General features: G+C 66.3%; 54 protein-coding genes, 1 tRNA gene and 1 pseudogene (1 of these 56 only partly in view). 25 read left to right on the forward strand and 31 right to left on the reverse strand.

The features are described 5' to 3' along the window. Positions 1 to 436: 436 nt before the first annotated feature. A complete protein-coding gene (locus AAFN89_RS19210; protein WP_347540836.1) occupies positions 437 to 802 on the forward strand; it encodes a response regulator in 366 nt (121 codons plus the stop codon). Here AAFN89_RS19210 and AAFN89_RS19215 read toward each other — a convergent pair. The 6 genes from AAFN89_RS19215 to AAFN89_RS19240 form a co-directional block, all read right to left on the reverse strand. Then, a complete protein-coding gene (locus tag AAFN89_RS19215) occupies positions 794 to 982 on the reverse strand; it encodes a hypothetical protein (RefSeq protein ID WP_347540837.1) in 189 nt (62 codons plus the stop codon). The genes AAFN89_RS19210 and AAFN89_RS19215 overlap by 9 nt on opposite strands. Positions 983 to 1,062: 80 nt before the next feature. Then, on the reverse strand, positions 1,063 to 1,941 hold the full coding sequence (locus AAFN89_RS19220; protein WP_347540838.1) for a phosphotransferase: 879 nt from the start codon (positions 1,939 to 1,941) through the stop codon (positions 1,063 to 1,065). A 7-nt stretch (positions 1,942 to 1,948) separates the two neighbouring features. Then, the gene (locus AAFN89_RS19225; protein ID WP_347540839.1) at positions 1,949 to 2,554 is read right to left on the reverse strand and encodes a hypothetical protein; all 606 of its coding nucleotides are present in this window, start codon (positions 2,552 to 2,554) and stop codon (positions 1,949 to 1,951) included. 133 nt (positions 2,555 to 2,687) lie between these two features. Beyond that, positions 2,688 to 3,755, reverse strand: coding sequence for a porin (locus tag AAFN89_RS19230; protein WP_347540840.1), 1,068 nt, complete (start codon positions 3,753 to 3,755; stop codon positions 2,688 to 2,690). A 368-nt stretch (positions 3,756 to 4,123) separates the two neighbouring features. Further along, positions 4,124 to 4,200: transfer RNA gene (locus tag AAFN89_RS19235), tRNA-Pro, on the reverse strand. A gap of 105 nt (positions 4,201 to 4,305) precedes the next feature. Continuing rightward, complete coding sequence (locus AAFN89_RS19240) at positions 4,306 to 5,307, reverse strand: polyprenyl synthetase family protein (protein WP_347540841.1); 1,002 nt, start codon at positions 5,305 to 5,307, stop codon at positions 4,306 to 4,308. Between the two features lie 195 nt (positions 5,308 to 5,502). Here AAFN89_RS19240 and AAFN89_RS19245 point away from each other — a divergent pair, with 195 nt between their 5' ends. From AAFN89_RS19245 to AAFN89_RS19260, 4 genes are read left to right on the forward strand one after another with little or no spacing between them, the layout of a single operon-like run. Then, a complete protein-coding gene (locus tag AAFN89_RS19245) occupies positions 5,503 to 5,721 on the forward strand; it encodes a DUF2007 domain-containing protein (RefSeq protein ID WP_347540842.1) in 219 nt (72 codons plus the stop codon). Further along, on the forward strand, positions 5,714 to 6,445 hold the full coding sequence (locus AAFN89_RS19250; RefSeq protein ID WP_347540843.1) for a methyltransferase: 732 nt from the start codon (positions 5,714 to 5,716) through the stop codon (positions 6,443 to 6,445). Before AAFN89_RS19245 ends, AAFN89_RS19250 begins: the two co-directional genes overlap by 8 nt. A 31-nt stretch (positions 6,446 to 6,476) precedes the next feature. Then, on the forward strand, positions 6,477 to 7,319 hold the full coding sequence (locus AAFN89_RS19255) for a S49 family peptidase (protein WP_347540844.1): 843 nt from the start codon (positions 6,477 to 6,479) through the stop codon (positions 7,317 to 7,319). A 57-nt stretch (positions 7,320 to 7,376) separates the two neighbouring features. After that, positions 7,377 to 7,613, forward strand: a complete 237-nt coding sequence (locus AAFN89_RS19260; protein WP_347540845.1) for a hypothetical protein — start codon at positions 7,377 to 7,379, stop codon at positions 7,611 to 7,613. Positions 7,614 to 7,785: 172 nt separating this feature from the next. Here AAFN89_RS19260 and AAFN89_RS19265 read toward each other — a convergent pair whose 3' ends face one another. Together AAFN89_RS19265 and AAFN89_RS19270 are read right to left on the reverse strand one after the other, a co-directional pair. After that, entirely contained in the window at positions 7,786 to 8,040 is a 255-nt protein-coding gene (locus AAFN89_RS19265) for a DUF6356 family protein (RefSeq protein ID WP_347540846.1), read from the reverse strand. Positions 8,041 to 8,118: 78 nt separating this feature from the next. After that, positions 8,119 to 9,306, reverse strand: a complete 1,188-nt coding sequence (locus AAFN89_RS19270; RefSeq protein ID WP_347540847.1) for a citrate/2-methylcitrate synthase — start codon at positions 9,304 to 9,306, stop codon at positions 8,119 to 8,121. A gap of 218 nt (positions 9,307 to 9,524) precedes the next feature. Here AAFN89_RS19270 and AAFN89_RS19275 point away from each other — a divergent pair, with 218 nt between their 5' ends. Continuing rightward, positions 9,525 to 10,598, forward strand: coding sequence for a citrate synthase (locus tag AAFN89_RS19275; RefSeq protein WP_347540848.1), 1,074 nt, complete (start codon positions 9,525 to 9,527; stop codon positions 10,596 to 10,598). A 4-nt stretch (positions 10,599 to 10,602) separates the two neighbouring features. Here the strand turns inward: AAFN89_RS19275 and ggt are convergent, their stop codons facing one another. From ggt to AAFN89_RS19290, 3 genes are all read right to left on the reverse strand, one after another. Further along, on the reverse strand, positions 10,603 to 12,384 hold the full coding sequence (gene ggt, locus AAFN89_RS19280) for a gamma-glutamyltransferase (RefSeq protein WP_347540849.1): 1,782 nt from the start codon (positions 12,382 to 12,384) through the stop codon (positions 10,603 to 10,605). A 79-nt stretch (positions 12,385 to 12,463) separates the two neighbouring features. Next, positions 12,464 to 13,216: a glycerophosphodiester phosphodiesterase gene (locus tag AAFN89_RS19285; protein ID WP_347540850.1), complete on the reverse strand. Its 753-nt coding sequence runs from the start codon at positions 13,214 to 13,216 to the stop codon at positions 12,464 to 12,466. A gap of 4 nt (positions 13,217 to 13,220) precedes the next feature. Next, a complete protein-coding gene (locus tag AAFN89_RS19290) occupies positions 13,221 to 13,796 on the reverse strand; it encodes a cupin domain-containing protein (RefSeq protein WP_347540851.1) in 576 nt (191 codons plus the stop codon). A 342-nt stretch (positions 13,797 to 14,138) separates the two neighbouring features. Between AAFN89_RS19290 and AAFN89_RS19295 the strand changes: the two genes are divergently transcribed. Together AAFN89_RS19295 and AAFN89_RS19300 are read left to right on the forward strand one after the other, a co-directional pair. Further along, positions 14,139 to 15,482 carry an aspartate aminotransferase family protein gene (locus AAFN89_RS19295; protein WP_347540852.1) on the forward strand — a complete coding sequence of 448 codons (1,344 nt, stop codon included), beginning with the start codon at positions 14,139 to 14,141 and terminating at the stop codon, positions 15,480 to 15,482. Positions 15,483 to 15,611: 129 nt separating this feature from the next. Next, positions 15,612 to 15,797, forward strand: a complete 186-nt coding sequence (locus AAFN89_RS19300; protein ID WP_347540853.1) for a hypothetical protein — start codon at positions 15,612 to 15,614, stop codon at positions 15,795 to 15,797. A 165-nt stretch (positions 15,798 to 15,962) separates the two neighbouring features. Here AAFN89_RS19300 and AAFN89_RS19305 read toward each other — a convergent pair whose 3' ends face one another. The 9 genes and pseudogenes from AAFN89_RS19305 to AAFN89_RS19345 all read right to left on the reverse strand — a co-directional run bounded on the left by AAFN89_RS19305 (position 15,963) and on the right by AAFN89_RS19345 (position 25,424). Further along, positions 15,963 to 16,412 (reverse strand): universal stress protein, encoded by a 450-nt coding sequence (locus AAFN89_RS19305; protein ID WP_347540854.1) that lies wholly within the window; start codon positions 16,410 to 16,412, stop codon positions 15,963 to 15,965. A gap of 46 nt (positions 16,413 to 16,458) precedes the next feature. Further along, the gene (locus tag AAFN89_RS19310) at positions 16,459 to 18,354 is read right to left on the reverse strand and encodes a glycine betaine ABC transporter substrate-binding protein (RefSeq protein WP_347540855.1); all 1,896 of its coding nucleotides are present in this window, start codon (positions 18,352 to 18,354) and stop codon (positions 16,459 to 16,461) included. Positions 18,355 to 18,366: 12 nt separating this feature from the next. Continuing rightward, a complete protein-coding gene (locus AAFN89_RS19315; RefSeq protein ID WP_347540856.1) occupies positions 18,367 to 19,914 on the reverse strand; it encodes a BCCT family transporter in 1,548 nt (515 codons plus the stop codon). 499 nt (positions 19,915 to 20,413) lie between these two features. Then, positions 20,414 to 20,554 (reverse strand): annotated as a pseudogene (locus AAFN89_RS19320) (FAD-dependent oxidoreductase); the annotation flags it as partial. 20 nt (positions 20,555 to 20,574) lie between these two features. Then, positions 20,575 to 21,099: a DNA-binding protein gene (locus tag AAFN89_RS19325; protein ID WP_347540857.1), complete on the reverse strand. Its 525-nt coding sequence runs from the start codon at positions 21,097 to 21,099 to the stop codon at positions 20,575 to 20,577. 310 nt (positions 21,100 to 21,409) lie between these two features. Beyond that, positions 21,410 to 22,699 (reverse strand): FAD-binding oxidoreductase, encoded by a 1,290-nt coding sequence (locus AAFN89_RS19330; RefSeq protein WP_347540858.1) that lies wholly within the window; start codon positions 22,697 to 22,699, stop codon positions 21,410 to 21,412. A 177-nt stretch (positions 22,700 to 22,876) separates the two neighbouring features. Then, positions 22,877 to 24,271, reverse strand: a complete 1,395-nt coding sequence (locus tag AAFN89_RS19335; RefSeq protein ID WP_347540859.1) for a glutamine synthetase family protein — start codon at positions 24,269 to 24,271, stop codon at positions 22,877 to 22,879. A 90-nt stretch (positions 24,272 to 24,361) separates the two neighbouring features. Then, positions 24,362 to 24,949, reverse strand: coding sequence for a PIN domain-containing protein (locus AAFN89_RS19340; RefSeq protein ID WP_347540860.1), 588 nt, complete (start codon positions 24,947 to 24,949; stop codon positions 24,362 to 24,364). Between the two features lie 13 nt (positions 24,950 to 24,962). Further along, positions 24,963 to 25,424: a helix-turn-helix domain-containing protein gene (locus AAFN89_RS19345; RefSeq protein ID WP_347540861.1), complete on the reverse strand. Its 462-nt coding sequence runs from the start codon at positions 25,422 to 25,424 to the stop codon at positions 24,963 to 24,965. A 224-nt stretch (positions 25,425 to 25,648) separates the two neighbouring features. Between AAFN89_RS19345 and AAFN89_RS19350 the strand changes: the two genes are divergently transcribed. From AAFN89_RS19350 to aguA, 12 genes are all read left to right on the forward strand, one after another. After that, on the forward strand, positions 25,649 to 26,980 hold the full coding sequence (locus tag AAFN89_RS19350; protein WP_347540862.1) for a glutamine synthetase family protein: 1,332 nt from the start codon (positions 25,649 to 25,651) through the stop codon (positions 26,978 to 26,980). Positions 26,981 to 27,016: 36 nt separating this feature from the next. Then, complete coding sequence (locus tag AAFN89_RS19355; protein ID WP_347540863.1) at positions 27,017 to 27,556, forward strand: RNA polymerase sigma factor; 540 nt, start codon at positions 27,017 to 27,019, stop codon at positions 27,554 to 27,556. Then, positions 27,553 to 28,353, forward strand: coding sequence for a hypothetical protein (locus AAFN89_RS19360; protein ID WP_347540864.1), 801 nt, complete (start codon positions 27,553 to 27,555; stop codon positions 28,351 to 28,353). The genes AAFN89_RS19355 and AAFN89_RS19360 overlap by 4 nt, the downstream gene beginning before the upstream one ends. Positions 28,354 to 28,490: 137 nt before the next feature. Beyond that, the gene (locus AAFN89_RS19365) at positions 28,491 to 29,837 is read left to right on the forward strand and encodes a sulfite oxidase (RefSeq protein WP_347540865.1); all 1,347 of its coding nucleotides are present in this window, start codon (positions 28,491 to 28,493) and stop codon (positions 29,835 to 29,837) included. 78 nt (positions 29,838 to 29,915) lie between these two features. After that, a complete protein-coding gene (locus AAFN89_RS19370; protein ID WP_347540866.1) occupies positions 29,916 to 30,476 on the forward strand; it encodes a hypothetical protein in 561 nt (186 codons plus the stop codon). A 219-nt stretch (positions 30,477 to 30,695) separates the two neighbouring features. Continuing rightward, on the forward strand, positions 30,696 to 32,075 hold the full coding sequence (locus tag AAFN89_RS19375) for an aspartate aminotransferase family protein (protein WP_347540867.1): 1,380 nt from the start codon (positions 30,696 to 30,698) through the stop codon (positions 32,073 to 32,075). A gap of 236 nt (positions 32,076 to 32,311) precedes the next feature. Continuing rightward, positions 32,312 to 32,749, forward strand: a complete 438-nt coding sequence (locus AAFN89_RS19380; RefSeq protein ID WP_347540868.1) for a hypothetical protein — start codon at positions 32,312 to 32,314, stop codon at positions 32,747 to 32,749. Positions 32,750 to 32,885: 136 nt separating this feature from the next. After that, positions 32,886 to 33,989, forward strand: a complete 1,104-nt coding sequence (locus AAFN89_RS19385) for a polyamine ABC transporter substrate-binding protein (protein ID WP_347540869.1) — start codon at positions 32,886 to 32,888, stop codon at positions 33,987 to 33,989. Positions 33,990 to 34,081: 92 nt separating this feature from the next. After that, a complete protein-coding gene (gene potA, locus AAFN89_RS19390; RefSeq protein ID WP_347540870.1) occupies positions 34,082 to 35,239 on the forward strand; it encodes a polyamine ABC transporter ATP-binding protein in 1,158 nt (385 codons plus the stop codon). Continuing rightward, on the forward strand, positions 35,236 to 36,165 hold the full coding sequence (locus AAFN89_RS19395) for an ABC transporter permease subunit (protein ID WP_347540871.1): 930 nt from the start codon (positions 35,236 to 35,238) through the stop codon (positions 36,163 to 36,165). Before potA ends, AAFN89_RS19395 begins: the two co-directional genes overlap by 4 nt. 1 nt (position 36,166) lies before the next feature. Continuing rightward, a complete protein-coding gene (locus AAFN89_RS19400) occupies positions 36,167 to 37,003 on the forward strand; it encodes an ABC transporter permease subunit (protein ID WP_347540872.1) in 837 nt (278 codons plus the stop codon). Between the two features lie 471 nt (positions 37,004 to 37,474). Beyond that, entirely contained in the window at positions 37,475 to 38,491 is a 1,017-nt protein-coding gene (gene aguA, locus AAFN89_RS19405; protein WP_347540873.1) for an agmatine deiminase, read from the forward strand. Positions 38,492 to 38,498: 7 nt separating this feature from the next. On the opposite strand, the gene AAFN89_RS19410 is transcribed toward aguA, so the two are convergent. Together AAFN89_RS19410 and mntR are read right to left on the reverse strand one after the other, a co-directional pair. Next, positions 38,499 to 38,951, reverse strand: a complete 453-nt coding sequence (locus AAFN89_RS19410; RefSeq protein WP_347540874.1) for a hypothetical protein — start codon at positions 38,949 to 38,951, stop codon at positions 38,499 to 38,501. A gap of 306 nt (positions 38,952 to 39,257) precedes the next feature. After that, positions 39,258 to 39,716 carry a manganese-binding transcriptional regulator MntR gene (gene mntR, locus AAFN89_RS19415; protein ID WP_347540875.1) on the reverse strand — a complete coding sequence of 153 codons (459 nt, stop codon included), beginning with the start codon at positions 39,714 to 39,716 and terminating at the stop codon, positions 39,258 to 39,260. 164 nt (positions 39,717 to 39,880) lie between these two features. Between mntR and AAFN89_RS19420 the strand changes: the two genes are divergently transcribed. Both AAFN89_RS19420 and AAFN89_RS19425 read left to right on the forward strand, forming a co-directional pair. Further along, complete coding sequence (locus AAFN89_RS19420; RefSeq protein ID WP_347540876.1) at positions 39,881 to 41,008, forward strand: multicopper oxidase domain-containing protein; 1,128 nt, start codon at positions 39,881 to 39,883, stop codon at positions 41,006 to 41,008. Continuing rightward, the gene (locus tag AAFN89_RS19425; protein ID WP_347540877.1) at positions 41,005 to 42,171 is read left to right on the forward strand and encodes a metal transporter; all 1,167 of its coding nucleotides are present in this window, start codon (positions 41,005 to 41,007) and stop codon (positions 42,169 to 42,171) included. Before AAFN89_RS19420 ends, AAFN89_RS19425 begins: the two co-directional genes overlap by 4 nt. A 379-nt stretch (positions 42,172 to 42,550) precedes the next feature. On the opposite strand, the gene AAFN89_RS19430 is transcribed toward AAFN89_RS19425, so the two are convergent. Next, the gene (locus tag AAFN89_RS19430; RefSeq protein WP_347540878.1) at positions 42,551 to 43,759 is read right to left on the reverse strand and encodes a cupin domain-containing protein; all 1,209 of its coding nucleotides are present in this window, start codon (positions 43,757 to 43,759) and stop codon (positions 42,551 to 42,553) included. Positions 43,760 to 43,879: 120 nt separating this feature from the next. On the opposite strand from AAFN89_RS19430, the gene AAFN89_RS19435 reads away from it, so the two are divergent. Further along, on the forward strand, positions 43,880 to 45,085 hold the full coding sequence (locus tag AAFN89_RS19435) for an acetyl-CoA C-acyltransferase (RefSeq protein ID WP_347540879.1): 1,206 nt from the start codon (positions 43,880 to 43,882) through the stop codon (positions 45,083 to 45,085). 9 nt (positions 45,086 to 45,094) lie between these two features. Here AAFN89_RS19435 and AAFN89_RS19440 read toward each other — a convergent pair whose 3' ends face one another. The 8 genes from AAFN89_RS19440 to AAFN89_RS19475 all read right to left on the reverse strand — a co-directional run bounded on the left by AAFN89_RS19440 (position 45,095) and on the right by AAFN89_RS19475 (position 53,724). Continuing rightward, positions 45,095 to 46,204 carry a peptidoglycan-binding domain-containing protein gene (locus tag AAFN89_RS19440; protein ID WP_347540880.1) on the reverse strand — a complete coding sequence of 370 codons (1,110 nt, stop codon included), beginning with the start codon at positions 46,202 to 46,204 and terminating at the stop codon, positions 45,095 to 45,097. 145 nt (positions 46,205 to 46,349) lie between these two features. Further along, a complete protein-coding gene (locus AAFN89_RS19445) occupies positions 46,350 to 48,395 on the reverse strand; it encodes a M3 family metallopeptidase (protein ID WP_347540881.1) in 2,046 nt (681 codons plus the stop codon). A 75-nt stretch (positions 48,396 to 48,470) separates the two neighbouring features. Then, on the reverse strand, positions 48,471 to 48,722 hold the full coding sequence (locus AAFN89_RS19450) for a hypothetical protein (protein WP_347540882.1): 252 nt from the start codon (positions 48,720 to 48,722) through the stop codon (positions 48,471 to 48,473). Positions 48,723 to 48,895: 173 nt separating this feature from the next. Beyond that, entirely contained in the window at positions 48,896 to 49,063 is a 168-nt protein-coding gene (locus AAFN89_RS19455; protein WP_347540883.1) for a hypothetical protein, read from the reverse strand. 15 nt (positions 49,064 to 49,078) lie between these two features. Then, complete coding sequence (locus tag AAFN89_RS19460; RefSeq protein ID WP_347540884.1) at positions 49,079 to 50,455, reverse strand: amidase; 1,377 nt, start codon at positions 50,453 to 50,455, stop codon at positions 49,079 to 49,081. 17 nt (positions 50,456 to 50,472) lie between these two features. After that, a complete protein-coding gene (locus tag AAFN89_RS19465) occupies positions 50,473 to 51,825 on the reverse strand; it encodes a TRAP transporter large permease subunit (RefSeq protein WP_347540885.1) in 1,353 nt (450 codons plus the stop codon). After that, positions 51,822 to 52,463, reverse strand: a complete 642-nt coding sequence (locus AAFN89_RS19470) for a TRAP transporter small permease subunit (RefSeq protein ID WP_347540886.1) — start codon at positions 52,461 to 52,463, stop codon at positions 51,822 to 51,824. The genes AAFN89_RS19465 and AAFN89_RS19470 overlap by 4 nt, the downstream gene beginning before the upstream one ends. Before the next feature lie 91 nt (positions 52,464 to 52,554). Next, entirely contained in the window at positions 52,555 to 53,724 is a 1,170-nt protein-coding gene (locus AAFN89_RS19475; RefSeq protein ID WP_347540887.1) for a TRAP transporter substrate-binding protein, read from the reverse strand. A gap of 304 nt (positions 53,725 to 54,028) precedes the next feature. Between AAFN89_RS19475 and AAFN89_RS19480 the strand changes: the two genes are divergently transcribed. Both AAFN89_RS19480 and AAFN89_RS19485 read left to right on the forward strand, forming a co-directional pair. After that, positions 54,029 to 54,652: a 2-hydroxychromene-2-carboxylate isomerase gene (locus AAFN89_RS19480; RefSeq protein WP_347540888.1), complete on the forward strand. Its 624-nt coding sequence runs from the start codon at positions 54,029 to 54,031 to the stop codon at positions 54,650 to 54,652. 90 nt (positions 54,653 to 54,742) lie between these two features. Beyond that, positions 54,743 to 56,181: the 5' portion of a carboxyl transferase domain-containing protein gene (locus tag AAFN89_RS19485; protein ID WP_347540889.1), read on the forward strand. It continues 169 nt past the right edge of the window; only the first 1,439 of its 1,608 coding nucleotides appear in the window; it begins with the start codon at positions 54,743 to 54,745; its stop codon lies beyond the right edge, outside the window.

The following is a 56,181-nucleotide window of genomic DNA, read 5'->3' on the forward strand; positions in this document are numbered from 1 at the left end:
AAGGATTCATGCGCATGGGGTCTGGACGGCCGTCCAGACCCCATGCGCTACAGAACAAACCACAAAACCTGTAACCCATGTCTCCGGGCTAACTTGTCACCCCTCTTTCCGGTTGCTCAGTGGCTCTGATGCTCACTGCCCCAAAGTTAGCGCCTATGGGACCTGATCCAGCATCCATGCGGCATTGATGAAGATTGGGACCGCGCCCGGCCCTTCGCCGCTGGTGAAGCGGCGATGGCCCATGGATTCCGGATCAAGTCCGGAATGACCAGAAGGGGAAGGTTCGCGCGCCTCTTCCTCATGGTGAGCCCGTCGAACCATGTGTGCCCGCACCTCTCGACAGGCCCCGTACTAACCAAATGGATACTTCGCCGGGAACCACCTTGTCGGACGGCCTGTTCTCCGATCCACGACAAAACGGTTACACGCGGGGCGCATGGCTTCAATTCTCATCATAGAGGACGATCCGCTAATCGCGCTCGCGCTGGAATATCTGGTGAAGGATATGGGGCACGCCGTCATCGGCAGCGCCGCCCGGACCGCCCATGCGGAGCGGTTGGCCCATGATCGCGCGCCGGATCTGGTGCTGGCCGATGTCCGGCTGGCCGGAGGCGATGACGGCATCGATACCGTCCGCCTGCTGCGCCGGAAGCACGACTTCCCGGTCATCTTCATCAGCGGCCAGCTTTCCGAACATGATCTGGAGGATCGCGGCGAGATGCCGTCGGACATCGCGGCGATCATCGCCAAGCCGTTCGATCCCTTCGCGTTGCGGAATGCGATCGACGGCGCGCTACACTAGTATGTCGAGATTCTGCCCGCGCTTGTCGCGCCGGTTGCGCGTCCGGCTCTTCTCAAGGGAGTAGGGCGCGTCGATCGCCTCCATGGTCTCCGTCCGCACCTGTTGCGGGGCGCGAGCCTGCTTCAGGGCCGGCGCGGGAGCGACCACGGCGACCTGTGGCAGGGGAGGCATGACCGGCATGGCGATCGGCATCCTCTAGAGGTATGCCTTTCGCCCCGCCGGTGCAACCCTTTCCATAACCGTAACGACCCCATCCGGCTTCAACTTGCGGCCGCATGGGCGGCCCAGGCCGCGACATATCCGGCCGCCATGGCCGCGTGATCGGCATCGCCGGCGAGCGATGCCAGTTCCGACAGCCTGTGGACCCCTGTAAGCAGCGCGATCCGCCGACGGTCGAGCTTCCGGGACGTCAGCGCCTCGTATTCGTCGATGATCCGCGCGGTCAGATCCGGCGAGATGAAGTTCGAGTAGATGAAGTCCTGGTGGAGCGGCCCGAACCCGGAATCGGCGAAATCATAGACGCCGTTCAGCCGGTTCCTGCCGTGATCGAATGCCATGTTCCAGCCATGGCCGTCGAAATAGCCGTAGATCGTCCCGTAGGGGTCCGGAGGCAGTTCCGCCCACTCCGAGATTGCGCGGTCCGCATAGGCTTGAAGATCGGTCGGCAGGAGCGGCCGGGCCTTTCCGAGGATATCTTCCGGCGGCGGAAGGGGCTCCACCGGGGCCGCTCCGGCGTCCGCCATCTTCCCGGAATCGAGATTGTGGAGGGCGGCGTAGAGCAGCGCCAGATCGGCGGCCAGAAGCCGCCGGGCTTCCTTCGGCAGTGCCTCATACTGCGCCGACGAGATATGGTCGCCAGCCAGCTTGCGGTGCCGGGAGAAGATCGGCGGCCCTTCATGGAGCGTCATGTCCGGGACGGGCAGGGCGATTGCGGGGCGGATGACCGTCAGAAGGGCGGCTTCCCTGGCCAGTGCCTGGGCCGCCTCCTCATCACGGGGGAACTTGAAGATCAGCCGGCCGTCGACGTCGACCGCCTCGCAATCCCAGCCCAGCGGAAGAAGCGTGAAGCCGGATGGGCGGAGGCCGGGGAAGACGTCGACGATCGCGGCGCGATACTCCTCCAGCGTCCCCGGCCTCACCCCAACCTCATCCCGGCTGCGGCAAATGGTAATGGACCATCTCGTCCCAGGCCGGCACGCAATCCCGCACGTCGCCGCCATGCCTCAGATCGATGTCGTGAGACCGGATCTCGTCGAGCAGCAGGCCCCGCGCCTCGTCACGGTCCGGCCCACGCCAGAAAGGCGTCCCGCCGCCAGCGGCACTGTTCTTCAGCCGCTTGGTCAGCCCGGCCTCGACCCCCCGCGCGATGAAATCGAACGGGAAGGCGACGCGGTAGGAAAGGGAAAGCGATCGCCCGACCTTCTTCTGAAGGCGGCGCAGCATGTCCTCCGGCGCAAGCCGGCTTCGCTTGAACAGCACCGCCCGCTCGTCCGATGAATCATGGACGACCGCGATGGTGGTCAGGTTCGCCCGCAGGAACGGGAAAAGCCTCGCAAGGTCGATGAATCCGGTCCCGGTCCTGAGCGGGCTCAGGGTCCAGGCGTCGGGGGTTTCGATATATTTCAGGGAAAGGGGCTGACTATCTGGTCTGACTGCCGGTCGTGCCGCCGGCGGAAATCCAAGGGAGTCGATCCCGACATCCCGGTACGCCGCCGCGCGATCGAAAAATTCCCGGCTTTCCTGATCGAACATCTCTCGCTCCAACCAATAAGGTGGCAGATGGCGCGTTCGGGCGCCTTGTTCAATTCCTCCCCTTATTGACGCGATGCGGGAGGGCGGATTGCGCCGCCCTCCCGCCCGGTCTTTCTTGGCCCGAAGCCGCGCTTTAGAACGCGACGGAGGTGCCGACCAGGAACACCGTCGCCTCGTTCGCATTGTCCGCGCCAGGCGTCGCCTCGGCGTCCACGAAGGAGAGGTCGGAGTAGAGGGTCAGGCCCGGCGCCAGCTTGTAGTCGGCGTTGAGCGTGTAGATGTCGGTGTCGGCTTCGCCGCCGGCATCCCACTCCCGCGTGTCGAACGCTGCCGTGGCGCCGACGGTCCACGCGGCCAGTTCATAGGTCGCGCCGACCTGGATCGTCTGCTCTTCGTCCAGGGTGCTGGTCAGGTCGTCCATCAGCACGTAGGCCGCGCCGACGGTGAAGCCGCCGAAGCCGACATTCACGCCGGCCTGATAGCCGTTGTGGTCGCCCTCTCCATCGAGGTCGTTCGTGCCTTCGCCAAAGACGTAGCCCGCGCCCGCGACGATGTCGAAGCCGCCCAGCGCCACGCCGTAATTGGCGCCCAACTCGATCAGGTTCCCGATGTCGCTGCCGTCCGCCGTACGGTCGTCGGCCCCGTCCTTGCCGGACGCGTCGGCCGCGGCGTAGCTGATGCCGCCCTGGAAGCCGCCCAGCTTGGGCGTGTAGTACTGAATGCGGGTCGCGTCGGAATCGTCAAGCGCGTCGTTGGTGTCCAGCAGGTAGCTGCCGGCGTTGCCGAGCATGAACTCGCCATAGTCACCGTCGAAGCCGCCGGAACCGGCCAGCGGGGCGGTTACGGCGAAGTTGGCGTCGGCGCCGTCCTTGTCGCCCAGGCGAATCTCACCGAACCCGCCGCTGACGTAGAGCCACTGCTCGTCGACCTCGACGCCCTCGTCGGACGCGACGTCGTCGAACTCGATTTCCGCGCCATATTCCAGGCCGTTGTCGGCCACGCCGTCGGCGTTGAACTGGATCACGCCTTCCTGGCGGAAATCGTAATCCCGTTCAGCGTCGGTGCCGGAGCCGTCTTCGTCGACCCAGCCGGCCTGGAAATCGGTGCTGCCGGAAATCGATAGTTCGACCTGCGCCAGCGCCGGATAGGCAAAGGCCATGGTCGTCATCATGGCCGCGCTTCCCAGAAGGATGCGTTTCATCTTCCGTCCTCTCCAAATCGATCAATGAAAACGACTGCCGCCCGCTTGGGGAGCGGTCCTGCCGTTTCAGGGGGAATTCGTCGTGGCCACGACAGGAAGCATCATTGAAGCATGAAGCTCCAATGGGCAAGGCGTTGTGAACGCTCGGCTTTTTGTTCCATGATCGGTGCGGCGGGGAAATCGCACCCTCCGCCTGATCGTGCCTTCCTCGCAACGCGGCGGCGGGAAATCGGCAGATTGCCGGCGGGAGTGACAAGCGTCACTGGCGAAGAAGCGAACCGCCGATAATGCGCGCTCGCGCGCCGATATGGCTCCGCCCTCAGGTGGAACCATACATCAGGATGAATGGAAAATTGCCGGGAAAAGTATGGTCGGAGTGAGTGGATTCGAACCACCGGCCCCTGCCTCCCGAAGACAGTGCTCTACCAGGCTGAGCTACACTCCGACCGGATACGCGGGATCGCCTCTGTTCGTGCGTCCGGCGTGGGCGGGCTTATACCGCCTCGATTGCCCAACATCAAGCCGGCGATTGCGGCCGGCTTCAGAAAAGTCAGTAATCCCGATCGACGCAGAAATCGACCACGTCGCGAAGGGTGTCGCGCATCGTTCCGGGGGCGAAGCCGTCCAGGGCCGCGCGGGCCTGCGCGGCGTAGAGCCGGGCCCGCTCCACGGTCGCGTCCAGCGCGCCATGGCGGCGCATCAGCGCGATCGCGTGGTCCAGATCGTCGCCGCGGATGTCCTGCTCTTCCAGCGTCCGTCGCCAGAAGGTCCGTTCCGTCTCGTCGCCGCCTGAGAAGGCCAGCACGACCGGCAGGGTCAGCTTGCCCTCGCGGAAATCGTCGCCGATGGTCTTGCCCAGCCGCGCCTGGAGGGCGGAATAGTCCAGCACGTCGTCGATGAGCTGGAAGGCCATGCCCAGCTTGACGCCGAACGACCGCACGGCCTCCTCGTATTCCGCCGGCGCGCCGGCGACCACCGCGCCGACCTGACAGGCGGCCCCGAACAGGGCGGCCGTCTTGGCCTCGATGACCTGGAGGTAGGTCGCTTCCGTCGTCCCGGTGTCGTTGGAGGCGGCGAGCTGCAGCACCTCGCCCTCGGCAATCACGGCCGACGCTTCGCTGAGGATGCGCAGCACGTCCAGCGATCCGTCCTGGACCATGAGCTGGAAGGACCGCGCGAACAGGAAATCGCCGACCAGCACGCTCGGCTTGTTGCCGAATATCTCGTTGGCCGACGCCTGGCCGCGTCGGAGGTCGCTTTCGTCGACCACGTCGTCATGCAGCAGGGTGGCGGTGTGGATGAACTCCACGGCGGCGGCCAGCATGGGGGCGCGGCTGCCGTCATGGCCGCACAGCCTGGCGCAGGCCAGCGTCAGCACCGGTCGCAGCCTCTTGCCGCCCGACGCGACGATGTAGCCGGCCAGTTGGGGGATCAGCTCCACCGGGCTCTGCATCCGGTCCAGGATCACCTCGTTGACCGTCGCCAGATCCCCGGCCACAAGCGCCGTCAGCCGGTCGAGAGCGGTTTCTTCCGCCGGCGGGCGTTGATCCATCTTCATTCCGGCGACGACCGTCACGGGCTCTCCACTTCAACTCGCCAGCTCAACTCGATTGACGCCTGCCGACGTCGGAAGTCAGCATAGGGGCGGTCCGATCCGGGTCAAGCGGGCCTGGCGCGGCCTTTCGACCCTTACGGGGTACGGACCCCGAATGTCGATGGCCGGTTCCATAACCGAGAAAGCAGCCGCATGAAAGAGCTTCTCCGCACCACGGACCCCGTTCGCCTGTCCTGGCTGACCGCGCTGCTCGCCGATGCGGGGATCGAGGCGACGGTCGCGGACACCCATACCTCGATCCTCGAAGGCTCGCTGGGCGTGCTGCCGCGCCGGCTGATGGTGCTGGCGGAGGATTGGGCGCGGGCCCGGACGGTGCTGGAGGAGGCGGGCGAGGGCCTTCCCGATGCCTGACGGCCGTTCGGCGACGACAGAGGACCGGCTGCTGGGCGGACGGGTGCTCCTCCGCCAGCCGGCGGGCGGCTACCGTGCGGCGATCGATCCGGTCCTGCTGGCCGCCGCGATCCCGGCGGGGGAGGGCGACCGGGTGCTGGACATGGGCTGCGGCGTCGGGGCGGCCGCCCTCTGCCTTGCCGTCCGAATTCCCGGCTGCCTGCTGACGGGGGTGGAGCTACAACCGGCGCTGGCCGGCCTCGCCCGCTACAACGTCGCGGCCAACGGGCTGGACGGCCGTGTGGGTGTGATAGAGGGCGACATCGCATCCGCGCCGGCAGAGTTGTTCGACCATGCCATGGCCAACCCGCCCTTCCTGGATCGCGGCACGCGGGCGCCCGACGCGTCCAAGGCCGCCGCCAACATGGAGGGGGAGGTTGATCTGGCGGGCTGGGTCGCGGCCGCGGCACGGGCGCTGAAGCCGAGGGGCTGGCTCACCATGATCCATCGGGCCGACCGGTTGGACGCGGTCTGCGCCGCGCTCGTTCCGCGCTTCGGAGCGATCGCGATCCTGCCGGTCTGGCCGAAGGAAGGGCAGCCGGCCCGGCGGGTCCTGGTGCGGGCGCGGCGCGGCGCGCGGTCTCCGGCATCACTGCATCCGGGGCTCGCGCTGCACCGGCCGGAAGGCGGTTTTACCCCGGAAGCAGAGGCCATTCTGCGCGACGCCGCGCCGTTCCCTGTTTAAACCGGCTCCCGGCAGCCTATCTTTATCCGTCATGACTACTTTCCTGTCGCGGCTTTCCCCCCGCAATCTCCGCTCCAAGCCACCTATCGTCCCCGTGCTGCGCCTTTCCGGCGTGATCGGGCAGGGCGGCGGTCTGCGCCAGGGGCTGACACTGGCCGCCCTCGCCGGGCCGATCGAGAAGGCGTTCTCGATGAAGCATGCCCCGGCCGTCGCGCTCGCCATCAACTCGCCGGGCGGATCGCCTGTCCAGTCGGCGCTGATCGCCGGCCGCATCCGTGAGCTGGCGGCGGAGAAGAAGAAGCCGGTCTATGCCTTCGTGGAGGATGTCGCGGCCTCAGGCGGCTACTGGCTGGCGCTCGCCGCCGACGCCGTCTATGCGGACAAAAGCTCGATCGTCGGGTCGATCGGCGTCGTCTCGGCCGGCTTCGGCTTTCCCGAACTGATCGCCCGCCACGGTGTGGAGCGCCGGGTCTACACCGCCGGAAGCTCGAAGGTGATCCTCGACCCGTTCAAGCCGGAGCGGGAGGAGGATGTGGAGAAGCTGCGCGCCCTCCAGCGCGACATCCACGAGGCGTTCAAGGACCATGTCCGCGACCGACGGGCCGGCAAGCTGACGGCCGGCGACGATGTGCTGTTCGAAGGCGATTTCTGGACCGGTAGCAAGGCGCTGGAATTCGGGCTCATCGATGGCATCGGTCATATGCTGCCGGTGCTGCGGGAGAAGTTCGGCGAGAAGGTGAAGCTGCGCGCCGTCACGCAGACGAAAGGCTGGCTGCGCCGGCGGCTGAATTTCGGCTCCGCCCTGGAGGGGTTCGCCGCCGACGCCATCGCGGCGGTGGAGGAACGGGCGCATTGGCAGCGCTTCGGCCTATGACGCCCAACGTGTCCGTCATGCTTGCCTGCCCGCCCGCCGCGCCTTAAACAGGCAGTCATGTTCAGCCTGTCGAAAATCGCGCTTATCGTGCTGGTCGTTGCCGTCGTCTGGTACGGCTTCAAGGCGCTGGGACGTTTCCAGGGGCGCGGCGACGCCAAGGCCGCCCGGGCCGCCAAGAACGGCCGCGCGGATGGCCGGCTGGCGACCGAGGATCTGGTCAAATGCCAGACCTGCGGCGCCTACGTCGCCCCCGACAGCCCCTGCGGCCAGGGCAACTGTCCGCAGGTCCACTGAACGCCTGCCCCTAATTGGTCATTCCGGACTTGATCCGGAATCCATAGGCCCTTGCCGCTTCACCGGCGGCGAAGGAACGGGCGCTGTCCCGGCCTCCGTCGACGCCGCATGGATGCTGGATCAAGTCCAGCATGACGCTCTTTGGCGAGCCGTTCCTCCTGAGGCCGCCGCCTCAGATCTGGTAATCGACCGCCAGCATGCCGTGTTCGGCGGTGCGGCTGTTGCCGCGGGCGCCGGTGGTCAGGATGGCGTTCAGCCGCTTGATGGTGCGGCTGCCCGTCGTCTCGAACGTCCAGGGCATCAGCCCGTGGAGGATGCAGCCGACCCCGCCCGCGACCATCCTTCCGCCGAAGGTGAAGGCGAAGCGAAGGTGCTCCAGATAGCTCTCGCCGACCTTGTCCAGGTGCCGGGTGAGGTAGTGGCTCATGAGGGACGCTCCCTGATCGTTCGAATGCCCTTCTTCTAACGCCGTCGCGATCCGTCCGCAACGACGCGGAAGGAGGAGTCACGGATGGGCGCCGACATAGCGGGCGCGCGGGCGGATCAGGCGGGAATCGCGATACTGCTCCATCGCATGGCCGATCCAGCCGACCGTCCGGCCGACCGCGAAGATCGAAAGCGCGCTCCCCGCCGGCAGGCCCAGCGCCCGTTCCAGCAGCCCCAGCGCGAAGTCGATCGTGGGCGGCTGGCCGGCCACCGCCTTCGCCGCCTTGATGAGGCGCAGCCCGGCCGCGATGTCGGGATGGTCGGGTAGGGCGCGGCGCATCATCGCCAGCAGCGCCTCGGCTCGCGGGTCGCCGTCCGGATAGAGCGGATGGCCGAAGCCGGGCAGACCGTCGCCCCGACGCAGCCGGTCGGCCACCACCGCCGTCGGATCCGAGGCTTCCAGAAGCGCCGGCAACGCTGCCGCCACCCGCTCCGTCAGCCCGCCATGGCGCGGCCCCTGCAGCGCCGCCAGCCCCGCCATGACGGCCCCATAAGGCCCCGCGCCGGTGGAGGCCACGCAGCGCACCGTGAAGGTTGAGGCGTTGAGCTCATGGTCGACGCACAGTACCAACGCCGCCCGGATCAATTCGTCCGCTGCCGGCGGCGCGTTCCAGCTTTCGGCGAGGTATCGATGGGCGGGCCTCCTGTCGGGATCGTCGTCGACCGCCAGCGCCGCGACCCACCGGACCAGCCCCGCTCCCGTCGCGGCGATGCCCGCCGGCGTCAGATTGTGCTGGGCGGGATCAGTCGCCGCGACGATCGGCAGCGCCGCCAGGCACCTGTCCAGCGGGCGCAGGCCGGGCAGGGGCGGCAGCCCGTCCGGAACCTCCGGCGGCGGGGCGGCGAACGGATCGTCCTCCGCCCGCTCCCAGACCAGCCCCGCTACCGTCTCCAGGCTCGCCGTCTCCGCCAGCCGGGCAGCGTCGCGGCCGCGATAATAAAGCCTGCCGTCCGCGATCAGCGTGATCGCCGATTCCAGCAGCGGCGCGCCCCAATCCAGCGCGCGATCCCCCGCCGCGCCGTCTGCCGGGCTGACCATCTTCCGCGCCGCCAGTGTGCGCACATCCTCCGCCCGGTAAAGCCGCGACCGCCGCCCGGCCCGCGCCTCCGACCGGATCATGCCCCGGCTGACATAGGCGTAGAGCGTCGGCAACGCGACCCCCAGCTCCGCCGCCGCCTCCGAAGCAGTCATGTAGGGAGTCGTCACGAACCAACCGCCCCCTCACCCAACCCTCTCCCCAAAGGGGCGAGGGCTACCAACTTACCCTCGCCCCTCCGGGGAGAGGGAGGGACCCGCGAAGCGGGAGGGTGAGGTGAGTTGGTTGGTTCTGTCATCCCCGATATATTGACCACATCAATCAACATTGACAACCTTATGCTCCCATCCTCACCTGACCCTCATGAACCATCTTCAAGGAGACGGAAATGAGCACGGGTCTGGAAGGGATCGTCGCGGCCGAAACGGTGCTGAGCCACGTCGACGGCGAGCGGGGAGAACTGGTCTTGCGCGGGCTGCGGCTGGAGGAGGCGGCCCGGCTGGAATTCGAGGAGGTGACGGCGCTTCTCTGGCAGGGCTTCGCGCCCGAAGCCGACGCGTCCGACGCACTGGCGGAGAGACTGGGCCAGGCGCGCCTCGTCGCCTTCGCGATGGCCGAACCGCTGTTGCCGGCCGCCTCGCGCCTCACGCCTGTCGAGGGTCTGCGCCTGCTGCTCTCCGCCATCCCGGATGCGGAGGAGACGCCGCACCATCTGATGGCCGTCGCCGCCGTGCCGGTCTTCGCGGCCGCGCTGGGCCGGATCGCCGCCGGAGACGCGCCCGTGCCGCCCGACCCGGCCCTGCGCACGGCGGAGGATTTCTTGGCGATGCTCCACGACCGGACGCCTTCGGCCGACCATGCGCGGGCGCTGGAGACCTACCTCATCACCGTCGCCGACCATGGGCTGAACGCCTCGACCTTCGCCGCGCGGGTCATCGCCTCCACCCGCGCGGGCCTCTTCTCTTCGGTCGTCGGGGCGTTGTGCGCGCTGAAGGGGCCGCTCCATGGCGGCGCGCCGGGCCCGGTGCTGGACATGCTGGACGAAATCGGCGGGGAAGAAAGCATCGCCGGCTGGATCGAGGGGGAGATCGCGGCCGGCCGCCGGCTGATGGGCTTCGGCCATCGGGTCTACAAGGTCCGCGATCCTCGCGCCGACGTGCTGCGCGGCGTTGTCCGGCCGCTCTCGAGCCCGCGCGTCGCCTTCGCGGAGAAGGTGGAGGCCGCCGCCATCGCCGCGCTGGAAAGGGCGAAGCCCGGCCGCAACCTCCAGACCAATGTGGAGTTCTACACCGCCCTGGCGCTGGAGGCGGTCGGCATTCCCCGGCCGCTCTTCACGCCGGTCTTCGCGCTGGGCCGCATGGCCGGCTGGACCGCCCATGTGCTGGAGCAGGAGCAGACCGGGCGCCTCCTGCGCCCGCTCTCCCGCTATACCGGCCCCGCCGTCCGGGTGGCGGCGGAGTAGGGGTCTACTCTCCGATCGCCAGCCCCTCGCGGCGCGGGTCGGCCCCGCCCAACAGCGTCCCGTCCTCCATGAACTGGATGCCGTGCAGGCCGCTGGTCAGGTCGGTCACGTTGATCGTGTGGCCCCGCGCCCGCAGCGGGTCGGCGAGATCCTCCGCCTCGGTGCCGGCCTCCAGGTCCGTGTCGCCGTTGCGGTTGGTGACGTGGCCGAGGTTGATCGCCTCCTGGACGTTCAGGTCCCAGTCGATCACGCCGATGATCGTCTTGGCGACATAGGGGATGATCCGGCTGCCGCCCGGGGAGCCGATCGCCAGGAACGGCTCGCCCGCCTCGTCGAACACGATCGTCGGGGCCATGGAGCTGCGGGGCCGCTTGCCCGGCTCCACCCGGTTCGCCACCGGCCGGCCCTCATTGACCGGCTCGAACGAGAAATCGGTCAGCTCGTTGTTCAAAAGGAAGCCGCGAACCATCAGGTTGGACCCGAAGCCGCTCTCGATCGTCGTCGTCATGGACAGCACGTCCCCGCCGGCATCGACGATGGAGATATGGCTGGTGCCCGGCTGCTCGTTCGACGCGTCGGGGCCGTAGCGCACGGCGTCGGTCCAGGGCGGGTTGCCGGCCGCCACCGGCGTCTGCGCCGCCCTGTCGAAGGAAACGAGCTGCGCCCGCACGGTCATGTAGGCGGGGTCCAGGAGCCCTGCCGTCGGCATCCGCACGAAATCGCTGTCCGCCATGTAGAGGTTGCGGTCGGCATAGGCCAGCTTCGACGCCTCCGCGAACAGATGCCAGCCATCGACCGTGTCCGGTCCGAATCCGGCCATGTCGAAATGGTTGAGGATGCCCAGCGTAATGCCGACCGTCAGCCCGCCGGAGGAGGGCGGACCCATGCCGCAGACCTCGTAGCCGCGATAGGGCGCGCAGACCGGCGGCCGCTCGACCACCGCGTACTGCTCCAGATCCTCCAGCGCCATCAGCCCCGGATTGCCCTCGGCGTTCCGGACCGTCTCGACGATGTCCTCCGCGATCGGGCCGGTATAGAAGGCCGCCGCGCCGCCTTCCGCGATGGCGCGCAGCGTCTCCGCGAATGCCGGGTTCCGCAGCGTGTCGCCGACCTGCAACGGCTCTCCGCCGGGGAAGAAATACTCCCGCGCCCTCGGATAGGTACGCAGCCGCTCCGCCGTGTCACCGCTCAGGAGGCCGGCCAGCCGGGGCGAGACCTCGAACCCGTTCTCCGCCAGCTCGATCGCCGGCTGGAACAGCCGCGACCATTCCAGCAGCCCGTGGTCGGCATGGGCCTCGGCCAGCAGCCGGACAGTCCCCGGCGTGCCGACGGAGAGGCCACCCACCACCGCCTCCCAGAACGACAGCGGATCGCCCGAATCGTTCAGGAACAGGTCGGGGCCGGCCTCCAGCGGCGCCTTCTCCCTGCCGTCATAGGTGATCGTCTCTCCGCTCTCGGAATCGTAATAGACCAGGAAGGCCCCGCCGCCGATGCCGGAGCTCTGTGGCTCCACCAGGTTCAACACAAGCTGGGTGGCGATCATGGCGTCGACCGCGCTGCCGCCTTCCTTCAGCATCTGGAACCCGGCCTCGGCCGCCAGCGGATTGGCCGCGACGACCATCATCGTCTCCGCCCGGACGGCCTCGTTCACCGCTCGCCCGGTCGCCTCCTCCGGCTGGAGGGCCTGCGTCTCGGTCGCGGTCTGGGCCAATGCCGTCAGTGGCAGCAGCGCCAGCGCCGCAAGGCCGCCCAGCGCGGCCAGGGATGGGTATCGGTGCATCGTCATGATCTCCGCCTCGTCGCGATTCTTGGTTAATACGGGGAGGAGTATTCCACAGTAATCGCGTGCCCGACAGCCACGGCGGTCAGAACCATTGCCCGCGCTCGACCAGCACGCGCTTCAGCAGCGACGGCCGGTCGGTCATTAGCCCGTCGACGCCCAGATCGAGAAGCCGGCGCATCTCCGCCTCCTCGTCGATCGTCCAGACATGGACCTGAAGTCCGCGCGCATGGGCCGTCTCCACGAACCGCCGGTCGACCACCGTCACGCCGTACCCCTTCACCGACACCTGCGCACAGCGCGCGTCGAAGCCGCCCGTCGGCAGACCCCAGCTCTCGAACCGCAGCCGCGCCACCGCCAGCGGCCCCATGGAGGTGCAGAGGCCGGGTCCCATCGCCCGCCGCAGCCGCCCCAGCCGGGCGTCGGAGAAGGAACCGACGCAGACCCGATCGATCGTTCCGGTCCTCTCCAGCAGCGCCGGCAGCAGGGCGGCCGCCGCGTCCGTCTTCGGATCGATGTTGATGCGCACGTCCGGCCATGCCGTCAACAGCTCCTCCAGCAGCGGGATCGGATGCCCCTGCGCCGAAGCCTCCGCCACCGCCGACCAGGGCAGATCGCCGATCCGCCCGCTGCCGTCGGTCACGCGGTCCAGCGTGTCGTCGTGGAAGGCGACCAGCACGCCGTCGGCCGTCGCGTGCGCGTCCGTCTCCAGATAGCGGTAGCCCAGCCCGATCGCCGCCCGGAACGCCGCCATCGTATTCTCCGGCGCCGCCTCCACCCCGCCGCGATGGGCGAAGGCGATCGGGCCGGGATGGTCCAGGAAGGGGTGGATGTCCATGGCGTCAGAAGCTCGGCGGCGTGCAGGCGGAGACGATCTCGGCTTCCTCCTCGCCGACATTGCGGAAGCGGTGGGGCAGGCGGCTGTTGAAGTAATAGGCCTCGCCGGGTCCCAGCACGCTGCGCTGGTCGCCCGCCGTCACCTCCACATGGCCGCGCAGCACGACGCCGCCTTCCTCCGCATTGTGGCGCAGCAGGGTCTGGCCGGTGTCCGCCCCCGGCGCGTAGCGTTCATGGATGATCTGGAGCGCCCGTCCGCCCAGATCGCGCCCCACCTGCCGGAAGGACAGGCCGCCGCCGGCGATCTCCACCAGTTCGTCGGCGGCGAAGAACACCCGCTCCCGCGGCAATTCCTCCAACGCGAAGAAATCCGACAGGCTGACCGGGATGCCGTCCAGTACCTTCTTCAGCGACCCGACAGAGGGGCTGGCGCGGTTCTGCTCGATCAGCGAGATGGTGGCGTTGCTGACTCCCGCACGCTTCGCCAGTTCCCGCTGCGACAAGCCGGCCATCTCCCTCAATCGGCGCAACCGCGCACCAACATCGACATCGGCATTGGCTTCTCCGCTCTCTCCCGCCATACGAAACCTTCCTCACCATTCCTTTTTCTGGTCATTCCGGACCTGATCCGGAATCCATAGGCCGCCGCCGCTTCGCCGGCGGTGAAGGACAGACGCGGTCCTGGCTTTCATCGACGCCGCATGGATGCTGGATCAGGTCCAGCATGACGAAACTCCGAAGGGAAGGCCGTCAGCACGCACCCCCCGTTAAGTCCGTTCGGAATACTGAACGGTAGAACGCTAGTCGGCAAGAAAATGACGTTCTTCATCCGGCGGGGCCATTCCGCTTGTCCGTTATTCCGAACGCGCGATAGTCTGCCGGTCGGATTTCAGCCTGTCCATCTTCGATCAGGGGAGCGCCTCATGGACGACGCCATTGCGATGCCGACCACCGAACCGGTTCCGAACAATCTCGAATCCTTCTGGATGCCGTTCACGGCGAACCGGCAGTTCAAGAAGAATCCGCGCCTCCTGATCGGGGCGAAGGACATGCATTACCGCACCCATGACGGCCGCGACGTGCTGGATGGCTGCGCCGGCCTCTGGTGCGTCAATGCCGGCCATGGCCGGCCCCGGATCGTCAAGGCGATCCAGGACCAGGCGGCGGCGCTGGATTATTCGCCTTCCTTCCAGATGGGCCACCCGCGCGCCTTCGACCTCGCGGCGCGGCTGGCGAACATGATGCCGGGCGATCTGGATCATGTCTTCTTCACCAACAGCGGCTCTGAATCGGTCGACACGGCGCTGAAGATCGCCATCGCCTACCAGCGGGCGATCGGCCAGGGCACGCGGACCCGCCTGATCGGGCGCGAACGCGGCTATCACGGCGTCGGCTTCGGCGGCATCTCCGTCGGCGGCATGGTCAAGAACCGGATGTATTTCGGCTCTCTGCTGAACGGGGTCGACCATCTGCCCCACACCCATGACCTTGAGCACAACGCCTTCACCCGCGGCCAGCCGCAATGGGGGGCCCATCTGGCCGATGAGCTGGAGCGCATCGTCACCCTGCACGACGCCTCCACCATCGCCGCCGTGATCGTGGAGCCGTTCGCCGGATCGGCCGGCGTCATCCTGCCGCCGAAGGGCTATCTGGAGCGGCTGCGCGCCATCTGCGACAAGCACGGCATCCTTTTGATCTTCGATGAGGTCATCACCGGCTTCGGCCGCTTGGGCAAGCCGTTCGCGGTGGATTATTTCGGCGTCCAGCCGGATCTCGTGACCACCGCCAAGGGGCTGACCAACGGCGCGGTGCCGATGGGCGCTGTCTTCGCCCGGAAGCACATCTACGACGCTTTCATGGAAGGGCCGGAGGAAGCGATCGAGCTGTTCCACGGCTATACCTATTCAGCCCATCCTCTCGCCTGTGCGGCCGCCCACGCCACGCTGGACACCTATATCGAGGAAGGGCTGCTGGAGCGGGCGTCGGAGATGGCCTCCCATTGGGAGGACGCGCTGCACAGCCTGAAGGGCGAAGCCAACGTCATCGACATCCGCAATATGGGGCTCGTGGGCGCGGTCGAGTTCGATCCCATCCCCGGCAAGCCGACCAAGCGGGTCTTCGACATCTTCCTGAAATGCTATGAGAAGGGGCTGATGGCGCGCACCACCGGCGACATCCTGGCGCTGTCGCCGCCGCTCATCATCAGCAAGGACCAGATCGACCAGATCGTGGACATCATCCGCTCGGTGATCCGCGAACAGGCGTGAACCTTCGAACCGGCGGCGACGTTCCTCCCGGGAATGCCGCCGCCGGCCGTCGCCCATTATCGTTACAGCGAAAGTTCTTGGACTTCGCCGCCCGGCATCCTTAATCTTCGGGATATCAGGAGGGCACGCATGCGCATCGAAGCCAAGCATTCCCATAACATCACCGTCCGGTGCGACTGCAACCGGACCTTCAACCTCATTCGCCTCGGCCCCAGCGTCGAATGTCCCCATTGCGGCCGGACGGCGATCTCGACCGACCTGGTGCTGGAATGGCACCTCTCCGGCGGCAAGAAAGTCTCCGTGGACGCCGCCTGACAGGGCGTGCGCCAAAGGCCGGCCGCACCCGCGCGCCGGCCTTTTAGGTCGGTCATTCGGGAGCGAAGTTTTTCTTTTTGGTCATTCCGGACTTGATCCGGAATCCATGGGATATCACCGCATCACCGATGATGGAGGATTGAGGCTCTGGCCCACGCATCGGGTCTAGTCGCGAACAATGTGGACCGATGATTTGGCGTGGCGGACGACGCGGGCGGCGTTGGGGCCGAGCAGGTAGTCCTTGAGCGTCGGGCGGTGCGAAGTCATCACGATCAGGTCGGCGGGCAGTTCCTCGGCCGTCTCCACGATCTCCTGATAGATCGTGCCGTGCCTGCCGATGACGTCGCCCGCGAATTCCGGGGGAATGTGCTCGTCCCTGAGCTGGCGCAGGCGGTGCTCGGCTTCCTTGACGATCTCCTTGATGTCGTAGTCGAGCGACCCTTTCTTCTCGCCGCGCACGGCGTAGCGCCAGTCGAGTCCCGACGCCAGATGCGGCACGACGGTCATCAGCCAGACCTTGCCGTCAAGCAGCCGCGCCTGGGCCACCGCGACCGGCAGCGCCTTCGTCCAGGAACTCTCGTGCTGGAGATCGACCGGCAACAGTACTTTGGCCATGGCTTGCTCTCCCATGCCTACACGCCTTGCGGATGCCGGCGGGAATTCATCCCCGCGGCCGGATCTCCTGCCTCGGTTTCGCGACCAGGAGATAGAAGAGGTAGCCAATCAGCACGAGGACAAGGAGGTTCACCAGCGCCGTCCAAGGATCGATGGTGATGCCTGTGTCGGGATCGGCCACGAGGCCGGCGCGCAGCGCCGGCGCCGTCGGCACCGCCGGGTGCACCAGCTCGTCGGAGGCGAGCGCGGCGTTGAGCTTTTCGATGCTGGCGGCCGCGAGCGGCTGGGTCGGCGCGACGCCGACCGTGTTGGGACCCTGGGCGCCGATCGCCTCGCGCTTGCTGGAAGGGCCGACAAGCACGATCTGGACGCTGATCGTGTCGATGGGGTCCTCCTGTCCCGGATAGGTCCCCGCCGGGATCCTCGCCGGCCGCATGAACGAGAAGCGGATGGCGGCGTTGCCCTCGGTCCAGGCCCCAAGCGGCAGCAGGCGAAGCTCGTCGTCCGCCATCAGACCGGAGATCGCCGCATCGCCCACGGGCGCCATGAGAAGCGCCGCCTCCGCCTCGCCCTGGCGTAGCGCTTCGAGCGCCGCCTCCGGCTCTTCCGGGGCGGCTCCGACAAGCTCCACATCGCCCTCCCTGCCAAGTCCGGCCAGGAGCATCCGCGCGAAACGGTCGGCGCCGGAATCCGCGGCCCCGACGGCGAGCGTGCGCACGTCGGCGAAGCTGGCCGGGCCGTTCGCGCCCGTGACGACATGGGCGATTTCGTAGCCGAGCACTCCAAGGGCCTCGGCGCTGGTCGCGGGCGTCGGCTCGCCGTCCGCGACGGCGAAGAACGCCTCCGCGGCGGCGACGCCGAGCCGCGCCTCGCCGCTCTCGACCGCGGCCACCGGATCGGGAGTCTGGAGGATCTCGACGGAGCGTTCCGGGAAGACGCTTCGCGCGGCGCGCAACGCCTCGCCCGCCGGACCCGAGAGCGACCATCCGGCCTCCGCCGCCACCATCAGGCTCGAGGTCTGCTGGGCGGCGGCCGGCGCCTCCGGCACAAGACCGCGCTCCGCGAGGAAGCGGGCGGCGACCCCCGCAATGGTCTCGCCGCCGAACTCCACGGCGGCGTTCATCTCGCGCATGTCCTCGCTCGAAATCTGTCCGGCGAGCCGATCCAGCGCCGCTCCGAGCCTTGGGAACTGCGCAAGGGTGTCTCGCCGGACCAGCGGCGCCGCCTCGTAGACGGGGAAGAAGCCGAGATCGTCCTCAAGCACCGTGAGGTCGTATTGGGCGATGTGCGCGTCGGTGCGGAATATCTCGGCTACGTCGGCCTCGCCCTCGATGAGCGCCTGTACGATCTGGTCCTTGCCCTCCGCGGTGTTGGGGAACGCCAGCACCTCGCCCTGACGCAGACCGTAGCGGCGGACGAGCGCGCCCAGCCCGTCGATCGGGCGCTGGGCGAATTCCTCATCGATGACGAAGCTCACCTCGGGCAGGTCGCCAAGGTCGCTGATCGTCTCGACGCCCAGCTCCGCGGCCCGGTCCGGCGACATCGCCAGCACATAGTCGTTGGAGAAGCCAAACCGCGGCAGCCAGTCGAGGCCGAGTTCGCCGTACAACTCCTCGACCCGCGCGGTCGCGGCGTTCCCGTCGGAGATCGGCGTCTGGCCGAGCAGAATCAGGCCGGTGCCGTTATATTCGGGGTATACGTCGATGACGCCCTGCTTCAGCGACTCGAAGTTCGCGAAAGTGCTGCCCAGCGGGATCGATCGATCGACCTCGATGCCTTCAAGCTCGATGAGCTGCGCCATCATTTCGGCGAGCAGCATGTTCTCGGTGAAGTTCTTCGAGCCGATGTCGACCGGGTCGATCCGCTCCTCGCAGCCGGCGGCGCCGAGCAGGAGCAGCGCGAGCCAGAGGGCGCGGGTCGAAAGGCGGTGGATCGCGCGCATCGTCCTCTCCCCTCATTCGGCCGTGGATCGGGCGGGAGCGGCGGCGGTGACCGCCTCCCTCGGCGCGCCGGGCCGTTCCTCACGGAGCGCGCGCAGGAAGCCCACGAGTTGAAGGAGCACGATGAACGTGTATGGGATCGCGCCGGTGATCGCCATCGCCTTGGCTATCTCGACGCTGCCCGACAGCAGCGTGCCGGCGGTGATCGCGGCCATGATGAGGCCCCACATGACCTTCTGCCGGGTCGACGGGTTCAGGTCGCCGTCGCTGGTCATCATCGCGATCACGAAGGTGCCGGAATCCGCGCCCGTGACTAGGAAGATGAAGACCAGCAGCACGATGATGGTGTTGAGGACGAGGGTCCACGGCAGATAGCCGAAAAAGCCGTAGAGTGCCCGCGAGACATCCTCGAAGACAAGTTCCGACAATCCGCCCGCGCCGAACATCTCGATATAGACCCCGGTGCCGCCGAAGACCGCGAACCAGAGCATCGAGAAGATCGTCGGGACCAGGATCACCCCCAGGCAGAATTCGCGGATGGTGCGGCCGCGGCTGATCCGGGCGATGAAGATGCCGACGAACGGTCCCCAGGCGATCCACCAGATGAGATAGGTCAGCGTCCAGCCGTGGGTCCAATCCCGCAATTCGCCGTCGAAGCTGAAGATGCGGAACGACAACTGGACGATACTGCTGAGATAGTCGCCGATGGAGGTGATGAAGACGTCGAGGATGAAGGTGGTCGGCCCGACGATGATCACGAACAGCATGACCGCGATCGCCATGACCATGTTCGTGTTGGACAGGATCTTGATGCCCTTGTCGACGCCCGTGCAGGCGGAGATGATGAAGGCGACCGTCATCACGACCAGGATGATGATGCTCATCATGTTGTTGTTGGGCGTGCCGAAAACCTCGTTCATGCCGCTGCGGGTCATCAGCGCGCCCATGGCCAGAGAGCCCGCCATGCCGAAAACCACCGCCAGGACGCCAATGATGTCGGCGACCGAGGAGACGCCGCGGGTGACGCGCGGGCCGAGCAGCGGCCCGAGCGAGTACGCGATCGGGGTGGACACCATGGTCGGCGCGTTGCGGCGGAAGGAGAAATAGCCGATCACCAGCGCGCAGACGGCGTAGATCGACCAGGCGTGCAGGCCCCAGTGCAGGTTGGTGATGGCGAAGGCGGTGCGCGCCGCCTCCGGCGTGAGCCCCTCCTGCCCGGGCGGCGAGGTGAAATGGTAGATGGGCTCCGCCACGCCCCAGAACAGGATGCCCCCGCCCATGCCGCCGGCGAAGAGCATGGAGAGCCACGAAACGGTGTCGAACTCGGGCTCCTCGTCGTCCGCCCCCAGCTTGACGTGTCCATAGGGGCCGAAGGCGAGGAATACGCTGAGCGCCAGGAACAGAGTGCAGACCGCCATGAACAGCCAGTCGAGGCTGTCGAGCGCGTAACCGGTGAAGGCCAGGGCCGCGCTCGACATCTGCACCGGCGCGAACACACCCCAGATGCCGATAGCGGCGCAGAGCGCCATCGAGACGATCAAGACCGGATTGGCTGCTCGCATGTGCCCCCCCTTTTGGCGTCCGTCATCCGTTTCCGGGGCTGGGAACGCCATGGCTCGACCAGCCGGGCAGGCGACGTTGCGCATCCTGCGAGGTGTCTCCCCCACATCTGGGCAACTATCGCGAGAGTGTCATGATCGCAGTCGGATATCTAGTCCGGATTTCCTATGGGCCTGTCAGGCCATGCGCGCGGGGGCCAGCATGGCGTTGTCTTTGTTGGTCATTCCGGCGGAGCCGGCTACTGTATTGTCAGGACCATGCCTCCTCGTCCTGAGCCTGTCGAAGGATCGGGGCCCACATGGTTCGACAAGCTCACCATGAGGGAGAGGGGCGGATATTCCCCGGTTGGTCATTCCGGCCCCCGAGCCGGAATCCATGGGCCGTTGCCGCTTCACCGGCGGAGAAGAACGGACGCGGTCCCCTGCCTCCTTCGCCGCCGCATGGATGTCGGATCGGGGTCCGGCATGACGGTGATAGCTCTCCGCCAGCGTTCCCTCCGCCCTACAGCATATCCCGCAGCCGGTACCAGCTCATCGCCAGCACCAGCGCCGGCATGCGGAGCAGGCGGCCGCCGGGGAAGGGCTGGTGGGGGATGCGGGAGAAGACGTCGAAACGCTCCGCCGTGCCGGCGACCGCTTCGGCCCTGTCTCTCCGGCCCAATATCACTCCGCCGCTTCGATATGCTTGAGCCGATCCCGCTGGAGGTCGAGGTTTTTCCGGGAAATCAGGGGGGAGATTTCCAGCACGGATGGGGATGGATGCAGCGCCGTATGGGCCTCCAGCCACGCCGCCACCTCGGCAAGTCGCCATAGGCTGGGATTGCCGGTGAACACCGGATCGGGAAAGGGGGAGGGCATCCCCCTGATTTCGCCGGAAGCGTACTTCCGGATGTTCTGCCGGGAGCAACCGGCGATGTCCGCGATGTCGGCGAGATTCACGAGGTCCGGACCAATCTCGACCAGCGTCGCGCCAGGGATGGCGGCGGCGACCGCCTCCAGCGCCGACTGGATGGCGTCGTCGGCCGTAGCGGCGTCGCGCGAGAAGTCGAGGGCGATGCTCCCGCGCCTGCCGACGCCGGCAGTGGCGTCATCGCAACCGGCTTCGAAAAGGGCGTCGAGATAATCCGCCGGGTCTCCGCTTTCGCTGGGAAGCCGGAATTTCAGGATGAATTCGTATGTCTTCGCCATGTCAGCGGCGCTCCTTTGCATGCCGGCATCCCTCGACTGCACGCCGTATCTTTCTCGCTTCATGCTCGGGAACCCGGGGCGTGCTCCAGACGGATGTCAGGCAGAACTCGCCGCACCGGCAATCCGCATCGTTCCGAGGGCACCGCAGGATGCCCCACGCATGTCCATGGCCCTCGACCACCTTCCAGCCTTCCGCCTCGGCATATCGCACCGCCGCCTCGATCTCCTTGTTCTTGTGCTTCCTGCGCGACAAGGCAGCTTCTCCTATATCGGCCGATCAGCCATGGTTGTCAACCGACAACCGTAACCCTTACAACATATCCCGCAGCCGGTACCAGCTCATCGCCAGCACCAGGGCGGGCATGCGGAGCAGGCGGCCGCCGGGGAAGGGCTGGTGGGGGATTCGGGAGAAGACGTCGAAACGCTCCGCCGTGCCGGCGACCGCTTCGGCCATCAGCTTGCCCGCCAGCCCGGTCAGCGCCACGCCATGCCCTGAATAGCCTTGCGCGAAATAGATGTTGGGCGCGATCCGGCCGAAATGGGGCGTCCGGTTGATCGTGATCGCGACATTGCCGCCCCAGCAATAGTCGATCCGCGCGTCCTTCAGATCGGGGAAGAACCGCGCCATCGTCCGGTGCAGCCGGCGGTCCATCGCCGGCGGGGTCATCGCCGAATAGGCCACACCGCCGCCGAACAGCATCCGCCGGTCCCGTGACAGCCGATAGTAGTTCAGCACGAAATTGATGTCCGCGACCGCCATGTCGCCGGGGATCAGCTTCAGCGCCCGTTCCTCACCCAAGGGCTCGGTGGCGATCATGTAGGTGCCGACCGGCATGATCCTCGACCGCGCCAGCCGGTCGGCCTCCGGATGGATCGGGTCCAGATAGGCGTTGGCCGCCAGGATGACGTGGTCGGCGGTGACGCGGCCCCTCTCGGTGACGGCCGTGGGCGTTGCGCCGTCCTCCAGCCGCGTCACTTTGGCGCCTTCGAAGATGTGGGCGCCCGCCTGCCGCGCGGCCTCGGCCAGCCCCAGAGCATAGTTCAGCGGGTGAAGCTGCCCGCTGCCGCTGTCCAGCAGCCCGCCGACATACTCCTCGCAGGCGACCAGCCGCTGGACCTCGCCGCGATTGAGATAGCGCGCCTGGCCGTAGCCCAGCGTCTCCATCTCCGCCAGCATGCCGCGCAGATCCAGTATGTGCCGCCGCTTCATGGCGGCCAGCACATAGCCCCAGCGCAGGTCGCAATCGATGTTGTGGCGGGCCACCCGGTCCGCCAGAAGGGCCTTGGATTCTTCGTTCATGTCCCACAGCTTGCGGGCGTCCTCCCGGCCCACCCAGCCGGCGATCTCGCCGACCGTGCGGTTGAAGCCGGTCACGATCTGCCCGCCATTGCGCCCCGACGCGCCCCAGCCGACGCGATTGGCCTCCAGCACCGTCACGTCATAGCCCCGCTCCGCCAGGTGCAGGGCGGCCGACAGGCCGGTGAAGCCGGCGCCGACGACCAGCACGTCGCACCGCCGGTCCCCCTCCAGCGACGGGAAGGGGGCGTGGGGGTTGGCGCTGGCGGCGTACCAGGACGGGGCGTGGGCGGCTGGCTGCATGAAGTCTCGCGGGTGCTGGGGTGGCGAAAGCGTCAGATCGGCAGGCTGAGCGACCAGTTGTCCACCCCGTCCTCCGATCCCTCCATCCGCAGGTTCGGCGCCGCGCAGGACGCCGCCAGAAGGGGAAGCACGATGAGGAGGACCAGAGCGACGGCCCGCCGGCCAGACTTTTGCCGGTCAGACCTTCGACAGATACCAGTCATATTCCAGCGGGGTGATCATGGAGAAGAACTTGTCCCGCTCCGCCCATTTCAGCTCCAGATAGACATCCAGATAGCGGCGGCCGAAATACTCCTCCAGCACCTTGCTTTCGTTCAGCAGGTCCAGCGCCACCAGCCAGGATGAGGTCAGCGTCGATTCGACCTTCTGGTAGGCGTTGCCCGTGATCGCCGGGCCGGGATCGATCTTGTTGGTCAGGCCGTGATGCGCGCCCGCCAGGACCGCCGCCATGACCAGATAGGGGTTGGCGTCCGCGCCGGCGACGCGATGCTCCACCCGACGATCCTTCGGCCCGCTGGGCGGGATGCGCAGCGAGCTCGACCGGTTGTTCACCGCCCAGGTCGGGGCGTGCGGCGCGTAGGTATTGGCCTGGAAGCGGCGGAAGGCGTTCTGGTTCTGGGCGAAGACCGCCATGCTTTCGGCCATCGTCTCCGACAGCCCGCCGATGGCGTGGCGCAGCGCGTCCGACCCTTCCGGATTGTCGCTGGAGAAGATGTTTTTTCCGTCGCGGTCCAGGATCGACATGTGGATGTGGAAGCCGCTGCCCGCCAGTTCCGGATAGGGCTTGGCCATGAAGGTGGCCTCGACGCCATGATTTTGCGCCACGCCCTTGACCACCCGCTTGAATAGCAGCGCGTCGTCGCAGGCGTCCATCGGGTCGTCGACATGGTGCAGATTGATCTCGTACTGGCCCGGCGCGTACTCCGACACGGCCGAATCGACCGGGATGCGCTGCACCTTGCAGGTGTCCGAGATGTCGTGCAGCAGCGCCTCGAAATCATACAACTCGTCGATGCCGTAGACCTGGGTCGTGTTCTGCCGCTTGCCGCTGACCGGCGACACCGGCGGGCGCGGTGCGCCCATCGCATCCCGCTCCCGGTCGATCAGGTAGAATTCCAGCTCGATGGCCACCACCGGCCGCAGCCCGTCATCCTTCAGCCGCTGGATGACGTTCGCCAGTACCGTGCGCGGATCGGCGAAGAAGGGCGACCCGTCATGATCGACCATGTTCAGCAGCACCTGGCCGGTCGGCCGGGGCAGCCAGGGGATGGGATCCAGCGTGCCCGGCACCGGGAAGCAGTCCCGGTCCGCGTCGCCATCGTCGAAGCCCAGCCCCGTCTCCTCCACCGTCGATCCGGTGATGTCGGTGGCGAACAGCGATCCGGGGAAGGTGACGCCGTTCCGGTAGAGCTTCGGCAGCCCGTCGATCGGGATCTTCTTGCCGCGCAGGACGCCGCAGGCGTCGGGAATCAGGGCGTCAATCTGGGTAACGTCCGGATAGGCCTTGCGAAAGGCCTCCATCTCCTCGATCAGCGTCTCGGGGAGGGCGGCCTCTTGGGTCACATCGGGCATTCGAACGTCACGAGTCTGTTTCGGATAAGCCTCATCCTCACCCTTGCCGTGCGCCTGTCAAGCCGGCCGAAAAGAGCGTCTCACCTTGAATCACAGTGAGTCTATTTCGCCTATCAGCAAATTTGCAGTCTGGCTTAGGCCTGCGCTCTCCATCTTCAGAATCAGATTCTCCGCATCGAGTTGAGGTCTGTTGAACCGCTGGCGCATTGTGCGGAGTGCTGCGACTGCACCGGGGGGATCAAGGTCGATCGCGTCTGCCAGGAATTTATCTGTCGTTGAGACGATGATGTCGAACGAGGCGATGTAACCCGTCGGAAAATGTTTCGTGTTTTCCGTCACGATGACAGAGGATCGCGCCTGGATAGCCGCGGCGAGAACGTGACGATCATCCTTATCCGGCAATTCGCATTCCGGAATCAGATATTCGTATCTTTCGGTCATTGCTTCTGGAAAGGCGCGCTTGATTGCATCGCAATGACGGTTGGCGATGGCTTCCGGATCTGCGATTCCCCGCTGCCGGAGGATGGAACAGATGGCGCGTTCCGCCTCGGCAAGGATTTCGGCGGACCAGCGGGGGCGGAAGAATCCCGCCTCCGCCAGACTCAGGACCATGTTGCGCGGCAAGGCTCCCGCTAACACGCATGCATCGATCGTTGCCGTGTAGCGATTTGCTCTCATTCTGGCCGCAGCGTTAGATCAGGTCCGCGTCCAGGGCGGCCAGATCGTCCAGGGCCTTCGACCGATCGGCATCGCGTTTCCGCTTGTAGTCGAACAGGTCCTGCGCGCGAATCCGCCGGTGACGGCCGACCATCTCGTGGGCAATCTTCTTTTGCTCCAGAAGCTTGATCAGATGGGGTCTGGAAATATTCAAGAGGTCGGCGGCCTGTTGCGTCGTCAGCATCTCCTCGGTGGGGACTATGGTGACCGCTCGTCCACTGCCCACGTACCGCAGCAAGGTCATGAAGGAGCGCGCCAAAGCGGGCGCCAGCACAACATCCGCCCGTGTCCCGGCATTGATGGCAAGTTTCAGTTGCGTCGGCTCATTGTCCTTGATGGTGCCCGCGAGGATTTGGCGAAGCTGATTGGCGCTCTCGATCTCTGCGCTGGACGGCATCCGATCATCGAAAATTCGAGCTTTTGCAGCGGCCATCATCCTCTCCTTTGTGCGTGAGCACACAATATGCGTATCGCGTATATTCGAAACAAACGCAACAACGAAACAAGCTGACGATCGGCTTGTTCCGATGCGTCCACACGCCCGAAGCGACCTGCTCCGCCGAGACGCTGGCGCTTTGACGGCGCTTGCGGCCATAATCACGGCGGTTTCAACAATTTCAGAGGCGTGTTTTGGATTCCGGCAGCGAACCCAAGGAACCGATGCAGTCATTCATCGAAGAGCATCGGATCACGGAGGTCGAATGTCTCGTCCCCGACATGAACGGCATCGCGCGGGGCAAGATCCTGCCCGACGAGAAGTTCCTCCGCAGCCTGGATCATCGGGGGCTGCGCATCCCGGAATCCATCTTCGTCCAGACCGTCACCGGGGAATATCCTGACGAGGACGTCACCGACGACGCGACGATCGACGTCTACATGGTGCCCGACCCCAACACCATCCGGCCTGTCCCCTGGTATGAGGAGCCGACCGCCCAGGTGATCTGCGACTGCGTCTACGCAAACGGATCGTCGGTCGAGATCTCGCCCAGGCACGTCCTGCGCCGGGTGCTGAAGCTTTATGAGGAAAAGGGCTGGAAGCCCGTCGTCGCGCCGGAACTGGAATTCTTCCTGGTCGCGATGAACAAGGATCCGGACTACCCGCTGGTCCCACCGATCGGCCGGTCGGGCCGGCCAGAGACGGGGCGCCAGGCCTACGGCATCGACGCGGTCAACGAATTCGATCCGATCTTCGAGCAGATGTACGATTGGTGCGAGGCGATGGGCATCGATGTCGACACGCTGTCGCACGAGGCCGGGGCCGCGCAGATCGAGGTCAATTTCAACCATGGCGACCCGCTGGAGCAGGCGGACCAGGTGCTGCTGTTCAAGCGCACCATGCGGGAGGCCGCCCTTCGCCACAACGTCTACGCCACCTTCATGGCCAAGCCGATGCAGCGGGAGCCGGGCTCGGCCATGCACCTGCACCAGAGCGTCGTGGACCTGGAGACCGGCCGGAACCTGTTTTCCGACGATGACGGGGAGAACAGCGCGCTCCTGCTTTCCTGCATTGCCGGGCTCCAGAAATACGTGCCCGCCGCGATGCCGCTCTTCGCGCCGAACGTGAACTCCTATCGCAGGCTCGATCCCGAAAGCGACGCGCCGATCAACGTCCATTGGGGCTTCGACAACCGCACCACGGGCTTCCGCGTGCCGGTCAGCGAACCCAACGCCCGCCGGGTGGAGAACCGGGTCGCCGGGGCCGACGCCAACCCCTACCTGATGATCGCGGGCTCGCTCGCCTGCGCTTATCTGGGCATGACCCACGGGCTTGAGCCGTCGAACCCGGTGATGGGCAGCGCCAAGAAGCTGGCCTTCACCCTGCCGCGCCACCTGTACGATTCCCTGAACAAGTTCAACGCGTCCAAGCCCCTGCGCGAGGTGCTGGGCGACAAGTTCATGGACGCCGTCTGGTACGTGAAGCTGGCGGAATACGACGCCTACCATCAGGTCATCAGTTCCTGGGAACGCGAGAACCTGCTGCTCAACGTATGAGCGGGTGGGGCTGCCGGGAATCATGATGGGCTGAGGATGCTGGGAGTGGGATATCTGGGGCGCGGCGGTCGCCGCCGTCGGGTCGAGGGTGAGATCGAACGATCCATGCGTCGGCTGTACGGCTATGCCGTCAGCCTGACCGGCGACCGCGACGCCGCGCAGGACCTCCTCCATGACGGCATCGTACGGGCGCTGGCCGCCCGAACGACCCCCCGGGACGACGCCGCGCTTCGGGCCTGGCTGTTTCGGATCGTGAGGAACGTCTGGATCGACCATCATCGGCGCGAGATCGGTCGCCCGCTTGCCGGCGACGGCGACCCCGCGGACCGGTGGGACGGCGAAACCGCCGTCGTCAACGTCATCGCCGTGCGCCAGGGGCTCGACCGGCTGTCTCCGGAACATCGGGAGGTCATCGCGCTCGTCGACCTTGCCGGCTTTCCCTATGCGGAGGTCGCCACCATATTGGAGACGCCGGTCGGCACGGTGATGAGCCGCCTGAGCCGTGCCCGAAGTTCGCTTCTGGGCGTTTTGAGGGGAAACAACGTCCGGCCCTTGCGGATGAATCGAAGACCATGAACGCGGCCGCCATGAACGAGCCTGACTGGCAGGAAATCAACGCCTATGTGGATGGCGAACTGGATGCCGACGCCGCGGCGCGGGTCGCCGCCGGCGCGGCTTCCGATCCCCGTCTGGCAGCGCGGATCGCCGAACTGACGCGGTTGAAGGCCGCCAGCATCGCCGCCCTCGACGCGGGACCGATCGCCGGGTTGCCGCCGCTGGCGGATCGATCGCGCTCTCGGTCATTCCGCCCCGTCGCATGGGCGGCGACGATCCTTCTTCTGCTCGCGGTAGGGGCTGGCGCGGCGATCCATCTGACGGCGGCCGAAGGGCAGGGCGATCTCAGGACGATCGCGATGGCCGAGCATGCCGCCTGGCTGGAAAGGGATGCGGAAGCCGACCCTCTGCGCGCCGCCGGGATGGCGGCGGCCGCGACGATCCCGCCGCGGGGCGTTCCCGACCTTTCCGGCCTTCGCCTGTGGGTGTCCGACATGACGGTTTCCGCCACCGGAGAGGCGGCTGGGTTGTTCGTCGGCTATTCCGGCACGCGCGGCTGCCGGCTCGGTCTATGGATCGGCGCGGCGTCCGGGGACGCGCCGCAAAGACCGGTCAAGGAGATCGACGGCCTGCGGACGGCCGTCTGGCGCGTCGGGGAAACCGGCTACGCGCTGGTCGCCGAAGGCATGGCCCTCGATCGTTTCGATGCGGTGGTCGATCTGGTCGAGGAATTCAGCCGTCATTCCGACGATGGGGTCGCGGACGACACGGTCCTGGCCCGAAACGGCGACCCGGCGAACGCTCCCTGCATCGGCTGACGCCCCGGTATTTCCTGCCTCCGGTATTTTTCAGGCGTCATGGAATAAATCCCCGCTTTTTCCGGTCTCTTCTTCCGCGTCCGGGGGCTTTCGCCCATTCGCGGATGGCCAGAACGACAAGAAGGAGGGAGAGGGGAATGTCCCATATCGACGATCGCCGGCCGGCGAAATCGCCGCTGTCGCCCCAGGATATCCGGGAAGCCTATGCCGACCAGCCCGACGAGGCGGATCGGATCGTCTTCGGACGGGTCGCCCATGGCGACCGTCGTGGATTCCTCAAGGGCGCCGGCCTCGCGACGATGACGGCGATGCTGGGCGCGGCCATCCCTTTCCATCGTTACATGCCGTCGGGGCTCATCCCCGCCGCCTACGCCCAGGACACCGGCATCGACCTCATGACCGGGAAGGACGGGCTGAGCCTCCTCAGCGACCGGCCGCTGAACGCGGAGACGCCGGCTCACCTCCTCGATGACGATGTGACGCCCTATTCCCGGCACTTCGTCCGCTTCAACGGGCTTGTTCCGCAGACGGCGCTGGACCAGAACGCCGAAGGGTGGCGCCTGACGATCGACGGTGAGGTCGACACGCCGCTGGAACTCACGATCGACGACCTGAAGAACAATTTCGAACCCGTCACCCGGCAGATGTGGCTCGAATGCGGCGGCAACGGCCGCGCGTTCTACCAGCCCGGCGCCTCGGGCAACCAATGGTCGGTCGGCGCGATCGCCAACGCCGAATGGACCGGCGTGCGGCTGCGCGACGTGCTGGACGCGGCGGGCGTGAAGCCGTCGGCGGTCTATACCGCGCACTATGGCAACGACGTTCATCTCTCCGGCGATGTGGAGAAGGTCGTCATTTCGCGCGGCGTTCCCATCGAAAAGGCGATGGAGCCGGAGAACATGATCGCCTGGGCGATGAATGGCGAACCCGTCCCGGCCCTCCACGGTTTTCCGCTGCGGCTGCTGATCGGGGGCTATCCCGGGTCGGCGTCGCAGAAGTTCCTCAATCGCATCTGGGTGCGGAATCAGGTCCATGACGGGCCGAAGATGACGGGATATTCCTACCGGCTGCCGGCCTACCCGGTCGCTCCGGGAATCGAGGTGCCGGAGGAGGATATGGAGATCCTCACAGTCATGCCGGTGAAGTCGCTCATCACATTCCCGGAAAGCGGCGCGCAGGCCCCCGTCGGCCAGCCGACTGAAATCCGCGGCCACGCCTGGGCCGGCGCGGGCGACGTGGCGGCGATGCATGTGTCGGTGGATTTCGGCCAGACCTGGCAGGAAGCCGCGCTCGACGCTCCGCCGAACAAATATGCGTGGCAGCGGTGGCGGGCCGACATCACCCTCCCGGAAGCCGGCTATTACGAGGTGTGGGCGAGGGCAACCGACGGCGAGGGCAAGATGCAGCCGCCCGTCGTGCCCGGCTGGAATCCCCGCGGCTACGGCAACAACATGATCCATCGGATCGCCGTTTTCGCGGTCTGATCCCGACTCCGTCCCATGGCCGCCGCGCGGGCGGCCATGGGAGAATCTTCCCGAAGAAACACGGAAACCGGTTTATTCATGGCGCAGCATCTTATTGCGTTCGGCGTGGCGGTCGTCCTGTCGGCGGCGGTCGGCGGCGGCGGTCACTGGGCGGTGACGCGGTACGCGGAACAATGGGCGATCGACCGGCAGGCGGCGCGGGAAGCCGCATTGCTGGCCGAGCAGCAGGCCGAGGCGGAACGGCAGGCGACGGCGGAGGCCGAACGGGCGGCCGCCGAGGCCGCCGAAGCGGAGGCGCGCCGTCGCCAGGTCGCCGAAATGGCGCGTTCCGCCGATAGCGGCGGCTTCAATCCGATGGCCCGCGCCGCCGCCCCCATAGCGGGGATGGCGGCCGGCCCTTCCACGCCTACCGATCCCGAATTCGGCGACCTGCCGGTTTCCGAGGGCATGGAGGAGACGTTCTACCTGTGCTCTGCCTGCCATTCGACGGCTATCATCCGCCAGCAGCACGTTTCCGACGCCCGCTGGGATTATCTCTGGAACTGGATGATCGAGGAGCAGGGCATGCCCGAACAATCGCCTGAGCAGCGGGAACTGATCCTCTCCTATCTGAAGCGTCATTTCTCATCTGAACGGTGACTGCGGGCGCTACCGGAACGCTCGACAGCGCCCGCGCCTTCGGACATTATCTCGCCCATGGGCATACCCCTTGGAATCGCGCTTTTCGGCAACCGGCGGTCGCGCCGGGCGGAACTGCTGATCCTCTGCGCGCGCATCGGCTACAACCCGCCGCGCGGCTGATCCCGCGCGCGTTCAAGCTGACAAATTTCCAAGCATTTCGATACCGGGGGAAGACCCATGACCCACATGCAGCGCACCACCGCGGAGTGGAAGCGTCTCAACACGCAGCACCATTTGCCGCCCTTCACCGACCACAAGAGCCTTGCGGGCGAAGGCGGCAGCCGCATCATCACGAAGGCCGAGGGCGTCTGGCTCTGGGATTCAGACGGCGAGAAGATGCTGGACGGCATGGCCGGCCTGTGGTGCGTCAATGTCGGCTACGGCCGGGAGGAACTGGCCCGCGCGGCCTATGACCAGTTGCTGGAACTGCCCTTCTACAACACCTTCTTCAAGACCACGACGGTCCCGGTGATCGAACTGTCGAAGCGTCTGGTCGACCTGACGCCCGAAGGGCTGAACCACGCCTTCTACGCAAATTCGGGGTCGGAGGCGAACGACACCATCGTCCGCATGGTCCGCCATTTCTGGAACCTGAAGGGCAAGCACCGGAAGAAGACGATCATCGGCCGGAAGTATGGCTATCACGGCTCGACCATGGTGTCGGTCTCGCTCTGCGGCATGGATGCGATGCACGGGCAGGCGGACCTGCCGTTCCCCGGCTTCCACCATGTCATGCCGCCCTACTGGTACGATTTCGGCGGCGGCCATGATGTGGAGGAGTTCGGCCTGATCGCCGCCCGCGCGATCGAGGATCGGATCAGGGAACTGGGCGCCGACACGGTCGCCGCCGTGATCGCGGAGCCGATCCAGGGCGCCGGCGGCGTCATCATCCCGCCGGCCAGCTACTGGCCGGAACTCCAGCGCATCTGCAAGGAGTATGACGTGCTGCTGATCGCCGACGAGGTGATCTGCGGGTTCGGCCGCACCGGCCACTGGTTCGGCTCCGACCTCTACGGCATCAAGCCCGATCTGATGACGCTGGCCAAGGGCATCACGTCCGGCTACGTGCCGCTGTCGGCCGTGATGGTTGGCGATCGCGTGGCCGAAACGCTGATCGAGGAAGGCGGCGAATTCTATCACGGCTTCACCTATTCCGGGCATCCGGTGGCCGCCGCCGTGGCGCTGGCCAATCTGGACATCCTGGAGAAGGAGAAGCTGGTCGACCGCGTGCGCACCGAAACCGGGCCCTACCTCCAGCAGAAGATGAGGGAGACGTTCGCCGACCATCCGCTGGTCGGGGAGGTGAGGGGCGTCGGCTTCATCGGCGCGATCGAGCTTGTCGAGGACAAGAAGACCCGCAAGCGGTTCCCGAAATACGGGGCGGTCGGTGCCAAATGCCGCGACCATTGCTTCGCCAACAATCTGGTCATGCGGGCGGTCCGCGACGCCATGGTCTTCTCCCCGCCGCTGACCATGACCAAGCCGGAGATCGACGAGATGGTCTCCCGCGCCAAGACCGCCATCGACGCCACCGCCCGCGATCTGGGGAAGATGTAACCCCGAACCAACCGCCCCTCACCCAACCCTCTCCCACGAGGGGAGAGGGCTACCAACGCGACCCTCTCCCCTTGTGGGAGAGGGAGGGACCCGCGAAGCGGGAGGGTGAGGGGAGTTGGTTCCCCTTTTCCCTTCCAATTCAATCCACTGCCGAATTTTCCCATCCCGGAAAATTAACACTTGCGCCCAACCCATTATGACTGTCCACTTCGGGTGGAACGGGAGAGGGAGCGGATGTGTCGGGCAACATCCTGCCGATAGCGATGGCGATAGCCGGCGTTCTGGCGCTGGGCGGCTGCGGCCTGCCCGCGCCCGTCGTCGTCGCCTCCTACGCCGCCGACGGCGTCAGCGCCGCGGCAACGGGCAGGACCGTGACGGACCATGCGCTGTCCTATGCCACCGGGCAGGATTGCGCGATGCTGCGGCTGATCGACGGCGTCGCCGCCTGCCATTCCGTCATCGATCAGTGGCATCCGATGCGGCTTCCCAGCGACGCCGCGCCCATAGAGCTGGATCCCCTGCGCTATGGCGATGTCGAACGGGTGGCCTGGTCTCCCTGGGCGTCGCCCTCGGCGCGCCGCCGGACCCAAATTCCCGATCACACCCCCGCCTTCACGCCGCCCCTGCCGCCGCGCAAGCCGGCCGATTTCGCGTTGGTCGCCGGGTTGCGATGATCCGGTTCTCCTCGCGCTGGTGCCGGCTGATTGTTGACATGGAACGCGCCGATGGGTGGAATGACGCGGGTAGGGAAGCTGAAGAAAAACGGGGACGATCATTCCCCAAAGCTCAAACGTCATTAGGGGTGGCTTTATGAAGCGGCAAATCGGAAGGGCTTTCATCGGCGCGGCGGCAATGTCGGCGCTCATGGTTCCAGGGTTGGCGGGCGCGCAGCAGCTCAACATCTACAACTGGTCGGACTATATCGGCGAAACGACGCTGGAGGACTTCACCGCCGAAACCGGCATCGAGGTCACCTACGACGTCTATGACAGCAACGAGGTGCTGGAGGCGAAGCTGCTGGCCGGCAATTCCGGCTACGACATCGTCGTGCCGACGGCCCAGCCGCAACTGGCGCGGCAGATCCAGGCCGGCATCTATCTGGAGCTCGACCGGTCGAAGATCCCGAACTGGGAGAATCTGGACGAAGGGCTGATGGAGCGGGTGGAAACGGCCGATCCGGGCAACAAGCACGCCATCATCTATCAGTGGGGCACCGACGGCATCGGCTATAATCGCGCCATGATCGAGGAGCGGATGCCCGACGCCCCGGTCAATAGCTGGGACATGATCTTCGATCCGGAGGTGGTGTCGAAATTCGCCGATTGCGGCGTCTCGGTCCTCGACGCGCCAACCGACATGTTGCCGATCGCGCTGAATTATCTGGGCTATGATCCCAACAGCGAGGATCTGGAGGAACTGGCGGCGGCGGAAGAGCTTCTGCTCTCCGTCCGGCCCTATATCCGGAAATTCCATTCCTCCCAATACATCGAGGATCTGGCGAACGGCGACATCTGCCTTGCGGTCGGATGGTCGGGCGATGTCTATCAGGCGTCGTTCCGGGCGGAAGACGCCGACAACGGCAACGAGATCGTTTATTCGATCCCGGTGGAAGGGACGATCGTCTGGTTCGACATGATGGGCATCCCCGCCGACGCGGAGAATGTCGACGAAGCCTACGCCTTCATGAACTTCATCCTCGAACCCGAGGTGATGGCCGGCATCACCAACTACGTCGCCTACGGCAACCCCGTCCCCGCATCGCTGCCGATGGTCGACGACTATATTCGCAACGATCCCGGCATCTTCCCGCCGCCGGAGGTTCAGGAGAGGCTGTTCTCCGTCGGCACCGCCAGCCCGCGCTACGCGCGGGAGCGGACGCGGACCTGGACCCGCATCCGCACCGGCGTCGAGTAAGGCCGGTATCGAGATGAGGACGCGTCCCGGCCCGTCGCTTCGGCGGCGCCGGGACGTCCTGAAGGGCGCGGGGACGGCAATGCGGGGGCATCGTGGCGGTCAGCGAACAGAAGCCTGATAAGCTGGAGCCGTGGCGCGATCCTGCCGCCCGGCCCTATGTCCGTATCGAGAGGGTGACCAAGAAGTTCGGCGACTTCACCGCCGTCGACGATGTCAGCCTCTCTATCCATCAAGGGGAATTCTTCTCGCTCCTGGGCGGGTCGGGCTGCGGCAAGACCACGCTCCTGCGCATGCTGGCCGGGTTTGAGACGCCGACCGAGGGCAAGATCCTGATCGACGGCGTGGACATGTCGGGCGTGCCGCCCTATGCGCGGCCGGTCAACATGATGTTCCAGTCCTACGCGCTCTTCCCGCACATGTCGGTGGAGCAGAATGTCGGCTTCGGACTGAAGCAGGACCGGACGCCCAAGGCGGAGATCAGGGATCGGGTGGCGGAGGTTCTGGACCTCGTCCAGCTCGGGCGCTTCGCCAAGCGAAGGCCCCACCAGCTTTCCGGCGGCCAGCGCCAGCGCGTCGCGCTCGCGCGCAGCATCGTCAAGCGGCCGAAGCTGCTGCTACTGGACGAGCCGCTGGGCGCGCTCGACAAGAAGCTGCGGGAGCAGACGCAGTTCGAGCTGGTGAACATCCAGGAAAAGATCGGCATCACCTTCATCATCGTGACCCACGACCAGGAGGAGGCGATGACCATGTCCTCCCGGATCGCGGTGATGGATTCCGGCCTCATCGCCCAGCTCGGCACGCCAACGGAGATCTATGAGTACCCGGCTTCGAAATTCGTGGCGGAGTTCATCGGCTCGGTGAACACCTTCAGCGGCCGGCTGGTGGAGGACGAGCCGGGCTACGTCACCATCGCGTCGGAGGAAACGGGCTGCGACCTCTATATCGACCATGGCATCTCCGCGCCCGAAGGGGCCCAGGTCTGGGTCGCCGTTCGGCCGGAGAAGATGACGATCTCCAAGGAGCCGCCGGCCGGCTACGACGCGGAATCGCCGCGCAACGCGACGCGTGGCACGGTGCATGAGATCGCCTATCTGGGCGACATGTCGATCTATCTGATCCGGCTGGCCTCGGGGAAGACGGTGCGCGTCACCGCGCCCAACCTGACCCGGATGACCGAGCTGCCGATCACCTGGCAGGACGAGGTCTATGTCAGCTGGCAGCCCTATGCCGGCGTGGTGCTGACGCAGTGACCGACCGCGCGGAAGAAGCCGGGGCGCACGCGGCCCGTTCCCGAAAGATCGGAAGGGGGCTGGTGATCGCCGTCCCCTATTTGTGGCTTCTGCTGTTCCTGCTGATCCCGTTCCTGATCGTGCTGAAGATCAGCCTGGCCGAACCGCTGATCGCCCAGCCGCCCTATTCGGCGCTGATCGAATGGGCCGAAGGGGCCTACCTGACGGTCCGCATCACCTTCTACAACTATCTCTTCCTGCTGTCGGACAATCTCTACATCATCGCCTATCTGAACTCGGTGAAGATGGCGTTCGTCTCGACGCTGCTGTGCCTCCTGATCGGCTATCCGATGGCCTACGCCATCGCAAGGGCGGATCCGGTCTACCGCACGCCTCTTCTGATGCTCATCATCCTGCCTTTCTGGACCTCGTTCCTGATCCGCGTCTATGCCTGGATCGGAATCCTCAAGGGCAATGGTCTGCTGAACAATTTCCTGATCTGGACGGGGCTGATCGATCAGCCGCTGGAGCTGATCTACAACGACTTCTCCATCTATGTCGGTATCACCTATTCCTACCTGCCCTTCATGGTCCTGCCGCTCTACGCCACGCTGCAGAAGATGGACATGTCGCTCCTGGAAGCGGCTGCCGATCTGGGCTCCCGGCCGTGGAAGGCCTTCCTCGCCATCACCCTGCCGCTGTCGTTTCCCGGCATCGTCGCGGGGTCGCTGCTGGTCTTCATCCCGGCGGTGGGCGAATTCGTCATCCCCGCGCTTCTGGGCGGGCCGGACACGCTGATGATCGGCAAGGTCCTGTGGGACGAATTCTTCTCCAACCGCGACTGGCCGGTCGCGTCCTCCGTCGCCATCGCGATCCTGCTCTTCCTCGTGGTGCCGATGATGCTCTTCCAATGGATGCAGGGTCGCGCGCAGGAGGCGAGGGACTGACATGGGCAAGTCGAAATTCCTCTTCGCCTCGCTGATCTTCGGCTATGCCTTCCTCTACCTGCCGATCATCCTGCTGGTGATTTTCTCCTTCAACGAAAGCAGCATGGTCACCGTCTGGGCCGGCTGGTCGGTGAAATGGTACGGGGAACTGCTGCACAATGAGCAGATGCTGTCGGCCGCCTGGCTGTCGCTTCGGGTCGGCGCGCTGACGGCCACCATCGCCATCGTGCTGGGCACGCTGGCCGGGATGATCATGGCCCGGTTCGGCCGCTTCCGCGGGCGGACCCTGTTCGGCGGCATGATCACCGCGCCCCTCGTCATGCCGGAAGTCATCACCGGCCTCTCCCTGCTGCTTCTCTTCGTCTCGCTGGAGGAACTGATCGGCTGGCCGCCGGGCAGGGGGTTCATCACCATCGTCATCGCCCATGTCACCTTCGCCATGGCCTATGTCGCCGTCGTCGTCCAGTCGCGGCTGGTCACCCTGGACGAAAGCCTGGAGGAGGCGGCCCAGGACCTCGGCGCGCGGCCGGTGAAGGTCTTCTTCGTCATCACCCTGCCGATCATCGCGCCGGCGATCGTCGCCGGCTGGCTGCTCGCCTTCACCCTCTCGCTGGACGATCTGGTGATCGCCAGCTTCGTCTCCGGCCCCGGCTCCACGACCCTGCCGATGGTCATCTTCTCCAGCGTCCGGCTCGGCGTCAGCCCGGAGGTTAACGCGCTGGCGACCATCATCATCACCATCGTCTCCGCCGGCATCATCGTCGCCGGCTGGCTCGCCGGCCGCCAGGAACGCACCCGCCAACGCGACGAACGCCTCGCCGCCGCCGCCGGCCCGTAGCGCCTCTCGCACATCATCGCATTGTTTTCATTGGTCATTCCGGACCTGATCCGGAATCCATAGGCCATCCCCGCACCACCGGCGGCAGACGCCATGCACCCCACGCATGACCGCCCGGCCAACCACCCCTCTGGTGGCGCAGCCCGAGTCATATTATTTCAAGGCCATCTGAAACAGCCCTGGAGCATTTCCGTGCAGTCCCTTCTGGTTTTCCTGACCATTCTCCGGCTCGGCGCCAATTCCCCGGCCAGCCGTTCCGTCGCGCCTTTCCCGCGCGCCTACTGACAAAGCCCCCAAGGGTCGACGGCGTCCCGCGCCTCCCCTTGTAAGCTTTCAAAAAACCACCGACAGGGTCCGGTCCGCCTCCATCCGGCGGATATCGGGCCCTAATCGTTTTTAACCCCCGCGATTGTCAATCCGGGCTCGCGCCGATACCCTGCCGCGCCTGTCAACTTTCGCGAGCTTCGCATCATGACCAATCCGGCGGCCGAAGGCTTCCGTATGCCGGCCGAATGGGATCCCCATACCCGGACCTGGATGGGCTGGCCATGCAGGGAGGAGGTCTGGGGCGATCGGATGGAGGCGGCGGCGACCGCCTATGCCGACGTCGCCCGGGCGATCGCCGAGTTCGAGCCCGTCACCATGGTCTGCAATCCCTCCGACGTGGCGGAGGCGTCGCTGGCGCTGGGCTCCGGGATCGAGATCTTGTCCGCGCCGATCGACGATAGCTGGCTGCGCGATTCCGGCCCGACCTTCCTTGTCGACGGCAAGGGCGCGCTCGCGGCGGCGGACTGGAAGTTCAACGCCTGGGGGGAGAAGTACAAGCCCTACGACCAGGACGCCGCGCTGGCCGCCGTCATCATCGAGAAGGTCGGCGCCCGCCGGTTCGAGGCGCCCTTCGTGCTGGAGGGCGGGGCCATCCATGTCGATGGCGAGGGCACGGCGCTGGTGACGGAGCAATGCCTGCTCAACCCCAACCGCAACCCCGGACTGGACAAGGCGGCGATCGAGCAGGGCCTGAAGGACTATCTGGGCGTGGAGAAGGTGCTGTGGCTCGGCGACGGGCTGGAGGATGACGAGACCGACGGCCATATCGACGAACTGGCCTGCTTCGCCCGGCCGGGCGTGCTCATGATAACCTCGCCATCCGACACGGACGATCCGGACTACGCGACGGTCCAGGACAACGTCACCCGCCTGAAGGGAGAGACGGACGCCAGGGGCCGCGCGCTGGAGATCGTGGAACTGCCCCAGCCCGCCCGCCGCGATTATCCCGACGGCGGCCGGATCACGCTCTCCTATGTCAATTTCTACATGCCCAATGGCGGCATCGTGATGCCGGCCTTCGGCGCGGCGGAAGACCGCGCCGCCTTCCGCATCATGAAGGAGACCTTCCCCGACCGGAAGATCGTCCAGGTCCCGGCCTCCGACATCGCCTGGGGCGGCGGCGGCATCCACTGCATCACCCAGCAGCAGCCGGAGCCGTAGGGCCCTCTCACAGCTGGGGTCGGTATCTGTCGCTCCAGGTCTTCGGCGTGGCCACCACGGTTCCGGGGACCGCGTCCGTGATGTTCCATTGCGGGATGCCCAGACCGGGAGGGTACTGGTCGTCATCCGTCATGTCTTCGTCATGGAGGGTTTCGGCCAGCACCTTTATCAGCCTGTCCGGTCCCGTCAGTGTCCATCGCTCCATGGCCATGGCCTTCAGCTTCGAGACATCGAAACCGCGCGGCATCTCGAACCGGTGCTTGGCGGTCATGGAATAGCCGCCCAGTTCGAACGCCTCCTTCGCCGGCAGCGCGTCCAGCTTCACGAACAACGCTCCCGCCATCAGCCGGCCGGTATGAAAGCCCAGATTCCGCTCAAGCTCGGCCAGCGTCCTGCCGATCAGGAACTTGTCCTGCGTGATGTAGCCCCTGACGTTGGGAAAAACATCTCCAACCTTCATGCCGCGCTCCTCCCTCATTGTAAGCGGTTATGTCAGGCTCCCGATTCACCCCTCATGGTGAGCCCGTCGAACCATGTGTGCACATCCCTCCCAAAACCGTCATGCCGGACCTGATCCGGCATCCATGGGACGCCGGCGGTAGGCGAAACGGATAGCTTCATCTTCTCCGGCCAGTGAGGCGGCGACGACCCATGGATTCCAGCCTCCGCTGGAATGACCAGAAAAAGGGAAGGGACCTCACTCTCTCCCTCATGGTGAGCCCGTCGAACCATGCGTGCGCAGGCGTCGCGATCCGACGGGCGCCGCTCAAACCGGCCGCCGCGCCTCGATCACGCGCTCGAATGCGGCCAGCGTCGCGGCGCTGACATGGTGCTCGATGCCTTCCGCGTCGCGCTCGGCGGTTTCCGCGTCGACGCCGATCGCCTTCAGGAAACCCACCACCAGCTCATGGCGCTGCTTGCAGCGCGCCGCCAGCGCCCGGCCCTCGTCGGTCAGGAAGATGGACCTGTAGGGCCGGCTTTCCGCCAGCCCGTCGCGCTGCAGCCGGGCGATCGTCTTGACCACCGTCGGATGCGCCACGCCGAGCCGGCGGGCGATGTCCGCCGTGCGGGCCTCGCCGGTGGTGTCGATCAGGTCCGCGATCAGTTCGACATAATCCTCCGCGACCTCCATCTGGTGCGCGTCGCGAACGCCGCGGAAGTTCGCCGCCTGCCGGTCGGCGTCCGGCATCTCGTCGGCATTTGTGCGCGTCTGCTGCCCGATCACGATGGTTCCTTCGCAAAGTCCGATATGGCCGCCACCCTGATGGTATCGCCTCTTCGGCGGCGGGGATCAAGCTGTTGACGGATGGTCCGTGATGGCGGAAAGTAGTCGTGGCTACATAAGGTAGCAGACAATACATTCGATGTCGCAAGGTCCGGGACGGCGCGATGAAATCCTTCTTCCAACGGCCGATAACCCGTCGCCTGATGTTTGCCGGAGGCGCCGCGCTGGGCGGCGTCCAGGCTGTTCGCGCGGCGTTCGGCGCCGATGCGGGCGCGTCCCACGGCGCACATGGCGGCGGCGTCCGAAACGGCATGCCCCCGATCGATGAAACGGTCCACGCGACCCATGACGGCATGATCACCGTGGGGGAGGTCGATTCCGCGCGCAACGGCTTCGATCCGCATGAGATCCTGACGGATTGGGACAGGGGCCGTCTCGTCCGCGACGCCGACGGCCGCGTCGCGCGGGAGTTCGATATCCTCGCGGAGGACAAGGAGATCGAGATCGCGCCCGGCCTCCTGTTTCCGGCCTGGACGTATAATGGCCGCGTCCCCGGCCCGACGCTCCGCGCAACCGAAGGCGAGAGGCTGCGGATACGGTTCCGCAATTTCGGCTCTCATCCCCACAGCCTCCATTTCCATGGCATCCACGCCGCCCGGATGGATGGCGTTCCGGGGGCGGGGGAAGTCCCGCCGGGCGGTGAGTTCGTCTATGAGTTCGACGCCTTCCCGTTCGGCTGCCACCTCTATCACTGCCATTCCGTGCCGCTGAAACGGCACATCCACAAGGGCCTCTACGGCGCCTTCATCGTCGATCCCGATCCCGCGCGCCATCCGGAGGAAGCGGCCGCCGCCCGGTCTCGTCTTCTGGGCGATCCGGAAAACCTGCGCTGGCAGGAATTCGTGATGGTGATGAACGCCTTCGACACGAATTTCGACGATGAGAACGAGATCTACGCCGTCAACACCGTCGCCCATGCCTATACGAAACACCCTATTCCGATCGACCGCGCCCGGCCGGTAAGGGTCTATCTGGTCAACGTGACCGAATTCGATCCGATCAACAGCTTCCATCTCCACGCGAATTTCTTCGACTATTACGACCACGGCACCACGCTGACGCCGACATCGCGCACCATCGACACCGTCATGCAGTGTCAGGCGCAGCGCGGCATCCTCGAATTCTCCTTCGGGAATCATGAGTCGGGGCAATACATGTTCCACGCCCACCAGACGGAATTCGCCGAACTGGGCTGGATGAGCCTCTTCGACGTGCGGGAGGGCGCGGCATGACAGGCCGGCGACTGACCCTGCGGCTGATCCTGGCGATCCTCGCGCCGCTGGCGCTCATCGTCGTCCTGGGCGGCGCGTTCCTCGCCGCCGATCCGCTCGATCGGCTCACCGGCGCGCTGCCGCCGGTCGAGGAACTGACGGTGGAGCGGCGGATTCTCGACGATGCCGGCATCGCCCTCCTGGTGCGCGCGGGCGGCTCGGCCCCTGTCGATATCGCGCAAGTGCAGGTTGACGGCGCCTACTGGACCTTCACGCAGGAGCCTCGGGGGCCGATCCCCCGCCTGACCTCGGCATGGCTGCACATTCCCTATCCGTGGATCATGGGCGAGGCGCATCACATCGCCATGGTGACGGCGACCGGTGCGGTCTTCGACTATACGATAGACGTCGCCGCGCCGACCCCAGGCTCTGGCAGCCTGGGCGCGCTGGGGCTGGTCGGGCTGATGGTCGGTCTGGCGCCGGTGGCGCTCGGGATGCTGTTCTACCCCGCGCTGCGGGCAGGCGGGACGCGGATGTTCGGCTTCGCGCTGGCGCTGACCGTCGGCCTGCTGGGCTTTCTTCTCGTCGACACGATGGCGGAAGCGCTCGACCTCGCCGCCGAAGCCGCGCCGGGGCTGGACGCCACGGCGATGGTCTGGCTTGTCGCCGCGCTTTCCTTCGCCGGCCTGATGGCGGTGGGGCGACGCAAGGGCCGCGCGCTTTCGGGACTGCCGCTGGCCTTCTCGATCGCGCTCGGCATCGGCCTTCACAATCTGGGGGAGGGGCTGGCCATCGGCTCGGCCTTCGCCACGGGCGCGGCGGCGCTAGGGACGTTCCTGGTGTTCGGCTTCACCCTGCATAATCTGACCGAAGGCGTCGGCATCGTCGCGCCTTTGGTCGATGAACCGCCCGGCCTGCCGGCCTTCGCGGCGCTCGCCGCGCTGGCCGGCCTGCCCGCCGTCGCCGGCATCTGGCTCGGCAGCTACGCCTTCTCGCCCCATTGGGCGGCCTTGGCGCTCGCCGTCGGCGCCGGCGCCATCCTCCAGGTGATCGTCGAAGTCTCTGCCCTGCTGGGCCGCCGCGCCCGATCGGAGGGCCGCCCCTGGACCTCCGGCACGGCGCTGGCCGGCATCGCTTCGGGCGTCGCCATCATGTACGCCACCGCCCTCCTCGTGCCGGGCTGACCCGGCTGCCATCCCCGTGCTTCGTCCTTGCAATCGGACAAGACACGATATAGGACTATAAGCATAATGAGGCCGTTTCTCACCTTCCTTTCAAAACCGTCATGCCGGACCCCGATCCGGCATCCATGCGGCGTCGGCGACAGGCAAAACAGATGGCTTCGTTCTCTCCGGCCGGTGAGGGCGGCGGCATCCCATGGATTCCAGCCTTCGCTGGAATGACCGTAAAGGGGGAGCGGCCTCGCCTCGCTTCCTCATGGTGAGCCTGTCGAACCATGAGTGCCCGCATCCTTCGACAGGCTCAGGATAAGGAAAACATTCCTTGCGAAGGCCGTCTCTACCGGAAAAAGCCGACAAAAGCCTACATTTGCCTACACCAGAATTATTCCACCGAAACCAAGCCCTGGTTGACCAGCCACAGCGCCACCTCAACGGCCTCCGGCGGCAGGTCGGCGGGCAGAGGGACCGACGGCCGGCCGGCGACGGCGCGGGCCAGGTCGGCGGCGGGGCCGGCGGGGCAGGGGCGGGCGTCGCCGTCGGCGAACAGGGTTGCGCTGCCGTCCGGCCGGTCGATGAAGGCCAGCCGCGCGTCGGCGGAGCGGACGAGCGCCGCGCCCTTCGCCGCCTTGGCGGCCAGCGCCTTCGCATTCATCGGCCGCCCCGGCGGCTCGACCGGCGCACCCGGCTTCGGTTCGGTGACATGCCGGCCGAACCAGCCGGCCACCGCCTCGTCATCCTCCAGCGCCGCGCGCAACAGGGCACGAGCGCGGTCCAGCGCGTCGGGCGCAATCATGCCGGGATTGGGCTGGGGCGCGAGGCCGGGGTCGGCGTAGCGCGGCTCCTCTGCGCCGTCAGCCGCGCGCTCCGCCAGCGCATCGGCAAAGGCGGTCGCCAGTTCGGCGGCGGACGGCGCGCGGAAGCCGATCGAATAGGTCAGGCAGCCGCCATCGGCCGCCGCGACCCCGCCCTCCGGGGCCGGTTCCGCGACGCCGTCATGGGCGAATCCCGGCGGCAAATACAGCATGTCGCCGGGCGCCAGCACCCATTCGTCGGTGACAGGCATCTCCTTCAGGATGCGCAAGGGCACGCCCTCCACGCGCGGGCTCGCGGCGTCGCAGCGGGGGCCGACGCGCCAGCGCCTGTAGCCGGCGCCCTGCAGCAGGAACACGTCATACTGGTCGTAATGCGCGCCGACGCCGCCCTTCGGCGCGCCGTAGCTGACCATCACATCGTCGATCCGCCAGGACGGGATGAAGCGGAAACCTTCCAGCAATTCCGCCACCTCCGGAACCCAGCGGTCGACACCTTGCACCAGCAGCGTCCAGCGTTCCGGCGGCAGAGTCGCGAAATCCGCCTCGTCGAAGGGTCCGTGCCGCAACTCCCAGGGCGGCGTTCCGCCGGTCTCCAGCACGATCCGCGATTCGGCCTCCGGCTCGCAGGCCAGGCCCGCCAGGTCGTCGGCCTCCAGCGGGCCGGTGAAGCCGGGGATCGCCTGCCGGATCAGAAGCGGCTTCTTCTGCCAGTATTCGGCCAGGAACCGTTCGACAGTGAGGTCGCCGAGAACGTGCGGGGCGGGGGAGGGGGAAGGCATGGAACGGCTACCGGAATGATGACAAATGATGACGTTTGATGACACCCGAGTCGCCCCTAGGCGGAACGGCCCGTCCTCTTTATATCGAAGGGCAGGACATCACCAACGGAGGATATCGCCATGACCGCCAACGGCGCGACGGAGAAGGACCCGGTCGTCATCGTCGGCGCGGCGCGGACGCCGATGGGCGGCTTCCAGGGGGATCTGGCGGCGGTCAAGGCGCCGGCGCTGGGCGGCGTCGCGATTGCGGCCGCGATGGAGCGCGCCGGGATCGCGGCCGATCAGGTGGAGGAGGTCGTGATGGGCTGCGTGCTGCCCGCCGGGATGGGGCAGGCTCCCGCCCGCCAGGCCTCCCGCGCCGCCGGCATCCCCGATTCGGTCGGCTGCACCACCATCAACAAGATGTGCGGGTCCGGCATGAAGGCGGCCATGTTCGCCCATGATTTGATCGCCGCCGGCTCGGCCCGAATGATGGTCGCAGGCGGTCTGGAGAGCATGACCAACGCGCCCTACCTGCTGGACCGGGCGCGCGGCGGCTACCGCATGGGCCATGGCCGGGTCTACGACCACATGTTCCTGGACGGGCTGGAGGACGCCTATGAGCCGGGCCGGCTGATGGGAACCTATGCGGAGGAGACGGCCACCCACTACCAGTTCACCCGCGACGCCCAGGACGAATTCGCGATCCGCAGCCTTGAGCGCGCCCGCAAGGCCGGGTCCGACGGCACCTTCGCGCGGGAGATCGCGTCCGTGACCGTGAAGGACCGGAAGGGCGAAAGCGTGGTCGCGGAAGATGAGCAGCCGCGCAAGGCGAGGCCTGAGAAGATTCCCTCCCTCAAGCCCGCCTTCAGCCCCGACGGCACGGTGACGGCGGCCAATTCCAGCTCCATCTCCGATGGCGGCGCGGCGCTGGTGATGATGCGCCGGTCGGAAGCCGACAGGCGGGGGCTGAAGGTGCTGGCGACCGTCCGGGGCCACGCGACCCACGCCCAGGCGCCGGCCTGGTTCACCACCGCGCCGATCGGGGCCATGCAGGCGCTGTTCGACAAGACCGGCTGGAAGGCGGCCGATGTCGACCTGTTCGAGGTGAACGAGGCGTTCGCCGTCGTCACCATGGCGGCGATGCGCGACCTCGACCTGCCGGCCGACAAGGTGAACGTCCATGGCGGGGCTTGCGCGCTGGGCCATCCGGTCGGCGCGTCGGGCGCGCGGATCATGGTCACGCTCTTGAACGCGCTTGAGACTTACGGGTTGAAACGCGGCGTGGCCTCCCTCTGCATCGGCGGCGGGGAGGCCACTGCCATCGCGCTGGAACGCGCCGCCTGACGAAGAGGCTCAGCGGACCGGCGTCGGCTCGTAATACTCGATCTCGTAGGACTCGCCGTTCCAGACCAACTCGTCCTCAGCATTGAGGATCAGCGGCCGCACGCCCTCGACGAAACCTTCGCCGATGGCGACCTGCCGGGCGAAACTCTGGAACACCGGCTCATAGCTGTCGCCGTCCCAGCGCAGGACCTCCAGCATACAGCCCTGGTCGCCGCACATGGAGGTGTCGTTCCAGTAGACCAGGATCTCCCGGTCCGTCTCCGCGCCCGAGCCCTCGGCGTCAAGATCGACCAGCGCGATCTCGAAGGGCGGGTTCGACCAGTCGATAGCGGCCGGCACATCCTCGCTGTAGAGCCGGTCCAGCGTCTCGATATGCTCGCGCGGGATTTCCGTCAGCCATTCCAGCGTCGGGGGCGGCGGGTCGCGCAACTGCTCGACATTCAGCTCCCGGTCGCCGGCGGGTTTGGCCATGCCGATCGGCCGTTCTTCGGACAGCGCAACGCCCGAGGGCGCGTCGGCGGCAGCCGCCGTCGCGGCGTTCACCCGTTCCTCCAGCCTGTACATCGTCTCCAGACTGATCGAGCCGGTCTCCGGAAGCTCGGCATCCTCCTGGAAACCGCGCAGCGCTGTCCGGGTCCGGTCGCCCATCACGCCGTCGGTCGGCCCGGCCTCGTAGCCCAGCTTGTTCAGGTTGAACTGGACGCTCCTGATATCCTCGCGCTGGAGCGTCACCTGATCGTCCTTGGGAAAATAGATGCCGGCAAGCTGGCCGCCCGGATCGCAGAAATCCGCGCTGGAGCCGCTGGGCTCGACCTCCGCATTGTCCGGGAAGAAGCGCAGCACGACGACGCCGTCGCCGCCGGCGGTTTCGACCGTCACCGCGTCGCCCTCCAGCCGTCCTTCGGCGAACAGGCTGCATCGCTGCTGATCCTCGCCTTGCGTATGGATCGTGAAGAAGGTCTCGCCGCGTGATCCTGTGGCGACCTCGAGCGTGCCGCGCCAGCCGCCGCTGGCGGCGTATTCGTAGGTTCCGTCATGTGGCCCCGTCTGGGCCATGGCGGTCGCGGGAACGGCCAGCGACAACAGGGCGGCGCCCGTCAGCAGTCGGGTCTTGAGCATTGCTTGGTCCCTCTCGATCTCGGCCGCGCCCGTTCTATCAGGCAGGCGTCGGCTCTTCAGAAGATCGATGAAGGGTGGGCGGCGATTCGGGCGATTTTCCGCCGCGACGCCGCCCATCGCATGGCTTTAGCCGGACCGGCCAGCCTTAAATCAGCCCGTCCCGGCGCAGCATCGCCTTCGGGTCGGGTTCCCGTCCCCGGAACCGGCGGTAGAGGTCCATCGGCGGCTCCGATCCGCCCTTGGACAGGATCTCCGTCCTGAACCGGCGCGCGGTCTCGCGGTCGAACAGGCCACGCTCCAGGAACAGCTCGAACGCGTCGGCGTCCAGCACCTCGGCCCATTTGTAGCTGTAATAGCCGGCCGCATAGCCGCCGGCGAAGATGTGGTTGAAGCTTGGGGACGTCATCGCGCCATCGACCTTCGGCAATAGCCTGAAGGGTTCGGTGACCTTGTCCTCGAAACTGTCGACCGACCCGATCCCGGCCGGGTCGCGATCGTGCCAGGCAAGGTCGAGTTGCCCGAGGCTCACCTGCCGCAGCGCCTGCGTGCCGGCGAGGAACTTCGCGCTTTCCTTGATCTTGCGCGCCAGCTCCTCCGGGATGGGCTCGTCGGTTTCATGATGCCGCGCGAACAGGTCCAGGCTCTCCTTCTCCTGGATCCAGTTCTCGAATATCTGGGACGGCAGCTCCACGAAGTCCCACAGCACGTTCGTCCCCGCCTGGGACCGGTAGGCGCAGTCGGACAGCAGGCCGTGCAGCGCGTGGCCCATCTCATGGAACAGCGTGCTGACCTCGTCGAAGGTCAGCAGCGACGGCTTCAACCGGGAGGGCTTGCTGAAATTGCAGACGATCGCGATGTGCGGCCGCTCGGGCCCGCTCTGCTCCCGCACCACGGTCATCCAGGCCCCGGCGCGCTTGCCGGGGCGGGGGAAGAAGTCGCCGTAGAGCAGGCCGACGAACCTGTCTTCCTCTTCCTCCCGGACCTCGAAGACCTGGACGTCGGGATGGTAGACCGGCAACGCCGTGGTAGGCTGGAAGGTGACGCCGTAGAGCCTCCTCGCGTGCTCGAACACGCCCTCCAGCACGCGGCCGAGCGCGAAATAGGGCCTCAGCGCCTCCGATTCGAAATCGAAGCGCCGCTGCTTCAGCTTCTCCGCATAGTAGGAGAAGTCCCAGGGCATCAGCGGGTCCGGGCCGCCCAGTTCCCGCGACAGGTCCTGGAGTTCGGAAAGGTCGCGCTCCGCCGCCGGACGGGCGGCGGCGGCGATCTCGTCCAGGAAGGTCCGCACCCGCTCCGGGCTTTCGGCCATCCGGCGCTGGAGCACGAAACCGGCATGGGTGTCGAAGCCCAGAAGCCGCGCCCGGCGATGGCGTAGCCCGACCCGCTCGGCGATCAGCGGCCGGTTGTCCGTCGCGCCTTCCGTCGCCCGCGTCGCATAGGCGCGCCACAGCGTCTCGCGCAATTCGCGGCTGTCGGCGAACTTCAGGAAGGGCAGGTAGCTCGGGATATCCAGCGTGAACGCCCAGCTTCCTTCGCGGCCCTTCGCTGTGGCCGCCTCGGCGGCGGCGGATACCGCGCTTTCCGGCAGCCCGCCCAGGTCCGCCTCGTCCTCGATGAAGAGGGCGAAGGCGTTGGTGTCCTTCAGGATGTTCTCGGTGAAAGCCGGTCCCAGCTTCGACAGGCGCTCGTCGATGGCGCGCAACTCGCCCTTCTCGTTGGCGTTCAGAAGCGCGCCGTTCCGCACGAACGTCTCGTAGAAGTCTTCCAGCAGCTTCCGCTGGTCGGGGCGCAGCGCGGTAGCGTCCGTCCCGTCATGGACGGTCTTCACCCTGGCGAACAGCGCCTCGTCCAGCAGGATGTCGTTCTGGAAGGCCGCGACCTTCGGCCCGACCTTGTCGGCCAGCGCCTGCAACGCGTCGGTGCGCTCCGCGCCCAGCAGCACGTAGAACAGCCCGGCGATCCGATCGACCTCCTCCGTCGCGTTCTCCAGCGCGACGATGCTGTTCTCGAAGCTCGGCGGCGCGGATTCGCTGGTGATGGCGTCCAGCCGGCGGCGCGCGTCCTCGATCGCCTCCTCCAGCGCCGGCATGAAATGCCCGGCCTCGATCCGGTCGAAGGGCGCGGCCGCATGAGGCAGCGTGGACGCCGTCAGCAGCGGGTTGTCGGTGGTGGGGAAGGGGGCCTGGTCCATGTCGCTCGGCGTCGGTGGGTGAGAACGCCGGACCTTAGCGATCCGGCGTCCGCGCCGCCAGCCGTGCGATGGAGGCTATGCCGTCAGCGATCCCGATCGCTGCAGGGCGGCGTCGTAGAGCCGGACCGCCCCGAAACTACCGACCGCCACCAGTGCGGGGGGCAGGCTGAAGATCCATTGGCCCTGTCCGACGACCAGGCCGACGACCAGCATCATCAGGGCTCCGAAGGCCGCCAGGGCGGCGATGACATCGAGAAGGAGAACGACCGGTCCGCGGGCGATCTCAAGCGGGCGGCCGGCGCCCGCGGGTACTTTGCTTGTCGTCATGGGATCAGGCTGGATACTCGCGTTGGTAATGACGGGATGATGCTTCATTACAGGTTAAGGAAGCGTAACAGAACCCGCTCCGGTGAAGTGTTCGGGTTGAAGTCTTTCCGCCGCCTTCAATCGCCAAATCCGGCGCCTTTCGCCAGGGACAATCCGAAGACAAACACGGCCCCTCACTGCTGGGGCGGCTTCCTGAGTTCCAGGAAGAAATCGTAGGCGGCCATGATGATCACCAGGCAGAGGACGGTGAAAAGGGCGGGCTCCGGCACGTTGACCAGAAGCGGGACGAAATAGGCGACGACCCCGACGAGGGACAGCACGGCGAGTACGCGGTCGATCATGGTTCGTGGCTCCTCTCAGGCCGCTTCATGGGATTGCGAGCGGTCGTCTTCATTGAGTGTCCGGGCAAGCCAGCTTGCGGTGCGCAGAAGCCGGCCATCATCGCCCGGCCGGCCGACCAGTTGCACGCCGATCGGCATGCCGTTGCTCCCGGTCAACAGCGGCAGCGTCACGGCGGGCGCGCCGCAATAGGTCCAGAGCGTGCAGAAGGCGGGGCTGCCGGTGTCCGACAGGCCTTTCGGCGCCTCGCCGGTCGCAGCCGGCGTGATGATGGCGTCGAACCGGTCCAGCAGCCGGTTCAGGCCGCCGGTCAGCACCTCGATCCAGTCATGGGCCAGCGCGTAGTCGACCGCCAGGACCGACCGTCCTTCTTCGATCATGCCGGCCAGCTTGTCGCTCAGCCTGTCCCGCCCGTTCTCATAATAGCGGCTGAAGCTCTTGGCGAGATCGGCCAGCATGATCGCCCGGTGCATGGCATGGGCGTCCGCGAAGGGCGCTGGCAGATCGACCGTCTCCGCCGCATCGCCGAGAGCTTCCATCAACTCTCCGAACCCATCCTTCACATCGTCATCGGCCTGATCCCAGACCGGCGTTCGCACGAAGGCCAGGTTCGGCCGAAGCGGCGGCTTCGCCTGGACCAGCGCCGAAAGGTGCGGCGCGGCCGTTGGCTGCATGGCGCGGTCCCCGGAATCATAGACCGCCAGCACGTCGCCCAGCAGCGCCACATCCCCCAGCCCGCGCCCGAACAGGCCGATCGTGTCCAGCGCGGGCGATTGCGACAGGACGCCCCGTCTGGAGATCATACCCCGCGACGGCTTATAGCCGACCACCCCGCAATAGGAGGCGGGCCGGATGGTGGAGCCGTTGGTCTGCGTTCCGACGGCAAGCGGAGCCATATGCGCGGCGATTGCGGCGGCCGATCCGGAGGAAGAGCCGCCCGGCGTCCGTTCCGGATCGTGCGGATTGCGGGTCTTGCCGGGATGGTAGACGGCAAGCTCCGTCGTCACTGTCTTGCCCAGTATGACCGCCCCCGCCTGGCGCAGGCGCGCGACCAGGAAGGCATCCTCGCGCGGAGTGCGCCCTTCCTCCAGCGGCGTGCCGTATTCGCAGGGCAGGCCGCGCGCGTCTATGATGTCCTTGAGCGCGACCGGCACGCCGTGAAGCGGGCCGATGGGCCTGCCCGTCAACCGATAGCGGTCGAGCGCGCGGGCCTGCTCCAGGGCATGGTCGGGATCGATATGGGCGAACGCGCCCAGCGTCCCTTCCTTCGCCTGGATAACCTCCAGATGAGCTCTCGTGACTTCCTCCGCCTTCGCCGCGCCCTCGGAGATCACGCGGGCGAGGGTAGGGACGTCGAACTCCGTAAGCTCCCCGAGGGACCGGCTCCTCTTCACGGGACTTGCCCTCCCCATCATCCGTAGAACAGCGTCGGCAGCCAGTAGATGGTCGCCGGGAAATTGTAGACGATCACCATCGCGATGATGATGAGCGCCAGGTACGGCATCACGCCCCTGAAGATCTGGACCAGCGTGACGTGCGGCGGCGCTATGCCTTTCAGATATAGCGCCGCCATCGCCATGGGCGGCGACAGGAACGCCGTCTGGAGGTTGAGCGCGATCAGGATGCCGAAGAACAGCGGGTCGATGTCGTAGACTTCCAGCAGCGGCAGGAAGATCGGAATGAAGATGATGATGATCTCGCTCCATTCCAGCGGCCAGCCCAGCAGGAAGATGATCAACTGGGCCAGGAGCAGGAAGGCGAGCGGCGAGAGGTTGAGGCCGATGACGAAGTTCGCGATCAACTCTTCTCCGCCCAGATAAGCGAAGACCGATGCGAACGTCCAGGAGCCGACGAACAGCCAGCAGACCATGGCCGACGTGCGCACCGTCAGATAGACCGATTCCTTCAGCCGGTCCCAGGTGAGCGCGCGATAGGCGGCGGCCAGCAGCAGCCCGCCGAGAGCCCCGATGGCTGCGGCTTCCGAGGGCGTGGCGAGGCCGAAGACGATGGCGCCGAGAACCGCCATGATCAGCATCGCCAACGGCAGGAAGGAAGTCAGCAGCATCCACATGATGTGGGAGAGGGAGGTGTCGCCCAACTCCTCCTTGGTGGGCTTGGGGGCAAGCGACGGATTGATCCATGCCCGGGCGATCACATAGGCGATATAGAGGCCGGCCAGGAGGAAGCCCGGAATGAACGCCGCCGCGTAGAGCTGAACGACCGACACGCCGGAGGTCGCCGCGTAGACGATCAGCATGACCGATGGCGGGATCAGGATGCCCAGGCAGCCGCCGGCGCAGATGACGCCAGAGGCCAGCGAGACGTCGTATCGAGCCTTCAGCATCGCCGGATAGGCCAGCAGGCCCATCAGCGTCACCACGGCGCCGACGATGCCGGTCGCCGTCGCGAACAGGGCGCAGGTGACCAGGGCGGCGATCGCCATGGAGCCCGGAAGGTGCCGCGTGGCGATGTTCAGGGTGGAGAACAGCCGCCCGATGATATTCGATCGTTCGACGATGTAGCCCATGAACAGGAACAGCGGGACCGCCGTCAGCGCGTCGTTCGCCATCACCGAATAGGTCTGGTTCACCAGCAGGTCGAAGATGCGGTTGTCCAGGATGCTGTCCATCCGCTCCGCGTTGAAATAGGCGTAGTAACCGACGCCGACCGCCATCCCCATCAGCGTGAAGGCGATGGGGAAACCCAGCATGATGAGAAAGATGAAGGAGCCCAGCATCAGCAGGGCGACTTGTGGGTCGGTCATTGTCCGCCATTCCCCATTGGCTTCGCAGAGGGATCGACCACATCCACCGCTTCCGCGGAGCCGTGGCGGAGCCTTTCGCGCTCATGTTCGCGTATCAGGACCTGTTCCAGTTCCTCGACATCCTCCAGATGCTGCGGCCAGACGCCGGTTCTTATGCAGACGATGCATCGCAGCATCTGCGCCACTCCCTGGAAGAGAAGGATGATGCCGGCGGCGACGATGATCGACTTGAACTGGTAGATCGGAATGTTCGCCGGACTGAAGTTGCTGACCTCCAGATAGCGCCACGACCGTTCGGCGTACTTCCAGCCGGCGAAGATCAGGGCGAGAACGCCGGGCAGGAAGAACAGGAAATAGAGCACGAGCTCCAGCGTCGCCTGCGTCCGCGGCTTCCACAGTCGGTAGAGGAAGTCCGCCCGCACATGTCCGTCCCGTGACAGGGCATAGGCGCCTCCCATCATGAACAGCGCGCCATACATGATGTAGGTCACGTCGAACGCCCAGGATGTGGGATTGGCGAAGACGTACCGCATGAACACCTCGAAGCTCACACCGAGGGTCATGACCATGATCAGCCAGGCGAACGCCTTGCCGAACCAGTTCGAGATCTTGTCGATGAACAGGATGATATCCAGCATTCTTCCCCGGCCTCTCAGAAGTTAGGCACGTGAAGGGCGACGCCACCGGCGCCGCCCCACGCTTGCCTGTCCCAAACCACTGGAAGGGCCGTCAGAAGGTCAGCTTGCCCGGGAAGTAGTGCTCGTAAGCCGCCTTGTAGTCCGCCGAATTCATCAGGCTGTAGAAGCCGACCCGTTCGGCCCACTCCTTCTGGCTCTCGATGATCCGCCGGAACAGATCGTCGCCCTCCATCAGCGGCGCGACCACTTCGTCCCAGGCGGCGAGCTGGGCCTCCATGATCGACTGCGGCGTGCGCTTCACGTTGACGCCCGCCTCGTTGATCAGCGCCTGGAGGTCCTTGGAGTAGTTGTCCATGGCCAAGCCGTAATTGGCGGTGTTCGCCGCCTCCCCAGCGTAGCGCAGGATCGCCTGCAACTCGGGGGCCAGGGATTCGAACCGTTCGCGATTGAAGATCAGCTCGAACGATTCGCAGGCCTGGTGATAGGAGCCCAGCATGTAGTTCTTCACCACGTCCTGCGCGCCGAACCGGCGGTCGGAGGTCGGGTTGTTGTACTCGAACGCGTCGATCACGCCACGCTCCATGGCCGGCACGATCTCGCCGCCCGGAAGCTGCGTCACCGCGAGTCCCAGCGCCTGGTTGAGGTCGGCCGACAGACCCACCGTTCGGTATTTCAGCCCCTGCACGTCCTCGATCGAGGTCGGCTCTTCGGCGAACCAGCCGAAAGGCTGCGTCGGCATCGCGAAGGAATAGAAGCCGACGACGTCCAGAGCCAGCTGGTCCTGGACCAGCTCGTTATAGAGCGCCTGACCGCCGCCATACTGGAACCATGCGATGAGCTGCGCACCGTCAATGCCGAACACCGGCCCGGTGCCGAACAGAGACGCCGCCTTGTTCTTGCCGTACCAGTAGGCGCTGACGGTGTGGGCGGCGTCCAGCACGCCGTCATGGCAGGCGTCCTGCACCTGGAAGGCGGCGACGATGGCTCCGGCCGGCTGGACGTCGATCTGCAGGCGTCCGCCCGACATCTCGTTGACCCGGTCCGCGTACTGCTGGGCCATCTCCTGGAAGATATCGGAGACAGGCCATGAGGTCTGCATGGTGAGCGTGGTGGTCTGCGCCCTTGAAATCTGGGGCATGGCGACGGTGGCGACGCCTGCGCCCGCGGCGGTCGCCGCGCCTGTCAGGAACTTGCGGCGGCCGGTGCTCTTCGGAGCGCCCTTCGCCGGTTGGGTGGCAACAATATCCGTTTTATCGGTCATTTCTTCCTCCCCAGATTTATTTGCAGATTATTGTTCGCGTAACGCGTGTCGAAACCGTCGGCATGGCGGACGGTTTCTTGCCGGGACGAGTTGCCGGCCGCTATCTTGCTGCACCTCCCGTACGTCTTGAAACCCTAAGGTGTCAGAGACGAATCGCTTTAGGTCGACGAATAGCCGTCTATCAATAGGCGATCGCCGCAAGAACGGTCAATAGGTTGGAGGGCACATTATTTGCCACCAATTACTGCATTGGTCCTTCTGGCGAACGAAAATTGCCGGCGAAATTGAACAGGAAGCAGCACCGATGGAGAGTCTGCAAAGGGAACCGGCCGAAGAAGGGGCCGTCATCTTCCATTTCGACTTCGCCAGCCCCTACGCCTACCTCGCCTCCACCCAGATGGACGGGCTGGCGGAGCGGACGGGGCGGAGGATCATTTGGCGGCCGATGATGCTGGGCGCGGCGATGAAGCTCACCGGCGCACAGCCGCTGGTCCTGATGCCGATGCGCGGAGACTATGCCCGCCATGATTTGAAGCGGTTCGCCGCCTTTCTCGACGTCCCCTTCGAGATGCCGCCCCGGATGCCGATTCGCTCCCTCGCTCCGGCGCGCGCCTTCTATTGGCTTCGCGATCAGGACGGCGGCAAGGCGGTGGAACTGGCGAAGGCCCTCTTCGTCGCGCATTTCGGCCGGGGAGAGGATATTGAGCCGGCGGCAACGGTGGCCGAGATCGCCCGATCGCACGGCATCGACGACACGGCACTTCTGGCAGGCGTCGAGGATTCCGCCATCAAGGAGACGCTGAAGCGGGAGACCGATCGCGCCATCGCACGGGGCGTCTTCGGCGCTCCTTTCTTCCTGGTGGACGGCGAACCGTTCTGGGGCGCCGATCGTCTTCCTCATCTCGAACGATGGCTGCTGGAAGGCTGATCTCCTGAACGCTCACCCTCATGGCGGTTGCCCCGCCGACCTGTCGGCGGCATGTTGGCCTCCCGCAAGCAGGAGGCGTCGAAGGCATCCATGAGCGTTATCAAGAGCGCTGTCGACACACGATCGGCGACGTTCCGCGACAATGCGGCCGCCATGCGCACGCTGGTCGACGATCTGAAGGCCACCGTCGGCGACATCAAGCAGGGCGGCGGAGAGGCCGCGCGGCGGAAGCATCTTGATCGCGGGAAGCTGCTGCCCCGGGAACGGGTGCGCGCCCTGATCGATCCCGGCGCGCCGTTCCTGGAACTTTCCCAGCTTGCCGCCCACGACGTCTATGGGGAAGCGGTCCCGGCGGCCGGCATCCTCACCGGCATCGGCCGGGTGTCCGGTACGGAATGCGTGATCGTGGTGAACGACGCCACGGTCAAGGGCGGCACCTACTATCCGCTGACCGTGAAGAAGCATCTCCGCGCGCAGGAGATCGCGCTGGAGAACAACCTTCCCTGCCTTTATCTGGTCGATTCGGGCGGCGCCAACCTGCCGCGCCAGGACGAGGTCTTCCCCGACCGCGACCATTTCGGCCGCATCTTCTACAATCAGGCGAACCTCTCCGCTCGTGGAATCCCGCAGATCGCCATCGTCATGGGCTCCTGCACGGCGGGCGGCGCGTACGTGCCGGCGATGTCGGACGAAAGCGTGATCGTGAAGGAGCAGGGGACGATCTTCCTCGGCGGACCGCCGCTGGTGAAGGCCGCCACGGGAGAGGTCGTGACGGCCGAGGAGCTGGGCGGCGCGGACGTTCACAGCAGGGTATCCGGCGTCACCGACCATTTCGCCCAGGATGACGCCCATGCGCTGGGCGTCGCCCGGCGGATCGTCGGCACGCTCAATCGGACGAAGCGGGTGGGGCTCGCGCTCAGGGAGCCGGCGGAACCGCTCTACCCGGCGGAGGAACTGTACGGAATTGTCGGCGCCGATCTCCGCAAACCCTACGATGTCCGCGAGGTCATCGCGCGGCTGGTCGACGGGTCGGAATTCGATGAATTCAAGCGGCTCTACGGCCAGACCCTGGTCACCGGCTTCGCCCATATTTACGGCTATCCGGTCGGCATCGTCGCCAATAACGGCATCCTCTTCTCCGAAAGCGCGCAGAAGGGCGCGCATTTCATAGAGCTGTGCTGCCAGCGGAACATCCCGCTGATCTTCCTGCAGAACATCACCGGCTTCATGGTCGGCAAGAAATATGAGGCGGGCGGCATCGCCAAGGACGGGGCCAAGCTGGTCACCGCCGTCGCGACCGCGAAGGTGCCCAAGATCACCATGCTGATCGGTGGCAGCTTCGGGGCCGGCAATTACGGCATGTGCGGCCGCGCCTATTCCCCGCGCTTCCTCTGGACCTGGCCCAACGCCCGTATCTCCGTCATGGGCGGCGACCAGGCGGCGAACGTACTGGCCCAGGTGAAGCGGGATGGCATGGAGGCGCGCGGCCAGGAATGGCCGGAAGTGGAGGAGGAAGACTTCAAGGCGCC

The sequence above is a fragment of the Inquilinus sp. CAU 1745 genome (assembly GCF_039839375.1).
GTDB lineage: Bacteria > Pseudomonadota > Alphaproteobacteria > DSM-16000 > Inquilinaceae > JBDOQU01.

Coding starts and splice junctions, on each gene's coding strand:
- AAFN89_RS19210 (WP_347540836.1), top strand. CDS start 437: ATGGCTTCAATTCTCATCATAGAGGACGATCCGCTAATCGCGCTCGCG.
- AAFN89_RS19215 (WP_347540837.1), bottom strand. CDS start 982: ATGCCGGTCATGCCTCCCCTGCCACAGGTCGCCGTGGTCGCTCCCGCG.
- AAFN89_RS19225 (WP_347540839.1), bottom strand. CDS start 2,554: ATGTTCGATCAGGAAAGCCGGGAATTTTTCGATCGCGCGGCGGCGTAC.
- AAFN89_RS19230 (WP_347540840.1), bottom strand. CDS start 3,755: ATGAAACGCATCCTTCTGGGAAGCGCGGCCATGATGACGACCATGGCC.
- AAFN89_RS19240 (WP_347540841.1), bottom strand. CDS start 5,307: ATGGATCAACGCCCGCCGGCGGAAGAAACCGCTCTCGACCGGCTGACG.
- AAFN89_RS19245 (WP_347540842.1), top strand. CDS start 5,503: ATGAAAGAGCTTCTCCGCACCACGGACCCCGTTCGCCTGTCCTGGCTG.
- AAFN89_RS19250 (WP_347540843.1), top strand. CDS start 5,714: ATGCCTGACGGCCGTTCGGCGACGACAGAGGACCGGCTGCTGGGCGGA.
- AAFN89_RS19255 (WP_347540844.1), top strand. CDS start 6,477: ATGACTACTTTCCTGTCGCGGCTTTCCCCCCGCAATCTCCGCTCCAAG.
- AAFN89_RS19260 (WP_347540845.1), top strand. CDS start 7,377: ATGTTCAGCCTGTCGAAAATCGCGCTTATCGTGCTGGTCGTTGCCGTC.
- AAFN89_RS19265 (WP_347540846.1), bottom strand. CDS start 8,040: ATGAGCCACTACCTCACCCGGCACCTGGACAAGGTCGGCGAGAGCTAT.
- AAFN89_RS19275 (WP_347540848.1), top strand. CDS start 9,525: ATGAGCACGGGTCTGGAAGGGATCGTCGCGGCCGAAACGGTGCTGAGC.
- ggt (WP_347540849.1), bottom strand. CDS start 12,384: ATGACGATGCACCGATACCCATCCCTGGCCGCGCTGGGCGGCCTTGCG.
- AAFN89_RS19285 (WP_347540850.1), bottom strand. CDS start 13,216: ATGGACATCCACCCCTTCCTGGACCATCCCGGCCCGATCGCCTTCGCC.
- AAFN89_RS19290 (WP_347540851.1), bottom strand. CDS start 13,796: ATGGCGGGAGAGAGCGGAGAAGCCAATGCCGATGTCGATGTTGGTGCG.
- AAFN89_RS19295 (WP_347540852.1), top strand. CDS start 14,139: ATGGACGACGCCATTGCGATGCCGACCACCGAACCGGTTCCGAACAAT.
- AAFN89_RS19300 (WP_347540853.1), top strand. CDS start 15,612: ATGCGCATCGAAGCCAAGCATTCCCATAACATCACCGTCCGGTGCGAC.
- AAFN89_RS19305 (WP_347540854.1), bottom strand. CDS start 16,412: ATGGCCAAAGTACTGTTGCCGGTCGATCTCCAGCACGAGAGTTCCTGG.
- AAFN89_RS19310 (WP_347540855.1), bottom strand. CDS start 18,354: ATGCGCGCGATCCACCGCCTTTCGACCCGCGCCCTCTGGCTCGCGCTG.
- AAFN89_RS19315 (WP_347540856.1), bottom strand. CDS start 19,914: ATGCGAGCAGCCAATCCGGTCTTGATCGTCTCGATGGCGCTCTGCGCC.
- AAFN89_RS19325 (WP_347540857.1), bottom strand. CDS start 21,099: ATGGCGAAGACATACGAATTCATCCTGAAATTCCGGCTTCCCAGCGAA.
- AAFN89_RS19330 (WP_347540858.1), bottom strand. CDS start 22,699: ATGCAGCCAGCCGCCCACGCCCCGTCCTGGTACGCCGCCAGCGCCAAC.
- AAFN89_RS19335 (WP_347540859.1), bottom strand. CDS start 24,271: ATGCCCGATGTGACCCAAGAGGCCGCCCTCCCCGAGACGCTGATCGAG.
- AAFN89_RS19340 (WP_347540860.1), bottom strand. CDS start 24,949: ATGAGAGCAAATCGCTACACGGCAACGATCGATGCATGCGTGTTAGCG.
- AAFN89_RS19345 (WP_347540861.1), bottom strand. CDS start 25,424: ATGATGGCCGCTGCAAAAGCTCGAATTTTCGATGATCGGATGCCGTCC.
- AAFN89_RS19350 (WP_347540862.1), top strand. CDS start 25,649: ATGCAGTCATTCATCGAAGAGCATCGGATCACGGAGGTCGAATGTCTC.
- AAFN89_RS19355 (WP_347540863.1), top strand. CDS start 27,017: ATGCTGGGAGTGGGATATCTGGGGCGCGGCGGTCGCCGCCGTCGGGTC.
- AAFN89_RS19360 (WP_347540864.1), top strand. CDS start 27,553: ATGAACGCGGCCGCCATGAACGAGCCTGACTGGCAGGAAATCAACGCC.
- AAFN89_RS19365 (WP_347540865.1), top strand. CDS start 28,491: ATGTCCCATATCGACGATCGCCGGCCGGCGAAATCGCCGCTGTCGCCC.
- AAFN89_RS19370 (WP_347540866.1), top strand. CDS start 29,916: ATGGCGCAGCATCTTATTGCGTTCGGCGTGGCGGTCGTCCTGTCGGCG.
- AAFN89_RS19375 (WP_347540867.1), top strand. CDS start 30,696: ATGACCCACATGCAGCGCACCACCGCGGAGTGGAAGCGTCTCAACACG.
- AAFN89_RS19385 (WP_347540869.1), top strand. CDS start 32,886: ATGAAGCGGCAAATCGGAAGGGCTTTCATCGGCGCGGCGGCAATGTCG.
- AAFN89_RS19400 (WP_347540872.1), top strand. CDS start 36,167: ATGGGCAAGTCGAAATTCCTCTTCGCCTCGCTGATCTTCGGCTATGCC.
- aguA (WP_347540873.1), top strand. CDS start 37,475: ATGACCAATCCGGCGGCCGAAGGCTTCCGTATGCCGGCCGAATGGGAT.
- AAFN89_RS19410 (WP_347540874.1), bottom strand. CDS start 38,951: ATGAAGGTTGGAGATGTTTTTCCCAACGTCAGGGGCTACATCACGCAG.
- AAFN89_RS19420 (WP_347540876.1), top strand. CDS start 39,881: ATGAAATCCTTCTTCCAACGGCCGATAACCCGTCGCCTGATGTTTGCC.
- AAFN89_RS19425 (WP_347540877.1), top strand. CDS start 41,005: ATGACAGGCCGGCGACTGACCCTGCGGCTGATCCTGGCGATCCTCGCG.
- AAFN89_RS19430 (WP_347540878.1), bottom strand. CDS start 43,759: ATGCCTTCCCCCTCCCCCGCCCCGCACGTTCTCGGCGACCTCACTGTC.
- AAFN89_RS19435 (WP_347540879.1), top strand. CDS start 43,880: ATGACCGCCAACGGCGCGACGGAGAAGGACCCGGTCGTCATCGTCGGC.
- AAFN89_RS19440 (WP_347540880.1), bottom strand. CDS start 46,204: ATGCTCAAGACCCGACTGCTGACGGGCGCCGCCCTGTTGTCGCTGGCC.
- AAFN89_RS19445 (WP_347540881.1), bottom strand. CDS start 48,395: ATGGACCAGGCCCCCTTCCCCACCACCGACAACCCGCTGCTGACGGCG.
- AAFN89_RS19450 (WP_347540882.1), bottom strand. CDS start 48,722: ATGACGACAAGCAAAGTACCCGCGGGCGCCGGCCGCCCGCTTGAGATC.
- AAFN89_RS19455 (WP_347540883.1), bottom strand. CDS start 49,063: ATGATCGACCGCGTACTCGCCGTGCTGTCCCTCGTCGGGGTCGTCGCC.
- AAFN89_RS19465 (WP_347540885.1), bottom strand. CDS start 51,825: ATGACCGACCCACAAGTCGCCCTGCTGATGCTGGGCTCCTTCATCTTT.
- AAFN89_RS19470 (WP_347540886.1), bottom strand. CDS start 52,463: ATGCTGGATATCATCCTGTTCATCGACAAGATCTCGAACTGGTTCGGC.
- AAFN89_RS19475 (WP_347540887.1), bottom strand. CDS start 53,724: ATGACCGATAAAACGGATATTGTTGCCACCCAACCGGCGAAGGGCGCT.
- AAFN89_RS19480 (WP_347540888.1), top strand. CDS start 54,029: ATGGAGAGTCTGCAAAGGGAACCGGCCGAAGAAGGGGCCGTCATCTTC.